This is a genomic window from Corallococcus macrosporus (assembly GCF_017302985.1).
Taxonomy (GTDB): Bacteria; Myxococcota; Myxococcia; order Myxococcales; family Myxococcaceae; genus Corallococcus; species Corallococcus macrosporus_A.
In genome coordinates this window covers 1-57,254 of the sequence record NZ_JAFIMU010000015.1, presented here as the reverse complement: position 1 = coordinate 57,254, position 57,254 = coordinate 1, and the positions used below count along the sequence as shown (strand labels likewise).

Annotated in this window: 49 protein-coding genes and 6 tRNA genes (1 of these 55 running past the window's edge); 48 read left to right on the top strand and 7 right to left on the bottom strand. The window is 69.2% G+C overall.

Translation table 11 applies throughout. The features are described from left to right. A protein-coding gene (locus JYK02_RS35945) for a right-handed parallel beta-helix repeat-containing protein (RefSeq protein ID WP_207057475.1) crosses the window boundary here: on the top strand, positions 1-394 show its end. It extends 1,289 nt beyond the left edge of the window; only the last 394 of its 1,683 coding nucleotides appear in the window; the start codon falls outside the window, past its left edge; it ends in the stop codon at positions 392-394. Between the two features lie 74 nt (positions 395-468). Here JYK02_RS35945 and JYK02_RS35940 read toward each other — a convergent pair. Continuing rightward, positions 469-540: transfer RNA gene (locus tag JYK02_RS35940), tRNA-Cys, on the bottom strand. Positions 541-673: 133 nt separating this feature from the next. Between JYK02_RS35940 and JYK02_RS35935 the strand changes: the two genes are divergently transcribed. The 4 genes from JYK02_RS35935 to fdxA all read left to right on the top strand — a co-directional run bounded on the left by JYK02_RS35935 (position 674) and on the right by fdxA (position 3,883). Continuing rightward, positions 674-1,825, top strand: a complete 1,152-nt coding sequence (locus JYK02_RS35935; protein ID WP_207057474.1) for an acyl-CoA dehydrogenase family protein — start codon at positions 674-676, stop codon at positions 1,823-1,825. A 102-nt stretch (positions 1,826-1,927) separates the two neighbouring features. Then, complete coding sequence (locus tag JYK02_RS35930) at positions 1,928-2,278, top strand: rhodanese-like domain-containing protein (protein WP_207057473.1); 351 nt, start codon at positions 1,928-1,930, stop codon at positions 2,276-2,278. 69 nt (positions 2,279-2,347) lie between these two features. Continuing rightward, positions 2,348-3,436, top strand: a complete 1,089-nt coding sequence (gene asd, locus JYK02_RS35925; RefSeq protein WP_207057472.1) for an aspartate-semialdehyde dehydrogenase — start codon at positions 2,348-2,350, stop codon at positions 3,434-3,436. Between the two features lie 111 nt (positions 3,437-3,547). Continuing rightward, positions 3,548-3,883 (top strand): ferredoxin FdxA, encoded by a 336-nt coding sequence (gene fdxA, locus JYK02_RS35920; protein WP_120530736.1) that lies wholly within the window; start codon positions 3,548-3,550, stop codon positions 3,881-3,883. Between the two features lie 109 nt (positions 3,884-3,992). Here fdxA and JYK02_RS35915 read toward each other — a convergent pair whose 3' ends face one another. Further along, a complete protein-coding gene (locus tag JYK02_RS35915) occupies positions 3,993-4,799 on the bottom strand; it encodes a hypothetical protein (RefSeq protein WP_207057471.1) in 807 nt (268 codons plus the stop codon). Between the two features lie 149 nt (positions 4,800-4,948). Beyond that, positions 4,949-5,998, bottom strand: a complete 1,050-nt coding sequence (locus JYK02_RS35910; protein WP_207057470.1) for a hypothetical protein — start codon at positions 5,996-5,998, stop codon at positions 4,949-4,951. 264 nt (positions 5,999-6,262) lie between these two features. Between JYK02_RS35910 and JYK02_RS35905 the strand changes: the two genes are divergently transcribed. Continuing rightward, positions 6,263-6,742: a GNAT family N-acetyltransferase gene (locus tag JYK02_RS35905; RefSeq protein WP_207057469.1), complete on the top strand. Its 480-nt coding sequence runs from the start codon at positions 6,263-6,265 to the stop codon at positions 6,740-6,742. 15 nt (positions 6,743-6,757) lie between these two features. Here the strand turns inward: JYK02_RS35905 and hrpB are convergent, their stop codons facing one another. From hrpB to JYK02_RS40635, 4 genes are all read right to left on the bottom strand, one after another. Continuing rightward, entirely contained in the window at positions 6,758-9,322 is a 2,565-nt protein-coding gene (gene hrpB, locus JYK02_RS35900; RefSeq protein WP_207057468.1) for an ATP-dependent helicase HrpB, read from the bottom strand. 45 nt (positions 9,323-9,367) lie between these two features. Then, positions 9,368-10,504 carry a hypothetical protein gene (locus tag JYK02_RS35895; RefSeq protein WP_207057467.1) on the bottom strand — a complete coding sequence of 379 codons (1,137 nt, stop codon included), beginning with the start codon at positions 10,502-10,504 and terminating at the stop codon, positions 9,368-9,370. Positions 10,505-10,546: 42 nt separating this feature from the next. Beyond that, positions 10,547-11,242, bottom strand: a complete 696-nt coding sequence (locus JYK02_RS35890) for an HAD family hydrolase (RefSeq protein ID WP_207057466.1) — start codon at positions 11,240-11,242, stop codon at positions 10,547-10,549. A 69-nt stretch (positions 11,243-11,311) separates the two neighbouring features. Beyond that, complete coding sequence (locus tag JYK02_RS40635) at positions 11,312-11,902, bottom strand: HEAT repeat domain-containing protein (protein WP_207057465.1); 591 nt, start codon at positions 11,900-11,902, stop codon at positions 11,312-11,314. Between the two features lie 156 nt (positions 11,903-12,058). Between JYK02_RS40635 and JYK02_RS35880 the strand changes: the two genes are divergently transcribed. The 42 genes from JYK02_RS35880 to JYK02_RS35675 form a co-directional block, all read left to right on the top strand. Continuing rightward, on the top strand, positions 12,059-12,451 hold the full coding sequence (locus JYK02_RS35880) for a DsrE family protein (protein ID WP_207057464.1): 393 nt from the start codon (positions 12,059-12,061) through the stop codon (positions 12,449-12,451). A gap of 218 nt (positions 12,452-12,669) precedes the next feature. Beyond that, positions 12,670-13,974 carry an adventurous gliding motility lipoprotein CglB gene (cglB, locus tag JYK02_RS35875; RefSeq protein ID WP_207057463.1) on the top strand — a complete coding sequence of 435 codons (1,305 nt, stop codon included), beginning with the start codon at positions 12,670-12,672 and terminating at the stop codon, positions 13,972-13,974. 77 nt (positions 13,975-14,051) lie between these two features. Continuing rightward, positions 14,052-15,026 (top strand): ATP-grasp domain-containing protein, encoded by a 975-nt coding sequence (locus tag JYK02_RS35870; RefSeq protein ID WP_207057462.1) that lies wholly within the window; start codon positions 14,052-14,054, stop codon positions 15,024-15,026. A gap of 65 nt (positions 15,027-15,091) precedes the next feature. Continuing rightward, on the top strand, positions 15,092-15,538 hold the full coding sequence (locus JYK02_RS35865; RefSeq protein WP_207057461.1) for a hypothetical protein: 447 nt from the start codon (positions 15,092-15,094) through the stop codon (positions 15,536-15,538). A 5-nt stretch (positions 15,539-15,543) separates the two neighbouring features. Further along, the gene (gene rlmB / locus JYK02_RS35860) at positions 15,544-16,344 is read left to right on the top strand and encodes a 23S rRNA (guanosine(2251)-2'-O)-methyltransferase RlmB (RefSeq protein ID WP_207057460.1); all 801 of its coding nucleotides are present in this window, start codon (positions 15,544-15,546) and stop codon (positions 16,342-16,344) included. Positions 16,345-16,470: 126 nt separating this feature from the next. Then, a tRNA-Thr gene (locus tag JYK02_RS35855) sits at positions 16,471-16,543 on the top strand. Positions 16,544-16,625: 82 nt separating this feature from the next. Further along, positions 16,626-16,709, top strand: a tRNA-Tyr gene (locus JYK02_RS35850). 9 nt (positions 16,710-16,718) lie between these two features. Beyond that, a tRNA-Gly gene (locus JYK02_RS35845) sits at positions 16,719-16,794 on the top strand. A gap of 21 nt (positions 16,795-16,815) precedes the next feature. After that, positions 16,816-16,891, top strand: a tRNA-Thr gene (locus JYK02_RS35840). A 16-nt stretch (positions 16,892-16,907) separates the two neighbouring features. Then, positions 16,908-18,098, top strand: coding sequence for an elongation factor Tu (gene tuf / locus JYK02_RS35835; protein ID WP_143901324.1), 1,191 nt, complete (start codon positions 16,908-16,910; stop codon positions 18,096-18,098). A 94-nt stretch (positions 18,099-18,192) separates the two neighbouring features. Then, positions 18,193-18,357, top strand: a complete 165-nt coding sequence (rpmG, locus tag JYK02_RS35830) for a 50S ribosomal protein L33 (RefSeq protein ID WP_002617522.1) — start codon at positions 18,193-18,195, stop codon at positions 18,355-18,357. A gap of 22 nt (positions 18,358-18,379) precedes the next feature. After that, a tRNA-Trp gene (locus JYK02_RS35825) sits at positions 18,380-18,455 on the top strand. Positions 18,456-18,543: 88 nt separating this feature from the next. Beyond that, positions 18,544-18,987, top strand: a complete 444-nt coding sequence (gene secE, locus JYK02_RS35820; RefSeq protein WP_207057459.1) for a preprotein translocase subunit SecE — start codon at positions 18,544-18,546, stop codon at positions 18,985-18,987. Continuing rightward, positions 18,987-19,535, top strand: a complete 549-nt coding sequence (gene nusG, locus JYK02_RS35815; protein ID WP_014397772.1) for a transcription termination/antitermination protein NusG — start codon at positions 18,987-18,989, stop codon at positions 19,533-19,535. Before secE ends, nusG begins: the two co-directional genes overlap by 1 nt. A gap of 108 nt (positions 19,536-19,643) precedes the next feature. After that, positions 19,644-20,090 carry a 50S ribosomal protein L11 gene (gene rplK / locus JYK02_RS35810; protein WP_120577859.1) on the top strand — a complete coding sequence of 149 codons (447 nt, stop codon included), beginning with the start codon at positions 19,644-19,646 and terminating at the stop codon, positions 20,088-20,090. Between the two features lie 28 nt (positions 20,091-20,118). Further along, complete coding sequence (rplA, locus tag JYK02_RS35805) at positions 20,119-20,832, top strand: 50S ribosomal protein L1 (RefSeq protein WP_207057458.1); 714 nt, start codon at positions 20,119-20,121, stop codon at positions 20,830-20,832. 396 nt (positions 20,833-21,228) lie between these two features. After that, on the top strand, positions 21,229-21,747 hold the full coding sequence (rplJ, locus tag JYK02_RS35800; protein WP_207057457.1) for a 50S ribosomal protein L10: 519 nt from the start codon (positions 21,229-21,231) through the stop codon (positions 21,745-21,747). A 92-nt stretch (positions 21,748-21,839) separates the two neighbouring features. Then, positions 21,840-22,217, top strand: a complete 378-nt coding sequence (gene rplL, locus JYK02_RS35795) for a 50S ribosomal protein L7/L12 (protein ID WP_207057456.1) — start codon at positions 21,840-21,842, stop codon at positions 22,215-22,217. Between the two features lie 181 nt (positions 22,218-22,398). Continuing rightward, on the top strand, positions 22,399-26,625 hold the full coding sequence (gene rpoB, locus JYK02_RS35790; RefSeq protein ID WP_207057455.1) for a DNA-directed RNA polymerase subunit beta: 4,227 nt from the start codon (positions 22,399-22,401) through the stop codon (positions 26,623-26,625). Between the two features lie 132 nt (positions 26,626-26,757). After that, positions 26,758-30,969 (top strand): DNA-directed RNA polymerase subunit beta', encoded by a 4,212-nt coding sequence (gene rpoC, locus JYK02_RS35785; RefSeq protein WP_207057454.1) that lies wholly within the window; start codon positions 26,758-26,760, stop codon positions 30,967-30,969. A gap of 176 nt (positions 30,970-31,145) precedes the next feature. Next, positions 31,146-31,607, top strand: a complete 462-nt coding sequence (locus JYK02_RS35780; RefSeq protein WP_207057453.1) for a hypothetical protein — start codon at positions 31,146-31,148, stop codon at positions 31,605-31,607. Positions 31,608-31,709: 102 nt separating this feature from the next. Continuing rightward, positions 31,710-32,060, top strand: coding sequence for a phasin family protein (locus tag JYK02_RS35775; protein ID WP_120526755.1), 351 nt, complete (start codon positions 31,710-31,712; stop codon positions 32,058-32,060). Then, on the top strand, positions 32,057-32,818 hold the full coding sequence (locus JYK02_RS35770) for a transglycosylase SLT domain-containing protein (protein ID WP_207057452.1): 762 nt from the start codon (positions 32,057-32,059) through the stop codon (positions 32,816-32,818). The genes JYK02_RS35775 and JYK02_RS35770 overlap by 4 nt, the downstream gene beginning before the upstream one ends. A gap of 162 nt (positions 32,819-32,980) precedes the next feature. After that, the gene (locus tag JYK02_RS35765; protein ID WP_207057451.1) at positions 32,981-33,664 is read left to right on the top strand and encodes a hypothetical protein; all 684 of its coding nucleotides are present in this window, start codon (positions 32,981-32,983) and stop codon (positions 33,662-33,664) included. 23 nt (positions 33,665-33,687) lie between these two features. Further along, the gene (locus tag JYK02_RS35760; RefSeq protein WP_120549802.1) at positions 33,688-34,152 is read left to right on the top strand and encodes a social motility and stimulation tgl protein; all 465 of its coding nucleotides are present in this window, start codon (positions 33,688-33,690) and stop codon (positions 34,150-34,152) included. A gap of 23 nt (positions 34,153-34,175) precedes the next feature. Then, positions 34,176-34,934, top strand: a complete 759-nt coding sequence (tgl, locus tag JYK02_RS35755; RefSeq protein WP_207057450.1) for a social motility TPR repeat lipoprotein Tgl — start codon at positions 34,176-34,178, stop codon at positions 34,932-34,934. Positions 34,935-34,955: 21 nt separating this feature from the next. Next, on the top strand, positions 34,956-35,342 hold the full coding sequence (locus JYK02_RS35750; protein WP_207057449.1) for a helix-turn-helix domain-containing protein: 387 nt from the start codon (positions 34,956-34,958) through the stop codon (positions 35,340-35,342). Positions 35,343-35,351: 9 nt separating this feature from the next. Next, on the top strand, positions 35,352-36,086 hold the full coding sequence (gene recO, locus JYK02_RS35745; RefSeq protein ID WP_207057448.1) for a DNA repair protein RecO: 735 nt from the start codon (positions 35,352-35,354) through the stop codon (positions 36,084-36,086). 32 nt (positions 36,087-36,118) lie between these two features. Continuing rightward, entirely contained in the window at positions 36,119-37,132 is a 1,014-nt protein-coding gene (locus JYK02_RS35740) for a carbohydrate kinase family protein (RefSeq protein ID WP_207057447.1), read from the top strand. A gap of 78 nt (positions 37,133-37,210) precedes the next feature. After that, entirely contained in the window at positions 37,211-38,500 is a 1,290-nt protein-coding gene (locus tag JYK02_RS35735; protein WP_207057446.1) for a DNA polymerase beta superfamily protein, read from the top strand. Continuing rightward, positions 38,497-39,285 (top strand): nucleotidyltransferase domain-containing protein, encoded by a 789-nt coding sequence (locus tag JYK02_RS35730; protein ID WP_207057445.1) that lies wholly within the window; start codon positions 38,497-38,499, stop codon positions 39,283-39,285. The genes JYK02_RS35735 and JYK02_RS35730 overlap by 4 nt, the downstream gene beginning before the upstream one ends. Positions 39,286-39,469: 184 nt before the next feature. Beyond that, a complete protein-coding gene (locus JYK02_RS35725; protein WP_431603521.1) occupies positions 39,470-41,674 on the top strand; it encodes a protein kinase domain-containing protein in 2,205 nt (734 codons plus the stop codon). Positions 41,675-41,763: 89 nt separating this feature from the next. Then, the gene (glyQ, locus tag JYK02_RS35720) at positions 41,764-42,756 is read left to right on the top strand and encodes a glycine--tRNA ligase subunit alpha (protein ID WP_207057443.1); all 993 of its coding nucleotides are present in this window, start codon (positions 41,764-41,766) and stop codon (positions 42,754-42,756) included. Beyond that, positions 42,746-44,857: a glycine--tRNA ligase subunit beta gene (gene glyS, locus JYK02_RS35715; RefSeq protein WP_207057442.1), complete on the top strand. Its 2,112-nt coding sequence runs from the start codon at positions 42,746-42,748 to the stop codon at positions 44,855-44,857. The genes glyQ and glyS overlap by 11 nt, the downstream gene beginning before the upstream one ends. 170 nt (positions 44,858-45,027) lie before the next feature. Next, positions 45,028-46,554: a YncE family protein gene (locus JYK02_RS35710; RefSeq protein ID WP_207057441.1), complete on the top strand. Its 1,527-nt coding sequence runs from the start codon at positions 45,028-45,030 to the stop codon at positions 46,552-46,554. A gap of 2 nt (positions 46,555-46,556) precedes the next feature. Beyond that, positions 46,557-48,710, top strand: coding sequence for a hypothetical protein (locus tag JYK02_RS35705; RefSeq protein WP_207057440.1), 2,154 nt, complete (start codon positions 46,557-46,559; stop codon positions 48,708-48,710). 63 nt (positions 48,711-48,773) lie between these two features. Next, positions 48,774-49,625 (top strand): FHA domain-containing protein, encoded by an 852-nt coding sequence (locus JYK02_RS35700; RefSeq protein ID WP_207057439.1) that lies wholly within the window; start codon positions 48,774-48,776, stop codon positions 49,623-49,625. A gap of 113 nt (positions 49,626-49,738) precedes the next feature. Continuing rightward, positions 49,739-50,275: an A24 family peptidase gene (locus JYK02_RS35695; protein ID WP_207057438.1), complete on the top strand. Its 537-nt coding sequence runs from the start codon at positions 49,739-49,741 to the stop codon at positions 50,273-50,275. Positions 50,276-50,326: 51 nt separating this feature from the next. Next, complete coding sequence (locus JYK02_RS35690) at positions 50,327-51,775, top strand: type II and III secretion system protein family protein (protein ID WP_207057437.1); 1,449 nt, start codon at positions 50,327-50,329, stop codon at positions 51,773-51,775. Between the two features lie 149 nt (positions 51,776-51,924). Continuing rightward, complete coding sequence (locus JYK02_RS35685; RefSeq protein WP_207057436.1) at positions 51,925-53,682, top strand: ATPase, T2SS/T4P/T4SS family; 1,758 nt, start codon at positions 51,925-51,927, stop codon at positions 53,680-53,682. Positions 53,683-53,689: 7 nt separating this feature from the next. Then, positions 53,690-55,897 carry an FHA domain-containing protein gene (locus JYK02_RS35680; RefSeq protein WP_207057435.1) on the top strand — a complete coding sequence of 736 codons (2,208 nt, stop codon included), beginning with the start codon at positions 53,690-53,692 and terminating at the stop codon, positions 55,895-55,897. 59 nt (positions 55,898-55,956) lie between these two features. Further along, positions 55,957-57,254, top strand: a 1,298-nt coding sequence (locus tag JYK02_RS35675) for a 5'-3' exonuclease H3TH domain-containing protein (RefSeq protein WP_277991505.1), incomplete at its 3' end; no start/stop codon positions are given.

The following is a 57,254-nucleotide window of genomic DNA, read 5'->3' as shown; positions in this document are numbered from 1 at the left end:
GAACTCCAAGGGCACCGTGGTGGTGAACAACACCGTCACCCGCGCCAAGGCCGGCATCATCCTGGGCCACGGCACGGGCGGCCCCACGGAGTCGCCGCGCGTGGAGAACAACATCGTGGACGCCCCCATCAGCGTGGACGTGGGCGGCCAGGCCCCCGGCCTCAAGATGGGCTCCAACCTCTACCCGTCCGGCACGCAGTTCATGAACAACGGCCAGCTCCAGGCCCTGGACGCCTTTAAGGCCGCCATCGGGGACACCACCTCCAACGGCGGTGACGTGGCGGTGTCGGACGCCTTCGCTCCGTCCCCGGCCGCCCAGGACAAGGGCCTGGACCAGGGCCAGCCCTTCTGCGGCGCGGCCCCGGACATCGGCGCGGTGGAGATGGGCTGCTAGGCCCGCTTCCGGGAAAGCACCCCCGGAAAAACTGAAGGCCCGATGCGGGAGCTCCGCATCGGGCCTTTTCTTTGAGGCGCCACCCGGATTCGAACCGGGGAATGAAGGTTTTGCAGACCTTTGCCTTACCACTTGGCTATGGCGCCGGAAGCGATTGGGGTCGGCTTTATACGCAGGCCCTTGGGAGCCGGTCAAGGAAGCAACACCATCCAACCCCGCTTCTCGTCCCGGTACCATGCGGCGCGGGGCGTCAGACCCTGGCAAGCGAGGGCGCACACGATGATGCATGGCCATGGCGTGTACCAAGAGGAGCACGAGGCGTTCCGCACCACCGTCCGGGCGGTGGTGGACAAGGAACTGCGCCCGTTCGCGGCCGAGTGGGAGGCCCGGGAGGAGTTCCCTCGCGAGCTGTTCACCCGCTTCGGCGAGCTGGGCTTCCTGGGCCTGAGGTACCCGGAGGCCTACGGGGGCACGGCGGCCGGGGAGCTGTACGAGGCGGTGCTCCTGGAGGAACTGGGCCGCTGCGGCTCCGGCGGCGTGGCGGCGGGGCTGGCGGGACAGTTCACCATCGCCACGGGGCCCCTGCACCTGTTCGGCACGGACGCCCAGAAGCAGCGCTGGCTGGCCCCCGCCATCCGGGGGGAGAAGGTGGGCGCCCTGGGCATCACCGAGCCGGACGCTGGCTCGGACGTGGCGGGGCTGCGCACCACCGCTGTCCGCGACGGCGACCACTACGTCGTCAACGGCTCCAAGACGTACATCACCAACGGGGTGCGGGCGGACTTCGTGGTCCTGGCGGTGAAGACCGACCCGTCGCGAGGCCACAAGGGCCTGTCCATGCTGGTGGTGGAGCGGGGCACGCCGGGCTTCAGCGTGGGGCGCAAGCTCCAGAAGGTGGGCTGGCGCGCATCCGACACCGCGGAGCTCTTCTTCGAGGACTGCCGCGTCCCGGCGGAGAACCTGCTGGGCGTGGAGAACCAGGGCTTCTCGCAGATCATGGGCAACTTCCAGTGGGAGCGCCTGTCGCTCGCGCTGGGCGCGGTGGGCGCCATGGACGACATGCTGGAGACGGCGCTCGAGCACGTGAAGCAGCGCCGCGCCTTCGGCCAGACGCTGGCCGGCTTCCAGGTGGTGCGCCACAAGCTGGCGGACCTCTACACGGCCCGCGAGTGCGCGCGGCAGCTCACCTACCACGCGCTGCGCCTGCACGTGGCCGGGGAGTACGCCGTCGCGCAGACCTCCATGGCCAAGAAGGTCGCGACGGAGACGTGCTGCCGCGTGGCGGACGAGTGCCTCCAGCTCCACGGCGGCGCGGGCTACATGATGGAGTACGACATCCAGCGTCACTGGCGCGACGCGCGGCTCGGCCCCATCGGCGGCGGCACCAGTGAGGTGATGAACGAGATCATCGCCAAGCAGCTGGGGCTCTGAGCTCCGGAGACCTCCGTGGAGCAGGCGGGCGGGCGAGCGGGAAGAGGGGAAAAGCCCCTCCGGTTCATGTTCGATGGAGCCTGTCGCCTCGGGGAGGTCCCGGTGGAGCCCACCATCATTTGCGATGAGTTGTTCATGCGTCTGGGGGACGAGGATGTCCTCGTCCTGGATTGCCGTGACGCGATGGACTGGGAGCGGTTCGAGATCCACATCCCCGGCGCGCTGCGCATGACGGCGTCGGAGATTGCCCGGGACCTGTCGATGCTGCCGGACGACGAGCTCATCGTCCTGTGCGGCACCACGCAGGACTGCGCGGACATCCGCCGCGTCTGCCGCGTGTTGCGCCTGAGGGGGCGCAACGCCGTGTGCCTCGCGGGAGGGCTCCACGCCTGGGTGACGGGGGGCTATCCCACGGAACGCCACTCGCGCGCCCCCTCCCACGCCCACCGTTGAGCGGCGGATGCAGCGCGTCGTGAAACGGTGTAAGGAGCGCCCTGCCGCCCCCACCGGAGACTCCCCACGATGGCCAAGCTTCGCGCCGTGCTCATTGGCGCCACCGGACTCGCGGGTCAGCAGTTCATCGCTGCCCTGAAGGACCACCCGTTCATCGAGCTCACCGGGCTCGCCGCCTCGCCCCGCTCCGCCGGTAAAACGTACGCGGACGCCCTGCGCGCCTCCAACGGCATGCTGGCCTGGTTCGTCCCGGAGCCGCTGCCGGAGGCCATCGCCCGGATGACCGTGGTCAGCGGCGACGCCGTCCAGGCGAAGGACTACGACATCGCCTTCTCCGCCGTGGAGGCGGACGTCGCGCGTGAACTCGAGCCGCGCCTGGCCCGGGACATCCCGGTGTTCTCCGCCGCGAGCGCCTTCCGCTACGACGCGGACGTGCCCCTGCTCATCCCCCCCGTCAACGCCGCCCACGCCCCGCTCATCAACGAGCAGCGCCGGCAGCGCGGGTGGAAGGGCTTCATCGTCCCCATCCCCAACTGCACCACCACCGGCCTGGCCGTGACGCTGGCCCCCCTGGCCGAGCGCTTCGGCGTGAAGGCCGTGCTGATGACCAGCCTCCAGGCCATGTCCGGCGCCGGGCGCTCCCCGGGCGTCATCGGCCTGGACATCCTCGACAACGTCGTGCCCTACATCCCCAAGGAGGAGCACAAGGTCGAGGTGGAGACGAAGAAGATCCTCGGGGCGCTCAACCCCGCGGGCGCGGCGCTCACCCCGCACGACGTGCGCGTCTCCTGCACCTGCACCCGCGTCGCCGTCCTGGAGGGCCACACCGAGTCCGTCTTCGTGTCGCTCGGGAAGAAGGCCAGCGTGGCGGAGGTCGCCCAGGCGATGCGTGAATGGCAGGGTGCCCAGGTGGCGAAGGACCTGCCCTCCGCTCCGCCCCGGTGGATTGAAGTGCTGGACGACCCCTTCCGCCCCCAGCCCCGCATGGACCGGGACACCCACGGCGGCATGGCCACCACGGTGGGCCGCATCCGCGAGGATGGTGTGCTGGAGAACGGCTTCAAGTACGTCCTCGTCTCCCACAACACCAAGATGGGGGCCGCCAAGGGCGCCATCCTCGTCGCGGAGCTGCTGCGGGCGCAGGGCTTGCTGGGCTGACCGGGGAACGAGGCCAGGGCAGGCCCTAGATTCTGGGTGCCAACCCTGGCCGCAACCATCTACTGTGCGCGGCCACGGACGCGCGGAATACCGCACAGAGGAGAGATCAACATGGCCTACGTCGTCGCCGAGCCTTGCATCAAGTGCAAGTACACCGACTGTGTCGAGGTGTGCCCGGTCAACTGCTTCTACGAGGGTGCGAACTTCCTCGTGATCCACCCGGACGAGTGCATCGACTGCGGCGCTTGCGAGCCCGTCTGCCCGACCAAGGCGATCTTCCCCGAGACCGAGCTGCCCTCGGAGTGGTCGGAGTACAAGAAGCTCAACACGGACTTCTCCGCCAAGTGGCCCAACATCGCGGAGAAGAAGGCCGCGCTGCCCGAGGCCGAGGAGTACAAGGACAAGAAGGGCAAGCGCGCGGAGCTGAACACCGCGCCCGGGAAGTAGTCGCGGGCCGCGTCCGGGCGTGCCCGTCGTGGTGAAGGCCCTCGCGCCCCCTGGCGTGAGGGCCTTCGTCATTCCTGCTGGTGGGCGGGCTGGGGGCATCGCCGGACGTTCACCCCGCCTGGAGGACGCTGAGCCGCAGGCCCCGGGCCTCCAGCGCGTCGCGCAGCCGCGCCACGTCCTCGGTGGGGACGGGCCCGTGCCGCCCCTGGATGCGCACCGCCACCTCGCGGGGCCCCGTGCGCTCCACCTCCACGGTGGCCTCCAGCGCTCCGCGCAGGCTGAGGCCCAGCGCTGGCCGCTGTGACTTCACGAAGACCTCGATCTTCTCGATGAGCGCCAGGGTGGACTCGACCTGCGCGACGGGAGGACTGGCCGGTCCGGCGCCTTCCACGGATCCGCTCGCCAAGCGGGGACCTTCGATGGTGGGGGCGCGCGACGGGACCTCTGGAGGACGGTCGTCACGCGAAGGTGCGGGCAGGGGACGCGGCTCGGCGCGGAACGAGCGCTCCACCTCCCGGGCCAGCAGCTCCGACGCGCGATGGGTGGCTTGCGTCCCGCCCTCCGAAAGGGCCTCCTGGCGCACCGTCCCCAGCCGCTGCGCCTCCACGTGCATGCCCTGCCGGGCCTGCCGGAGCGTCTCCGGGCTTCCCAGCGCACTGCGCGTCGTGGAGAGGATGGCTCCCGACGCACGGACGCTGGGAAGCGCTGGCGTGGCCCGCGTCGCCGGCCCCAGCCCGGGACGCCCGGGGGGACGAAGGGGCTCGGGCTTCTTCGGGAGCGGCCCTGGCGCCACCGTTTCACGGCGGGCACCGGGACGGGGTGGGGTGGGGGGCCGCTGGAGGGCTTGTTTGAACGCGTCCTTCTCCGGCGGGACCTTCTCGTGTCCGGAGGGAGCGTCCTGACCTTCGACCTTCATGGCATGCCTCGCGCGAAAGGGATGCGCGGGCATGAGCAGCGGCCGTGCCAGTCAGGCGGAGCGCGCTCCCGGGAGGAGGGCGCGGAGGAGGCGGCACGGACAGGGTGCCGCCTCCGGGATGGGCGTGCGGGACGCGGGACGGCGCGCGGCTAGCGCTTGCTGCCGAAGCCGCCCGGCTGCACGGGCGCGGTGCCCGTCAGGTCGTTGAACGCGAGCGGACAGGCCGCCACGGCGTTCGGATCCGCGAGCGCGGGGTTCTTGGCCCAGTCCCGGTCCTGGAACAGGTACGCGTCGCGCACCTCCAGCTCCTTGAGCTGCTTGCGGTACTCCCAGAAGCGTCCGCGCAGCAGCACGCGCGAGCCCTTCGGCAGCGCCGTCAGCGCCGTGTACTGGTCCTCCTTCAGCCGCGCCGTGATGTTCACCGCGGGCCGCGCCTTGGGCTTGCCGAAGTTCAGCCCGGCCAGCAGGCCGTCGTTGCCCGGATCCGGCAGGTAGTAGACGAGCCGGGCGATCAGCGCGGGCGGCTCCGGCGGAGGTCCCTTCCTGCTCTTCTTCTTGGGCTTCTCCAGCTTCGCGTCGATGAACTCCAGCCCCGCGAACGCCACCTCCTTGTCGAGGTAGTCGTCGCGGAACTTCGCGTCCGCCACGCTGGCCGCCATGGCGTTGGCCTTGAGGACCTCCACGTCGTAGCGCTCCAGGATCGCGGGCAGCGTGAAGAAGAAGCTGTCCACGGGCTTCACGCCATCCGCGATGAAGCGCAGCTTGCTCAGGTCGAGCGGCGGGTAGTACGGCGCGAGCGCCACCGCCGTCTGCATCCACTCCGCCGGCAGCTGCTTGTCGATGAGCACCCGCCGCATCATCGACACCAGGTACATGTTGGCCGGGAAGCGCGGCGTGGACAGCTGCGTGCCCAGCGCCTGGATCAGCACCGGATCCAGGTAGAAGTTCTCGTCGCGCTTGTGCAGGTACGGCGCGGACTCGCCCACGATGGTGAGCAGCGCGCCCACGAGCTGGGCGCAGTTCGCGTCGCTCGTGCCCTGGACCAGGGCCTGATTGACGCGCGAGCGGAGGAACCGCTTGTCCATGTCCGCTTCGCGGAACACGGGCGGCTCTCCCGTTCCAAAAAAGAACTCCTTCTGGGCGAGCGCGGGCGTCGACAGCAGGCCCACGGACAGAGCGAAAAGGGCACGGGTACGCATCGCCTCGAACCCTACCATGCCCTCCCCGGGGTGATCCTCCTCCGAACGGGTTCGCCCACGCGCTGTGTGAAGCCTCCGAGCGCGCCCGACGTGTGAGGGCCATCGCAACGGGATGACCCGATGCGGCGGGGCTTTCGCGACAGGCCCTTCCGGGGCCAGGGGGCAGGGGACGGACCGACCGCGCGGGAGGCGCGCCGGGCCGGAGGGAGGGTGTTTTTTTCCGCCTGTTGGCGGCGCGGCCTTTTGTGTACCTTGCCCGGAGCCATGCCGACGCCTCCCGAGACCTCCCCTGCACCCGTCACCATCGCCCAGATCAAGGACGAGGCGGAGCTCATGCAGGCCCTCGCCATCCGTGAGGTGGTGTTCATCGAGGAACAGCACGTGCCCGAGGGCATCGAGCGCGACGCCGAGGACGCCCACGCCTACCACGTGCTCGCCATCCAGGGAGGCCACGCCATTGGCACGGGCCGCCTGGTGAAGCTGCCGGAGCCGCCCGCCGGGCAGAGCGGGACGTGGGGCCAGATTGGCCGCATGGCGGTGCTCCAGTCGCACCGCAAGGCCCGCGTGGGTTCGCTGCTCCTCACGTCGCTGGAGGAGGAGGCGCGCCGCCGCAACGTGACGGGCATCATGCTGCACGCCCAGCTCTACGCGCTCGAGTTCTACAAGAAGCACGGCTACCAGCCCGTCGGCGCCGTCTTCGACGAAGCCGGCATCGACCACCTGGAGATGCACAAGCGGCTGTAGTCCCGCCGCCGCCTTTCAGCGCCTCGGAGGACGGGGCGCGGGCGGCTCCGCGTGGCGCGGATCCTCGGGCCACGAGTGCCGCGGGTACTTGCGGCACAGCTCCTTGCGGATCGCCGGGTAGTGACGCTCCCAGAAGCCCGCCAGGTCGGTCGTCACCTGCACGGCGCGCATGTTGGGGGCCAGCAGGTGCAGCACCAGCGGCACGCGGCCCGCGCCCACGCTGGGCCCCTGCGCCATCCCGAAGAAGTCCTGCAGCCGTGACTCCACCCAGGGTGGCTTGTTGGGCTCGTAGTGCACCTTCACGCCGCGCCCGCCGGGCAGGGTGACGCGCTCCGGAGCGTGGTTCGCCAGCAGGCGCTGCTGCTCGGAGGTGAGGCGCGCGTAGAGCGCATCCAGCAGCGACACGCCCTCCAGGTCGGAGAAGCTGCGCGCGCCCACGCACAGGGACGCCAGCGCGTCGCGCATGAAGGCCGCGTCCACGGTGGGGAAGCCCGCCTCGGGGAACGCCTTGCCGAGCAGCTCCACGCGCGTGCGCCACTGCTCCAGCGCCTCGGGCTCCGCGAAGCGCTCCGGGCCCGCGGCGAGCGCCGCCTCGGCCAGCACGCGCGCGGCCTCCTCGGACGGGGGCGCGGGCGTGCGCGTCTCCTCCAGCATGAGGTTGCCGTAGGCCAGCCGCGTGAGGCGCTCCACGCGGCGCGAGTCCGGGTTCCACTGGAGGGTGTCCACCTCCTCCAGCGCGTCCGGGTAGAGGTCCAGCAGCCACTCGGCCTCCACGGCGCTGGCGAGCCGCACGACGGCGCCACGCCCCGGGCGCTCCTCGGCATCCACGGCGACCATCAGCTCCGCGTCCTGGACGACGCTGAACTCGGACAGGCTGGTGGTGCCGCCGCCGAACATGAGCAGCTCGGGGGAGCGGGGCCGCCGCCTGCGGGCCACGCGATCCGGGTAGCCCGCGAGCACGCTGAGCATCAGGGCCTGCTCCACGTCCTCGGGACGTCCGGGCTTCGAGCCCTGCTCGCGCACCGCGCGGCGAAGCTGCTTCTGCACGCGCTCCACGGACTGCACCGCGCCCGCGTCCAGCGACAGCGACTGCATGCGGCCGGACGCGAAGCCGGAACGGCCGGCCTCGCGGAAGCGCTCCAGGAGTTCCAGCAGGTCGGACGGGCCGCTGACCAGCGCCGACGCCCGACCACCGCCGCCCAGGTTGGCGCGGGCCTCGCGGCGGATGTCCCGCTCGCCCATGAGGGCCGCGAGCACGGCGGCATCCGCGCCCACACCCCGGCGCTCGCCCTCGACGATGACGCGGGCCTGTCGCGGGTGGACGGGGAAGCGCAGGAGGCGCTGGCCCACGTCCGTCACCTGGCCCTTCGCGTCCAGCGCGCCCAGCCGGCGCAGCAGCGTCTCCGCGGCCTCCAGGGCGGGAGCGGGGGGCGGCTCGAAGAACGGGAACGCCGTGAGGTCCTTCACGCCGGACGCGCGCAGCGAGAGCACCGTCTCCGCCAGGTCGGTGCGGCGGATCTCCGGAGCCTCCTGATCAGGCCGCCCGTCGAAGTCGTGCTGGGTGTAGAGGCGCACGCAGTGCCCGGCGCGGGTGCGGCCCGCGCGGCCGGCGCGCTGGACGGCGGAGGCACGGCTCACCTTGCCCAGCTTGAGCTGCGGCAGTCCGGACCACGGCGAGTGCGACGCCACGCGCGCAAGCCCGCTGTCGATGACGACCGCGACGCCGTCGATGGTGACGGACGTCTCCGCCACGTTGGTGGACAGGATGATCTTCCGGCGCGAGCTGCGGCGCACGGCGCGGTCCTGCTCGGCGGGAGACAGGTCACCGTGGAGCGGGAGCACGTCCGCGTCGTGGCGCTCGGCGAACTCCGCGCAGGTGTCGCGCGCGCGGCGGATCTCCCCGGCGCCGGGGAGGAACACGAGCACGTCGCCGTCGACGCCCTGGGTGAACAGGCGCTTGAGCGCGGAGAGCACCTGCTGATCCAGGTGCCGCTCATCCGGGGCGGACAGGTACTCGACGCTGACGTCGAAGCGGCGGCCCTCGGAGCGCAGGGAGGGGGCGCCGCCCAGGTACGCGCGGACGGGCTCGGCCTCCAGCGTCGCGGACATCACCACGAGCTTGAGGTCGGGCCGGGCCGTCTCCTGCAGCCGCCTCAGCAGCGCGAGCGAGATGTCCGCGGACAGGTGCCGCTCGTGGAACTCGTCGAGCACGACGATGCCCACGTCGCGCAGGGTGGGGTCGGTGAGCAGGCGTCGCCCGAGCACGCCCTCGGTGACGAAGGACATGCGCGTCTTGGGCCCGCGGACGTCCTCGAAGCGGACCTGGTAGCCCACGGTCTCGCCCACGCGCTCGCCAATCTCCTCGGACACGCGCTGCGCGGCGAGCCGGGTGGGCAGTCGCCGGGGCTGGAGGACGACGATCTCCTTGCCCGAGCCCAGCCCCGCCTCCAGCAGCGCGCGGGGAACGCGGGTCGTCTTGCCCGCGCCAGGAGGCGCCTCCAGCACGAGCGACCGCGAGCTCCGGAGCGTGGAGACGATGTCCGGCAGGAGGGGATCGATGGGAAGGGCGACGTCCGCCATGTCCGGGTTCCTCTTCACGGCGGCAGACTCACCGCGCGTCGGGTCTCAAGGCGTGCCAGCCTCGGACGGATCGGTCTTCTTGCGACGCTTGGGGCGCACGGCCTCCGGAGCACCGGCAGCCGGAGCATCCGAGGGAGCCTCCGCCTGCGCGGTCTCGGGAGCCGGAGCCCCGTTCTTCGGGGGCCGGCCCCGTCGGGGACGCGCCGCGACAGGAGGCTCCGAGGCGACAGGTTCCGGAGCAGCGGGAGCCTCCTCGGATCCACCGGCCGAAGCCTCGACGTCACCCTCGCGAGCCGGAGAGGGTTCCACGTCAGCGGTTTCCTCCAAGGACTCCGCCGGGCCCGCGCCGTCGTCGGAAGCCGCCTCCATCGCGTCATCCCCGGAAGGCTCCGCACCCTCGGCCCCGTCGAACGCATCCTCCTGACCGGAGTCGCCCTCCTCACCGAAGAGGTCGGAAGCGCCTTCCTCGGCGGAGAGCGCGAGCGACTTGCCCGCGCGCTTCCGGGGCTTGAGGGTGAGGCCCGCGGCCTCGAAGACCCCGGGTACGGGAACCAGCGCGGCCTCCGCGAGCAGGCGTCCCTGCCGCAGCGCCACGTCCAGGCGCCGGCCCAGCGACACCAGCGCCTCGCGCAAGGCGGCCTCCTGATCCGGGGGCAGCGGGGTGGGGGACAGGCTCGCGTTCCACGCGGCGAAGGTCGCGGCGACCTGATCCACGACGGGGCGGACCATCGCGAAGTCATCGCGGGAGAAGATGCGGGTGACGTAGGCGCTCTTGAGCCGCCGCTCGTAGGACGTGGCGTACTCGTTGACCAGCTCCACGGGGGCCCGGCGCAGCTGCGGGAACTTGAGGTGCGGGAAGAGGGCCTCGATGACGGGCGCGCGGCTGCTGGCGGTGAAGGTGATGCCCGCGTGCAGCTTCTCCAGCGCATCCACCCAGCGGCCCTGCTGATCGAACGAGAACTCCTCACGGGCCTCGTCGAGCTCGGGCAGGTCCTTCACCTGCTCCAGCAGGCTTCCCGCGGGCTCGCGGGCCTCGCGCAGGCGCTCCAGCGCGGAGGCCAGCCACTGCTTCTCGGCCTCCAGCCCCGGCCGGCCGACGACCATCTCCTCCGCCGTGGCGAGTCGGGCCTCGAAGGCCTCGGCGAAGCGGATCAGCTCATAGGATTCGAGCGTGGACGACATTGCGTGACGACTCCTCGGAGGGGCGGCGGAGATACCACACCTTCACCGTCCGACGAGCAGGGCCTCCATGGCGCCAGGGGCGGAGAAATCCGCGAAGGCCCACTCGGCGCCCGCATCAATCAGCGCCTGGGGCGTGAAGTTGCCCGTGCCCACGCCAATCGTCTCCGCGCCAATGCCCTTGGCGGCCGCGACGTCCTTGGGCGTGTCGCCGATGATCACCACCCGGCACGCCTCCAGGGGGTGGCCCAGCTTCGCCGCACCGGCCTGCGCGCCGTGGCGGATGAGGGCCACGCGGTCCTCGAAGTCGCAGCCGAAGCCGCCGAAGGCGAACTGGTCGTGGATGTTCACGCGGTCCAGCTTCACCTTGGCGCCCGCGCGCACGTTGCCGGTGCCCAGCCCCACCGCGAAGCCCTGCCGCGAGCGCGCCTCCAGCACGGCCTCGCGCATGCCCGGGTGCAGCCGGTACTCGCGCGCATCGACCTTGGGGACCTCCAGGCCCAGCTGCGCGACGTACGCGTCGATGACCGCGCTGATGGCGTCCTCGGTGTCGGCCTGTCCGATGATGCCCAGCCCCTTGCGGACGATGGCCCGGTCCGTCATGCCGGACATGCTGAAGCCGTCGCACGCGTCGCGGCGCCGGTGGAGCTGCTCGAAGGCCAGGCCCATGGCGCGGCGACCGGCACCGCCGGTGGTGACGAGGGTGCCATCGATATCGAAGAGAAGGACGGTGGGGCGCATGGCCTCCCATCTAACGGAAGGCCCCGCCCGACGCGAGCCCCGAGCAATCCACCACGCCCGGCGCCCGGCTCAGGGCTCCGCCAGCGTGAGCCCCTGCTGGAGCGCTTCACGCACCTGGGGGACGTCCTCCAGGGGAAGCCGCTCCTCCAGCACCTCGCGCACCTGCTGACCGCCCAGCCTGCCGAGCGCCTGGGCCACGGCCTCGCGGATCCGCAGGTCGCGGTCCTCCAGCCGGGCCTGCAGCGTCTTCACGGCCTCGAACCCCAGGCGCTGTCCCAGCGCGGCGGCGGCCTGCGAGCGGACATCGGAAGGGCGGTGCGGATCCTCCAGCATCGCCTGGAGCGTCGGTCCCGCCTGCGGAGACTCCACGCGCGCCAGCGCCGTCACGGCCCGCATCCGCTGCGCATCCGGGATGCTCATGTCCTCCGCCAGCGCCGCGAGCACCGGCACGACCTCCGGCCCCAGCCTGCGCCACGCCGCCTCTGGCGCCACGGTCGGTTGCGCGAGCAACCCCAGCGCCTCCGTGCGCAGCGGCCCGGGAGCAACGGCGCTCGGGGACGCGGGAGCGGAAGCCTGGGCCACCGCGGCGGTCGCATGGACCGGAGCCGCCTGGGACACGGGCCCCGCGCCCGCGAGCACGGCGAGCCCCGCCAGCGCCATCCACCGTGGCGTCGTGTGGCGGGAAGTGACCGGCGAGGGACGAACACCGCGGGGGCGGGACGGCTGGCTCGGCATGCGGGGCTCCCGGTGGGGAAGGGGAGCCCTGTTATACGACGGCTGCCGGTCCGGACTCGATAACGCTAAGGTCGGACCATCATGGCCGGACGCGTCTTCTTCTTCCTCCAACACGCCACGTACGAGCCCGCCTATCAGGCGGCCTCCATGGGCATCACCGCCGCCGCGATGGGCGACGACGTCTACTTCGTCTTCGCCTTCGAGGCCCTGCGCCAGCTGGTCCGGGGCGGCTTCGGCCTGGCGCACAGCGAGCGCGAGCGCACCGAGGCGGCCCGGGCCGAGGGGCTCAACGTTCCCACTCCGGCCCGCATGCTGGAGGAGGCCCGCGCCCTGGGCGCGAAGCTCGTGGCCTGCGACACCACGGTCCGCATCTGCGGCTTCTCACCCCAGGAACTGCACGGCACCCTGGACGACGTCATGGGCCTGGCCTCCATCTGGCGGCTGACCGACGGCGCCCGCGTCCTCACGCTGTGAGCGGGCTTCCGGGCTGAGCCCCTCCCTCCAGAAGGAGGGAGATGTCCGACAGGGGGAAACGAACCTGCCCCCCGGGATCGCCTGACGTTGCAACTTGGCAGCATTACCTGAATGGAACCTGCCTGCCGCGAGTCGCTGTAGCCTCGGCGGGCGTCCACGCGTTACGCTGCGGCATTCGCAGTCCGTTGTTCCCCCCTGGAAGGAAATCCTCAAAGCCTATGCGCGCCAAGTCGACCCCCCTGAGCGCACTGCTGGCCGGCATCCTCGGTGTTGCCGTGATGGCCGGCTGTCAGACCTATGACTTCGAGCCGGTGGATCCGCTCGCGATCGCCCAGACGACCGTGGAGTCGGTCATCACCGCTCGCAAGAGCAAGCCGGACGTCATGCTGCTGGTGGACACCTCCGGCTCGATGACGGAGCCGGTCAACAAGGACCTGATCGTCAACGGGCAGCGTGCGTGCGACACCCAGGACGAACTGGGCCGCACCCTGACCTGCGCCGAGCAGTATCCCTGCGACACGTCGAAGTGCCCCACACGCTGGTCGGAACTCCAGGGCGCCATGGGCCCCTTCCTCCAGGAAAGCGGCAAGCTGGTCCGCTTCGGCCTGACCACCTATCCGGCGCCCATCACCACGGAGACGCCGACCGTGAGCCAGTCGTGCGCGGCCGCCTCCACGGGTGAAAGCGTCCGCGCGGTCATCCCGCTCGACCGCGATACGGACGACGCCCTCCAGGAGTACGCGCTCCAGGTCAACGCGAAGCTGCAGGCCATCCCCAACGGAGGAGCGAACCGGCCCAAGGGCGGTACGCCGACGAGTGGAAGCCTGAAGTTCGCGGGCTCGCTGCTGACGCCCAACTCGCAGGATCGCGATCAGATCGTCATCCTGCTGACGGACGGTCTGCCCAACTGCAACGAGTTCAACGAGTACAACGGCAGCATGACGGAGTGCAGCTGCACGCTCCCGTCCGCGTCGCAGTGCTCGCCGCCGCAGAGCCCCTATTACAAGCGGGGTTGCCTGGACAAGAACGCCTCCGTGCAGGAGGTCAATGCGCTGAAGGCCAACGGCATCCGGACCATCGTCATCGGCTTCGGCGCGGAGACGTCCTCGGGCAACGGCCCCGCGGTGCTCAACGAGATGGCGCTCGCGGGCGGCTTCGCGCGTGACTGCAAGGTGGACCTGGACTGCGGCGCCGGCGACACCTGCAACCAGGGCTCTGGCTTCTGCAACCGCGCCTTCTACCAGGCGGGCAACCGGGAGGAGCTGGCCTCCGCGCTGAAGGCCATCAGCGAGGAGCTCGCGACCATTGACCCCTGCTTCATCAAGCTCGATCCGAGCCAGCTGCCGTCCGACGACAAGCTCGTCGTCGTCTACATCGATGGCGAGCGGACGCTCGCGGGCCCCGACACCTGGTCGATGGGGCCGGCCGGCGTGACGTTTACCGGCAGCGCCTGCGCGAAGCTGGAGTCGTCGCGTCCGGAAGACCCCGTCGAAGTCGAAGTGCGCGCCATCCGTCGGCTCTAAGCCGGCAGGCAGGCGGAGGCGGCTTTACGCGGGCGGAGGCGGGGATTATAGGGTCCTCGCCGCCGGTCGCCTCCGCCATGAAAATCACCGTCCTCTCGCGTTCCGCTTCCATCTCGTCCACGCGGCGGATCGTCGAGGCAGGACGCGCGAGGGGACACCGGGTCCGCGTGCTCAACCCGCTCCGGGTGCAGATGCATCTGGACGGGGGCAGCCAGGCGACCCTCCTCTACGACCGCAAGAAGCTCACCCCCACCGACGTCGTCATCCCGCGCATCGCCCTGTCCATCAGCACCTACGGGCTCGCGGTGGTGAACCAGTTCGGTCTGGCGCGCGTGCCCCTGGTGAACCATGCCCAGGCCATCGCGCAGTCGCGTAACAAGATGCGCGCGCTCCAGCTGCTGTCCGCCCACGGCATCGACGTCCCCGCCACGGTGATGGCGCGGGACGCGGCCCACCTCAAGGAGATGGTCGGCCTGGTGGGCGGGGTGCCCGTGCTGGTGAAGCTCCTCCAGGGCCAGGAGAAGCACGGCGTGATGGTCTGCGAGAGCCTCCAGTCGCTGGAGGCCGCGCTCGAGGCGGTGCTCGGCCTGGGGCACAACATCGTCATGCAGGAGTACGTGCGGAGCACCGGTCAGGACGTGCGCGTCCTCGTGGTGGGCGGACAGGCCATCGCCGGGGTGCTGCGCAAGCCGCGTCCCGGCCGCCTCTCGCACACGCTGAACCGGGGCGCCCGGCTGGAGGCCCTGACGCTGTCCCCCGGCCACCGCGCCACCGCGGAGAAGGTCGCCCGGCTCGTGGGCCTGGAGGTGGCCGCCGTGGACATCCTGGACGTCCAGGGCCACCCCAAGGTCTTCGAGGTCAACAGCTCGCCCGCCCTCCTGGAGATGGAGGCCGCGACGGGCATGGACCTGGCCACGCCCATCATCGAGCGCGCAGAGGCCCTCGTCGCCGGCGCCGCCCCCGTCTGGAGCGCCGCCCTGGAGACGCCGCAGGCCCTGCTCCCGCCGCCGGAGCGCAAGGGGACCGTGAAGGTGAACGCGCCACGGAGTTAGAAGAGAAAGCGCTCCCCGACCGTCCGAAGCCCCGGTATACGAACGCCGCCTTCCTGGAGACACCCATGCCCAGCCCCCGCCGCCTCCCGACCCTGGCCCCCCTGCTGCTGACACTGGTCGGAGCGCCGGTGCTGGCCCAGGACGTGGACCCCGCCACCCTCTATGAAGTCACCACCGAGGGGACGTCGACGCAGGTGAAGGCCGGAGGGCAGGGCACGTTCGTGCTCGCCATCAAGTCCAAGCCCGGCGCCCACGTCTCCGACGAGGCCCCCCTGAAGCTGGAGCTGAAGGGCACGCAGCTGACGCCCGCCCAGAAGACGCTGACCCGCGAGCAGTCGGTGGCGAAGAAGGCCGCCGGCCAGCAGTTCGTGGATCCGCGCTTCGAGGTCCCCTTCACCGCGGTGTCCGCCGGCAAGGGCACGCTGGACGCGACGCTGACCTTCTTCATCTGCACGGAGAAGATCTGCGCCCGTCAGAAGAAGACCTTCTCGCTGCCCGTGGAGGTCCAGTAGCCCCCATGCGAGAGCGCTCCCCCAAGCCTTCTGGTGGCGACCGCGGCGGCCACGAAGCCCCGCGCTACGTCCATGGCGTCAATCCCGTGCTGGAGGCCCTTCGCGCCCATCCGGACGCGGTGGAGCGCCTCTTCATCGTCGACGGTCAGGTGGGCGCCAAGGCCGCGGGCGAGCTGCTCAGCCGCGCGCGCGACGCGGGTGTCCGGGTGGAGAAGGTCGGCCGGGAGCGGCTGACCGCCATGGCGGAAGGCGGCGTGCACCAGGGCGTCGTCGCCGAGCTGCGCGGCTTCCAGTACGTCGAACTGGAGGACGTCCTCGACGCGGCGAAGGCCAAGGGGCAGCCCGCGCTCGTCGTCGTGCTCGACGGCATCCAGGATCCGCACAACCTGGGCGCCATCATCCGCTCGGCCCACGCGCTCGGGGCCCACGGCGTCGTCCTGGCCAAGGACCGGGCCGTGCAGGTGACGGGCACGGTGGCCAAGGCCTCCGCGGGCGCCGTCGAGTACTGCCCCATCGCGCGCGTCACCAACATTTCGCGCGCCCTGGAGCAGCTGAAGGAAGCGGGCCTGTGGGTCGCGGCCGCGGACATCGAGGGCGCCGAGCCCCTGTGGAGCGCCCGGCTGGACGGGCCCCTGGCGCTGGTCGTGGGGGCCGAGGGGGCGGGCGTGAGGGAAGGCGTCCTCAAGCACTGCGACTTCCGCCTCCGGATTCCCATGGGAGGTCAGGTCGGTTCACTGAATGCGTCGGTTTCCGCCGCGATTCTGCTATACGAGGTCGCCCGTCAGCGGGGCCGTCCTTCCCGCTGATGACCCCGGATCAATCTCCTTGACTTGGAGAGTGGGGGCTTCTAAAAGGTCGCGCCTCTCAAGTCGCTGCCGAGGGGTTGACGGTCCGCTCGGGATGAGGTAGGGCGGGGCAGTTGCTGGATGGATGCCGGTGTAGCTCAGTCGGTAGAGCAACTGATTTGTAATCAGTAGGTCGCGGGTTCAAATCCCGCCGCCGGCCAGGTAGGACGGGCCGCGGAAAAGGGCCCGAGACGCAGCGGGATGGTGTAGGAAGCAGCGCGCAGCACGACAAGCGAATATCTGGAGAGATGCCCGAGCGGCCAAAGGGAGCAGACTGTAAATCTGCCGGCTCTACGCCTACGGTGGTTCGAATCCACCTCTCTCCACTCGGCAATGCGGGAATAGCTCAGTTGGTAGAGCGTCAGCCTTCCAAGCTGAATGTCGTGGGTTCGAATCCCATTTCCCGCTCCAACCGTTGTAGTGCATCGCCAAGCCCTGATAGCTCAGTTGGCAGAGCGCGTCCTTGGTAAGGACGAGGTCACCAGTTCAATCCTGGTTCAGGGCTCCATTTTTCGAGGAGTGTCATGTCCAAGGAAAAGTTCGATCGCAGCCTGCCCCACGTGAACATCGGAACGATTGGGCACGTGGACCACGGCAAGACGTCGCTGACGGCGGCCATCACGAAGGTGCTGGCGAAGACGGGCGGCGCCACGTTCCTGGCGTACGACCAGATTGACAAGGCGCCGGAAGAGCGTGAGCGCGGCATCACCATCTCCACGGCGCACGTGGAGTACAAGACGAAGAACCGCCACTACGCGCACGTCGACTGCCCGGGGCACGCCGACTACGTGAAGAACATGATTACCGGCGCGGCGCAGATGGACGGCGCCATCCTGGTGGTGTCGGCGGCGGACGGCCCGATGCCCCAGACGCGCGAGCACATCCTCCTGGCCCGCCAGGTGGGCGTGCCCTACATCGTGGTCTTCCTGAACAAGGTGGACCTGCTGGACGACCCGGAGTTGCGTGAGCTCGTCGAGATGGAGGTGCGTGACCTCCTGAAGAAGTACGAGTTCCCCGGCGACACCATCCCCATCGTCCCCGGCTCCGCGGTGAAGGCGCTGGAGGGTGACACCAGCGACATCGGCGAGCCGGCCATCCTGAAGCTGATGGAGGCGGTGGACAGCTACATCCCGACGCCGCAGCGCGCGACGGACAAGCCCTTCCTGATGCCGGTGGAAGACGTCTTCTCCATCGCCGGCCGTGGCACCGTGGCGACGGGCCGCGTGGAGCGCGGTGTCATCAAGGTGGGCGAGGAAGTGGAAGTCGTGGGCCTCCGCGCGACGCAGAAGACGGTGGTGACGGGCGTGGAGATGTTCCGCAAGCTGCTGGACGAGGGCCGCGCGGGCGACAACATCGGCGCGCTGGTCCGTGGCCTCAAGCGCGAGGACATGGAGCGTGGCCAGGTGCTGGCGAAGCCGGGCAGCATCACGCCGCACACGAAGTTCAAGGCGCAGATTTACGTGCTGTCGAAGGAAGAGGGCGGCCGTCACACCCCGTTCTTCAAGGGGTACCGTCCGCAGTTCTACTTCCGCACCACGGACGTGACGGGCACGGTGAAGCTGCCGGACAACGTCGAGATGGTCATGCCGGGCGACAACATCGCCATCGAGGTGGAGCTCATCACCCCGGTCGCGATGGAGAAGGAGCTCCGGTTCGCCGTCCGCGAGGGTGGCCGTACGGTGGGCGCCGGCGTCGTTGCGGAGATCATCGCCTAGTCGGCTTCCCGCCGACCGGCTTTCACGGGCACTGAGTTGCGGAGGGGAGGGCTGCTTTTGTAGCCTTCCCTTCTCGCATCTGGTGAAATGAACCATGCCTAAGGGTAACCGTTCCATCATCTCGCTCGAATGCACCACGTGCAAAGAGCGGAACTACACGACCACGAAGAACAAGCGGAAGAGCCAGGACAAGCTTGAGCTGAGCAAGTTCTGCCCTCGCTGCCGCAAGCACACGGACCACAAGGAAGGCAAGGTCTAGGTCGTCCGTTCCATGAAGGTTTAGGCCAGTAGCTCCAACGGTAGAGCAGCGGTCTCCAAATCCGCGTGTTGGGGGTTCGAATCCCTCCTGGCCTGCCAGCTTCAGTACAGGGACCCCCGGTACCGAGCGGTGCCGGGGGTCCCTGCCTTTTCGCAGTCCCGCTTCCGCAGTCCCTCGTGAGGCACCATGGCGACGGCATCTGAGGCCAGCCAGCAGGCTAACCGCTCGGGCATCGACCCCAAGCGGCTCGTGGTCATCTTCTATCTCGTCGCCGGCATCGTCCTGGCCCTCTTCCTGGAGCACGTCTTCGGGTTGCTCTGGAGCCGGTTCGGCTGGAGCGACGTGGAGCTCTTCGAAGGGCTCGGCTGGCGCGTGTCGACGCTGGTGGGTTACCTGGCGGGCCTGGCCCTGGTGCTGGCGGCCTACTTCCACCCTCGCACGCACGCCCTCTCCATCGACGTGGCGTCCGAGCTCATGAAGGTCACCTGGCCTACCTGGACGGAGACCCGCGCGTCGACCATGGCCGTGGTCGTCGCCTCGCTCGTGGCGGCCGTTCTGCTCTTCTGCATCGACACCGTCGCCTACAACTTGATGGTGGAGTGGCTGCCTGCCCTGTGGGGGAAGCTGTAATGGCGAAGAAATGGTTCACGGTCCAGACCTACTCGAACTACGAGAACCAGGCGAAGAAGAACCTGGAAGAGCAGGTGCGCCTCAAGGGCCTGCAGGACCAGGATCTGATTGGTGAGATCCTCATCCCCATGGAGCAGGTCGTGGAGATGGTGAACGGCGAGAAGAAGACCACCCGCCGCAAGCTCTTTCCGGGCTACATCTTCGTCCAGATGGAGCTCAGCGACACCACCGTCCACCTGGTGAAGAACACCTCCAAGGTGACGGGGTTCCCGGGCGTCGGCCAGAACGAGCAGCCCCGGCCCATGTCGGACCGCGAGGTCGAGCGCCTCACCGCGCAGGTCACCGAGGGCGCCCACAAGGCCAAGCCCAAGGTCCAGTTCGAGACCAGCGACACGGTGCGCGTCATCGACGGCCCGTTCGCCAACTTCAACGGCACCGTGGAAGAGGTCAACCCGGAGAAGGGCCGCGTGCGCGTGCTCGTCAGCATCTTCGGCCGTGCGACCCCCGTGGAGCTCGACTTCATGCAGGTGGAGAAGACCACCGGCTAGTTTCAACAGTCTTCCGCGCCCTTTCCCCGGGCGCGGATCAACGGGTGGGAGGGTCGCCCCGTCTGGCGGCCCGTCGGAACCACCCTCTCGAAAGGCAGCAGTCCGCCGATGAAGAAGGTCACAGGTCAGGTCAAGTTGCAGATCCCCGCCGGCAAGGCGAACCCCGCCCCGCCGATCGGTCCCGCCCTCGGTCAGCAGGGCGTGAACATCATGGAGTTCTGCAAGCAGTTCAACGCCAAGACGCAGGCGGAGGCCAAGGAGGGGCTGATCATCCCGGTGATCATCACCGTGTATCAGGACCGCTCCTTCACCTTCATCCTGAAGACCCCTCCCGCCGCGATCCTCATCAAGAAGGCCGCGGGTCTCCACACGGAGAAGAAGAAGGGTTCGGGCGCGAAGAAGCCGGGCAAGGAGAAGGTGGGGCAGATCACCCGCAAGCAGCTCGAGGAGATCGCCAACAAGAAGATCCAGGACACCACCGCCGCGTCCCTCGAAGCCTGCATGAACACCATTGCCGGCACCGCGCGCTCCATGGGCATCGACGTCGTCGGCTAGCCCGCCCCATCTCTCAAGGATTCCTGCCATGGCTACCAATGGAAAGAAGTTCCGCGCGTCCAACGAGCTGGTGGACCGCAACAAGCGCTACGCCGTCGCCGAGGGCTTCGCGCTGCTGAAGAAGACTGTCGAGACCCGCGCGACGAAGTACGACCAGACGGTCGACGTCGCCATCAACCTGGGCGTGGACCCGAAGCACGCGGACCAGATGGTCCGTGGCGCCGTGGTGCTCCCGCACGGCACCGGCGCCACCGTGCGCGTGGCCGTGTTCGCCAAGGGTGAGCGCGCCACCGAGGCCACCAACGCCGGCGCCGACATCGTGGGTGATGATGACCTGCGCGCGCGCATCGAGGGCGGCTTCCTCGACTTCGACACCGTCATCGCGACGCCGGACATGATGGGCGTGGTCGGCCGCCTCGGTAAGGTGCTCGGTCCCCGTGGCCTCATGCCGAACCCGAAGGTCGGCACGGTGACCATGGACGTCGCCAAGGCCATCCGCGACGCCAAGGGCGGTAAGGTGGATTTCCGCGCCGAGAAGGCCGGTATCGTCCACGCGAAGATGGGCAAGGCCTCCTTCGCCGCGGACAAGCTCGAGGCGAACTTCAACGCGCTGGTGGACTTGGTGATGAAGCTCAAGCCGGCCACCGCCAAGGGCGTGTACCTGAAGGGCATCGCCATCTCGACGACCATGGGGCCGGGCATCAAGCTCGACACCACGGAAATCCTGGCGCGTCACCGCTAGTCGCGGGTGTCAGGACGGGCAGGGAAGGGTGCGCTCCCTGACGGGGAGCGCTGTCCCGTCGCCCGGAGAACATCGGTCCGATAGAAAGTGCTGGATCTTTGCGAAAGCCGGGGGTATAGGCCCCCGGCTTTTGCAATTGGGGCGCCATGTCGAGAGACGCGGCGTTCCGACCTGGTTCATGACAGCAGGGACCTGGAAGGGAGAAGACGCGTCCGTTGGGAACCGGGCAACCGGTCGGGCCGTCCATCCACTCCTGGTTCAAACGACCGCAAGGTCAGCCCTGCCGAGACTGGAGGTGCGGTGTGGTGCCTCTCGGAGGCTCCTCTCTCGCTCTGCCACTTTGGCCCAGGCATCACGCCCGACCGTCAGGTCGGGCCATGAAGGAGGTGAGTCAAGGTGCTGAAGAGCGAGAAGGAAGAGATGATCAAGGACCTTCACGAGAAGTTTGCGCGGACCAAGACCGCGGTGCTCGTGGAGTCCTCCAAGGTGAACGTCGAGACCGTCACCAAGCTCCGTCGCAAGTTCCGCGAGGGCAAGGTCGAGTACAAGGTCATCAAGAACACGCTGGCGCGCCGTGCCGCTCAGGGCACGACCGTCTCCGTGATTTCGGATGACTTCACCGGTCCCGTGGCGCTGTGCATCAGCTACGACGACGAGGTGGCTCCTGCGAAGATCCTGATGGATTTCATCAAGGACATGGAGACCATCAAGGTCCGTAGCGCCGTCGTCGCCGGTAACAAGGTCGACGCCAACGGCGTGAAGGCGCTGGCGAAGCTGCCGGGCCTGAACGAGCTGCGCGGCCAGTTGCTCGGCATGCTCAACCAGCCTGCAGGCAAGCTGGTCCGGACCATCGCCGCTCCCGCGTCGAGCCTCGCGCGCGTCATCCAGGCGCACGCGGACAAGTCGCAGGGGTAGTAATCGTTCCGAGAAGTTTTTCTACCGCAACCTCTTCGGCCGAGCCGCCCAAATGGGTCGCCGGCCGTTAGTCAACCAGAAGGAACAGTTCCATGGCCGATTTGAACGCGATTGCTGAAGAACTCTCGAAGCTCACCGTCCTCGAGGCGGGCGAGCTCGTGAAGATGCTGGAGACCAAGTGGGGCGTTTCCGCCGCCGCCGTGGCCGTTGCCGCGGGCGGTGGTGGTGGCGCTGCCGCCGCCGCTCCTGTCGAGGAGAAGACGGAGTTCAACGTGGTGCTGGCGAACGCCGGCGCCAACAAGATCAACGTCATCAAGGAGATCCGCGCCATCACCGGCCTGGGCCTGAAGGAGGCCAAGGACCTGGTCGAGGGTGCGCCCAAGACGGTCAAGGAAGGCGTCAACAAGGACGACGCCAAGAAGATCAAGGACCAGCTCACCGCGGCTGGCGCCACCGTCGAGATCAAGTAGTTCTGTCCAGGGGCTGCCCTGTTCTTCCGGGAAATCCCGGGCAGCCTGCTGATCGGATGAGCAGGCCGGTGCTCCCTTTGCTGGGGCACCGGCTTTGCCCATTTGACATTTGCCAAATTTCCCGGCGCCGCCGCGCGTTACTGAAGTTTGCCCCGCCCGAGCAGCCGTCCCCGGAGACCGAATGCCGACGCAGATCCAGAACAATTTCCGCGTGCGGAAGACCTTCGCGAAAATCGCGAAGATCATCGACATTCCCAATCTCATCAACATCCAGAAGCAATCCTACGAGAAGTTCCTCCAGGCCGACATCGCCCCGGAGAAGCGTGAGGACCTTGGCCTTCAGGGTGTCTTCAAGTCCGTCTTCCCGATCCGGGACTTCAACGAGACCTCCTCGCTGGAGTTTGTGAGCTATCACCTGGAGAAGCCGAAGTACGACGTCGATGAGTGCCACCAGCGTGGAATGACCTACTCGGCGCCCATCAAGGTCGTCGTGCGCCTGGTCGTCTGGGACAAGGACGAGGAGACCGGCGCCCAGTCCATCCGCGACGTGAAGGAGCAGGAGGTCTACTTCGGCGAAATCCCGCTGATGACCCAGAACGGTACGTTCATCATCAACGGCACCGAGCGCGTCGTGGTGAGCCAGCTGCACCGCAGCCCGGGTGCGTTCTTTGACCACGACAAGGGCAAGAGCCACTCGTCGGGCAAGCTGCTCTACAACGCCCGCATCATCCCGTACCGCGGCTCGTGGATCGACTTCGAGTTCGACCACAAGGACCTGCTGTACGTGCGCATCGACCGGCGCCGCAAGCTGCCGGCCACCGTGCTCATCCGCGCCCTGGGCGCCGTCGGTGACACGGCGAAGAAGAACCCGCTCGACTTCAAGGGCTCCACCGAGGAGATCCTCAACTACTACTACGCCACCGAGACCATCTACCTGCAGAGCGCCGCGGACTTCGAGAAGTCCGTCGAGCTGGAGCTCCTGCCGGGTCAGCGCGCCACGCGCGACATCAAGACCAAGTCCGGTGAGCTGATCGTCAAGAAGAACCGCAAGTTCACGCGCGCCGCCATCAAGAAGCTCGAAGCGGCGAAGATGACCAAGCTGCCCATCGACGCGGACGAGCTCTTCACCAAGGTGTCCGCCTACGACGTGGTGGACGAGAACACCGGTGAGGTCATCCTCGAGTGCAACGAGGAGGTCTCCCAGGAGAAGGTGGACGAGCTCCTCAAGCGCGACATCAAGGAGTTCAAGGTCCTCTTCATCGACAACCTCAACGTGGGTCCGTACCTGCGTGAGACGTTGATGCTGGACAAGATCGAGTCGCCCGAGCAGGCCATCATGGAGATCTACCGGCGCCTGCGCCCGGGTGATCCCCCGACGCCGGAGACCGCGACGAACCTGTTCAGCAACCTGTTCTTCAACCCGGAGCGCTACGACCTGTCCAAGGTCGGCCGCCTCAAGCTGAACTTCAAGTTCAGCCTCGAGGAGCCTCTCGACGGTCAGATCCTGACCAAGCGCGACATCCTGGAGGTCATCCGCTACCTGATCGACCTGAAGAACGGCAAGGGCACGATCGACGACATCGACCACCTGGGCAACCGCCGCGTCCGCGCGGTGGGCGAGCTGCTGGAGAACCAGTACCGCATCGGCCTCGTCCGCATGGAGCGCGCGATCAAGGAGCGCATGAGCCTCCAGGAGATCGAGACGCTCATGCCGCACGACCTGATCAACGCCAAGCCGGTGACGGCGGTGATCAAGGAGTTCTTCGGCTCCAGCCAGCTGTCGCAGTTCATGGACCAGACGAACCCGCTCTCCGAGGTCACGCACAAGCGTCGTCTGTCCGCGCTCGGGCCTGGCGGCCTCACGCGTGAGCGCGCGGGCTTCGAAGTCCGCGACGTGCACCCGACGCACTACGGCCGCATCTGCCCCATCGAGACGCCGGAAGGCCCGAACATCGGCCTCATCGCGTCGCTGTCGACCTACGCGCGCGTCAACGAGTTCGGCTTCGTGGAGACGCCGTACCGCAAGGTGGACGCGGGCAGCGTGACGGGTGACGTGGCCTTCTACTCGGCGCTCGAGGAGGAGAAGCACACCATCGCCCAGGCCAACGCGGAGACGGACAAGAAGGGCAAGTTCGTCAACGCGCTGGTGCAGAGCCGCCGCAGCGGCGAGTTCGTCCAGGTCAAGGCCGAGGACGTGGACCTGATGGACGTGTCCCCGAACCAGCTGGTGTCGGTGGCCGCCTCCCTCATCCCGTTCCTGGAGAACGACGACGCGAACCGCGCGCTCATGGGCTCCAACATGCAGCGTCAGGCGGTGCCGCTGCTGCGCACCGCGGCCCCGCTCGTGGGCACGGGCATCGAGGCCATCGTCGCGCGCGACTCGGGCGTGACGTGCGTGGCCCGTCGTGACGGCATCGTGGAGTCGGTGGACGCCAGCCGCATCGTGGTGAAGGCGGACTCCAACGCGGCCCTGAGCGACGTGTCGAGCGAGGTCGACATCTACAACCTGCTCAAGTACCAGCGCTCCAACCAGAACACGTGCCTCAACCAGAAACCCATCATCCGCAAGGGTGACCGGGTGAAGAAGGGCGACGTGATCGCGGACGGTCCGGCCACCGAGACCGGTGAGCTGGCGCTGGGGCAGAACGTGGTCGTCGCGTTCATGCCGTGGCAGGGCTACAACTTCGAAGACTCCATCCTGCTCAGCGAGCGCATCCTCAAGGAGGACGTCTTCACGTCCATCCACATCGAGGAGTTCGAGTGCATCGCGCGCGACACCAAGCTGGGCAAGGAGGAGATCACCCGCGACATCCCGAACGTGGGTGAGGAAGCCCTCAAGGACCTGGACGAGAGCGGCATCATCCGCATCGGCGCCGAGGTGAAGCCCGGTGACGTGCTGGTGGGCAAGATCACGCCGAAGGGCGAGACCCAGCTGTCTCCCGAAGAGAAGCTGCTGCGCGCCATCTTCGGTGAGAAGGCCGGCGACGTGCGCGACAGCTCCCTGCGCGTGCCCCCGGGCGTCGTGGGCACCGTCATCAACGCCAAGGTGTTCAGCCGCAAGGGCGTGGAGAAGGACGAGCGCGCCAAGCAGATCGAGTCCATGGAGGAGGCGAAGCTCCTCAAGGACCAGAACGACGAGATCAAGGTCCTCCAGGACTCCGCGTACAGCCGCCTCCGCGGGCTGGTCCGCGGCAAGGAGGTCCAGGGCAAGCTCGTGGACGACAAGGGGAAGATCCTCCTGAAGAAGGGGGACATCCTCAACGACGAGCTGCTGGCCACGGTGCCGTACAAGTACTGGGGCGAGATCTCCGTCGGTGACCCGCTGGACGCGCGCCTGCGCGACATCCTGCGCAACCTGGAGGAGACGAAGGAGGCCGTGAAGCTGGCCTTCGGCGAGAAGATCGCCCGCATCAAGAAGGGCGACGAGCTCCCCCCGGGCGTCATCAAGATGGTGAAGGTGTACGTCGCCATCAAGCGCAAGCTGGCGGTGGGCGACAAGATGGCCGGCCGCCACGGCAACAAGGGCGTCGTGTCCCGCGTCCTCCCCGAGGAGGACATGCCGTACCTGGAGGATGGCCGTCCGGTGGACATCGTCCTCAACCCGCTCGGCGTGCCCTCCCGCATGAACATCGGGCAGATCCTCGAGGTCCACCTGGGCTGGGCCGCGAAGGGCGTGGGCGAGCAGCTGCAGCGCTACATCGAGGAGAACTTCAGCGGCGAGCAGCTCAAGAAGCAGCTGAAGACCGTCTACGACGACAAGGCCTTCGGCGACTTCGTGGACGGCCTGTCCGACCAGGAGGTCCAGGACCTCTGCCGCCGCCTGAAGAAGGGCATCCACGTGGCGACGCCGGTGTTCGACGGCGCTCGCGAGACGGAGCTGCACGCCCTCTTCGACGAGGGCCGCCTGCCTCGCTCCGGCCAGATGGTGCTCTTCGACGGCCGCACGGGTGAGCCGTTCGACCAGAACGTCACCGTGGGCGTGATGTACATGCTCAAGCTGCACCACCTGGTGGACGAGAAGATCCACGCCCGTTCCATCGGGCCCTACTCGCTGGTCACGCAGCAGCCCCTGGGCGGCAAGGCCCAGTTCGGCGGTCAGCGTCTGGGTGAGATGGAAGTCTGGGCGATGGAGGCCTACGGCGCGGCGTACACGCTGCAGGAGTTCCTCACGGTCAAGTCGGACGACGTCGTGGGCCGCACGCGCATGTACGAGGCGATCGTCAAGGGCGACAACGTCCTGGAGAGCGGCCTGCCCGAGTCGTTCAACGTGCTCCTCAAGGAACTCCAGTCGCTGGCCCTGGACGTGGAGCTGCTGGAGAGCGCGCCCCCGGAGCGGCAGCGCAGCTTCGGCGGTGACTTCCTGGGTGGCGGCGACGGCGAGGACCGGAAGTCGGGGACCGAGGCCTAGGCCTTTTCAAAGAAGCCGGTGCGCCCGCCTGACCGGCTGGCTGCTTCCTCGTGGAGGGGGCGGCTGGCCGGGCGCAGGGCGGGGGCCCGAAACGTTTGGCGCCTTGAGCGCTCATAAGTTTTCGGAGGCAACGTGAAGGACATTTTCAACTTCTTCGAGAAGCCGAAGGACCCGCTGTCGTTCAACGCCATCCGCATCGCGCTGGCGTCGCCCGACAAGATCCGCCAGTGGTCGCACGGTGAGGTGAAGAAGCCCGAGACGATCAACTACCGCACGTTCAAGCCGGAGCGGGACGGCCTGTTCTGCGCCCGCATCTTCGGGCCGGTGAAGGACTACGAGTGCAACTGCGGCAAGTACAAGCGCATGAAGCACCGTGGCGTCGTGTGCGAGAAGTGCGGCGTGGAGGTCATCCAGTCCAAGGTGCGCCGTGAGCGCCTGGGACACATCACGCTGGCCACGCCCGTGGCCCACATCTGGTTCCTCAAGTCGCTGCCCAGCCGCATCGGCAACCTGCTCGACATCACCCTCAAGGAGATGGAGAAGGTGCTGTACTGCGAGAGCTACATGGTCATCGACCCCAAGGCGACGCCGCTCCAGAAGGGCGAGCTGATCTCCGAGGAGAAGATGCACCGGCTCTTCCAGGAGCACGGTGAGGACTCGTTCAGCGCGGGCATGGGCGGCGAGGCCGTCCGCGAGATGCTCAAGTCCCTGGACGTGGAGAAGCTGTCCGAGGAACTGCGCAAGGACATGCGCGAGACCACCAGCGAGGCGAAGCGGAAGAAGTACGCCAAGCGCCTGAAGGTGGCCGAGGCGTTCCGCGTCTCCGGCAACAAGCCGGAGTGGATGATGCTGGACGTCATCCCCGTCATCCCGCCCGACCTGCGTCCGCTGGTGCCCCTGGACGGCGGCCGCTTCGCGACCTCCGACCTCAACGACCTGTACCGCCGCGTCATCAACCGCAACAACCGCCTCAAGCGGCTGCAGGAGCTGAACGCGCCGGACATCATCATCCGCAACGAGAAGCGGATGCTCCAGGAGGCCGTGGACGCGCTGTTCGACAACGGCCGCCGCGGAAAGACCATCACCGGCCCGAACAAGCGGCCGCTGAAGTCGCTGTCCGACATGCTCAAGGGCAAGCAGGGCCGGTTCCGTCAGAACCTGCTCGGCAAGCGCGTGGACTACTCGGGCCGCTCCGTCATCGTCGTGGGCCCCGAGCTGCGCCTGCACCAGTGCGGCCTGCCGAAGATCATGGCGCTCGAGCTCTTCAAGCCGTTCATCTACAACAAGCTTGAAGAGAAGGGCTACGTCACCACCATCAAGTCCGCGAAGAAGATGGTGGAGAAGGAGCGTCCGGAGGTCTGGGACATCCTCGAGGACGTGATCCGCGAGCACCCGGTGCTCCTCAACCGCGCCCCCACGCTGCACCGTCTGGGCATGCAGGCCTTCGAGCCCGTCCTCATCGAGGGCAAGGCCATCCAGCTGCACCCGCTGGTGTGCGCCGCGTTCAACGCGGACTTCGACGGCGACCAGATGGCCGTGCACGTGCCGCTCTCCATCGAGGCCCAGATGGAAGCGCGCGTGCTGATGATGTCGACGAACAACATCCTCAGCCCCGCGAACGGCAAGCCCATCATCGTCCCGACGCAGGACATGGTGCTCGGCATCTACTACATGACGCGCGCCCGCGAGTTCGCCAACGGCGAAGGCCGCGTGTTCGCGTCGCCGGACGAGGTGCGCGCCGCGTACGACCACGGTGAGGTCCACCTGCAGGCCAAGGTGGTGTGCCGCATCGACGGCAAGCGCAAGGAGACCACGGTCGGCCGCGTGCTGCTGTGGGAAGTCGTTCCGCGCCGCGTGGGCTTCGACGCCATCAACAAGGTGCTCGACAAGAAGTCGCTCGGTAACCTCATCGACCTCTGCTACCGCCTCACGGGCGAGAAGGAGACGGTGCTGCTGGCGGACCGCGTCCGCAGCGCGGGCTACTTCCACGCGACCCGCGCCGGTATCTCCATCGCGCTCAAGGACATGATCATCCCTGCGAAGAAGCAGGAGTTCCTGGACTACGCGCGCAAGGAAGTGGCGGAGATCGAGAACCAGTACCTGGAAGGCCTCATCACCGACGGTGAGCGCTACAACAAGGTTATCGATATCTGGGCGGAGATCACCGAGAAGGTCGCCCAGGAGATGATGCAGCAGATCTCCCAGGACGAGGCTTCCGGGGACGTGGACGGCAAGCGCGTGACGCGCAAGCAGCCCTCGTTCAACCCCATCTACATCATGGCCGACTCCGGCGCCCGCGGCAGCGCCCAGCAGATCCGCCAGCTGGCGGGTATGCGCGGCCTGATGGCGAAGCCCTCCGGCGAAATCATCGAGACGCCCATCACGGCCAACTTCCGTGAAGGCCTCTCCGTGCTCCAGTACTTCATCTCCACGCACGGCGCCCGTAAGGGCCTGGCGGACACGGCGCTCAAGACGGCCAACTCCGGTTACCTCACCCGCCGTCTCGTGGACGTGGCGCAGGACGCCATCATCAACGAGTACGACTGCGGCACCATGGACGGTCTGTTCATCGGCGCCCTGGTCGAGGGCGGCGAAATCATCGAGCCGCTGGGTGAGCGCATCCTGGGCCGCGTGGCCCTGGACGACATCCTCGACCCGGTGACGGGCGAGGTGCTGGTGCGCGCCAACGAGGAGATCGACGAGGAGCGCGTCCGCCGCATCGAGAACAGCGGTCTGGACAAGGTGAAGATCCGCTCGGTGCTCACGTGCCAGGCCAAGCGCGGCATCTGCGTGGAGTGCTACGGCCGTGACCTGGCGCGTGGCCGCAAGGTGTCCGTGGGCGAGGCCGTCGGCGTCATCGCGGCGCAGTCCATCGGTGAGCCGGGTACGCAGCTCACGATGCGCACCTTCCACATCGGTGGCGCGGCGACCCGTCGCGCGGAGCAGTCCAGCCTGGAGAACCGCTACGCGGGTTCCGTGAAGTTCGCGGGCCTGAACACGGTGCAGAAGGCGGACGGCACGCTGGTGGCCATGAACCGCAACGGCGAGATCGTCATCGTCGACGAGTCGGGCCGCGAGCGTGAGCGCTACCAGATCATCTACGGCGCCCGCATCCTGGTGAAGGAAGGCCAGAAGCTGGAGCCGGGCGTGCTGGTGGCCGAGTGGGACCCGTTCGCCATCCCGCTGCTCACGGAAGTGGGCGGTGTCGTGCGCTACGAGGACATCATCGAAGGCGTGACGATGTCCGAGACGCTCGACGAGGTCACGGGCCTGTCGCGCAAGACGGTCATCGAGTCCAAGGACCCGGAGGCGCGTCCGCGCGTCACCATCCGCGACGCGGCCGGCAACGTGAAGGACCTGCCGTCCTCCCGCAACCAGGCGAGCTACTTCCTGCCGCAGGGCGCGATCATCACGGTCAACGACCAGGATGAGATCTCCGCGGGTGAGGTCATCGCCAAGGTGCCGCGTGAGACCACGAAGACCAAGGACATCACGGGCGGTCTGCCCCGCGTGGCCGAGCTCTTCGAGGCGCGCAAGCCCAAGGACGCGGCGGCGATCGCGGAGATCGACGGCGTGGTGTCCTTCGGCAAGGACACCAAGGGCAAGCGCAAGCTCATCATCACCCCCGAGGTGAGCGGCGAGCAGCGCGCGGACCTGGCCAAGGAGTACCTGATCTCCAAGGGCAAGAGCATCAACGTCCACTCCGGCGATCGCGTGAAGGCCGGCGAGGCGATGATGGACGGCGCGGCCAACCCGCACGACATCCTCAAGGTGCTGGGCGAGAAGGAACTCGCGCGCTACCTGGTGGACGAAGTGCAGGAGGTCTACCGACTGCAGGGCGTGAAGATCAACGACAAGCACATCGAGACGATCGTCCGGCAGATGCTGCGCCGGGTGCGCGTCACCGACGTGGGCGACACCAACTTCCTGGTCGACGAGCAGGTCGAGAAGTGGGTGTTCGAGGAGGAGAACGAGAAGGTCATGTCCGAAGGGAAGCGCCCGGCCGTGGGCGAGCCCCTGCTGCTCGGCATCACCAAGGCGTCGCTCTCCACCGAGTCGTTCATCTCCTCGGCGTCGTTCCAGGAGACCACGAAGGTGCTCACCGAGGCCGCCATCAACGGCAAGGTGGACTACCTGCGCGGCCTCAAGGAGAACGTCATCATGGGCCGGCTCATCCCCGCCGGCACGGGCCTGCCGAACTACAAGCACCTCGACATCGAGGTGGAGAGCCCCACGGACGAGGTCAACGAGATGGAGGCCGCCCTGGCCGCCACCCACGGCGACACCGGCCCGCTGGCCCCTCCGCCGTCGCGGCCGGACACCCGGTCCACCGACGTCGCCTAGTCCTTCCTGAGAAGCGTCCCTGACGCTTCGTGAGTCAGCCGCCGTCCTGGTGTCATGCCGGGGCGGCGGCTTTCTCGTTTTGCACAGTCTGTCCCTGTTCGCTTGACACCATGGTGCGGTGCGTTAGGTTGACGCATCACGTTATGAAACCCGGAACAGCCGGGGGGGAGCACGACATGGCGACGACGAGTGCGAAGGCAGCGGAGAAGACGGGCGTGACGCAGAACGTGGAGGCCTTCCTGAAGGGGCGGTTCTCCGAAGCGCAGAAGCGGTTCCAGGGCCTGGAAGGGGAGGCGAACAAGGCCTTCCGTGCGCTGGAGACGCGCAGCCAGGAGGCGGCGAAGGAGGTCCAGGCCCTGTGGACGAAGGTGCAGGCCGGTGAGCTGCGCGCCGACCCCCGCGTCCAGGAGCTGACGAAGAAGGTGGACGAGGCGGGCGTGGAGCTGCGCAAGCGGCTGGATGGGCTCCAGGCGAAGGTCGTGGAGGCGGTGGGAGTTGCCAGCCAGTCCCAGGTGCAGCAGATCACCCAGGAGCTGGGCCGCCTGTCGAAGAAGCTGGATGTGCTCCTGAAGCCCACCCGGCGCTCGCACCCTTCGACCAAGAATTCGGGCGGCGCGGCGTCTTCTCCGCGCGCCTGAGCAGCGTTTTCATCACCCACGGGGTGTGCTTAGGTCGCAGACCCCTTTGAATGCCCTGGGTTCCTTCCAAGGGAAGGGCCCGGGCACTCCCGGAGCGACTTCATGGACAACAACACCGAGGCCCCCCGAGAGAAGCCCTCCGTGGCGGAGGCGTTCGAGCGGATCTGGAGCCAGGCGCTCCTGGCGGTGAACACGGCGGAGGAGGAGGCTTCCCGCGCCGTGCAGCGCGTGGCGTCCGTCGCGGGCTGGAGCCAGGACGAGGTGAAGCGTCAGGCCCGTGAGTTCGCGGAGCGGCTGACGGGGCACCGCAAGGACCTGGAGCACAACGTGGAGGAGCGGGTCCGCACGGCCCTGACCCTCCTGAAGCTGCCGCGCCGCGAGGAGTTGCAGGCCTTCGGTGCCCGCCTGGAGCGTCTGAACGAACGCATCCAGGCCCTGGAGCACCGTAAGTGAGTGGCCCCGCCGCCTCGGGCGGCAGGTCGCTGGGAACGCGGTTCTTCGCGGGGCTGCATGCCCTGAGCAGCGGGTGCTCCCGGCTCCCGCTGCTCGCGGGTGTAGCGCTCGTGGTGTCCGCGCGGGTGGTGCCCCTCCTGGAGGAGTCCGCCCCCCAGTCCGTGGTCCCCGAGGTGGTGGCGCAGGAGGCCGTCTCCGAGGAGGCGGCGCTCATCGACGCCGTGCTGGCCAAGCGGGCCCCGGACCTGGGGCTCACGCTGCGCCGGCGGCTGGGGCAGGCCATCGACGAGGAGTCGCGCCGCACGGGGTATGACCCGCTGCTGGTGCTGGCCCTCATCGACGTGGAGTCCGACTTCGAGGAGGAGTCCGTCTCCGAGAAGGGCGCCCGGGGCCTGATGCAGATCAAGCCCAGCACGCTGCACTTCCTGGCGGAGAAGGAGGGCCTGAAGCTGTCGCGCGAGGAGGTGGTGGCGGACCCTGCCGTCTGCGTGCGCCTGGGCATCCGCTACCTGCGCAACCTGCAGGGCCGCTTCGGCGGCGACCTGGACCTGGCGCTGATGGCCTACAACGCGGGCCCCACGCGCATCCGGGACGCCATGAAGGCCGGAGAGCTGGAGAAGTTCCGCCGCTACCCCCGGGCCGTGCGGCGCGACTTCCGCCGCTTCCGCGAGGGCCACGGCCTGGGCGGGGACTGGGCGCTGGCGCAGCGCGAGCCGCCCCCGCCGACGCCCGACGAGACGCCGACCGCGGCGCCCTGAAGCGGCCCCGGCGGTCCGACTGGAAGACGGGCGCCCGGGTGAATGTTCGGGGCGCCGGAGCGCTCCAAGCGGAGCCGTCCCCGCCTTGTTCCGCTCCCCCGGGTGCGCTAAGTCGTTCGCAAGCTCCCGGGACTGTTGAGGATTCCCAGGAGGAATGCCCCCATGCCCCGCCCGTCCGCCCGCATTGCCCTCACTGTCGCGGCTTCGCTCGTCCCCATGCTGGCCCTCGCCGGTTCGGTCTTCCTGAACGGCGTGAAGATCGACGGGGTGACGAACACGCGCTTCGAGAAAGCCACCGTCCGCATCGACGCGGAGGGCAACGTCCACATCGACGCGCCGGGGTACGCGGCCCGCGTGACGACCGTGACGCCCACGCCCGCGCCGCCTTCCACGCCTGCGCCTCCGGTCGCCGCGGCTCCGGACGCGGGGGTCGTCGCGCAGGCCCCCGCGCCGGCCGCTCCCGCCGCACCCACGTCCGTGACGGGACGCATCACCCAGCGCTACTGGCTGGTGACGGAGCAGACGACGCCGGGCATGACGGACTTCGACATCGACGTGTACGTGAACTCGCGCTGGCTGCGTCGTTTGCGCAACAACGAGGACCAGGTGGTGGTGGATATCACCAGCCAGTTGCGCCCCGGCGCGAACGCGGTGACGCTGATTGCGCGCAAGCAGATGACGGGCAGCCGTCGCAGCACGTCCCCGCAGAACGTCTTCAAGGTGATCATCGGCGAGGGCAACGAGGGCGGCGGCAACGTGATGATTGACACGCCCCTCATCCGCTTCCAGAAGACGGCTGCGGACGCGCAGGACGCGACCGAGGAGTTCACCCTCACCACCCGCTAGGGTGCGCGGGAAGGGAGACGACGGTGTTCACCATCGACGAGCGCTACCGGGGCCTCCCCGCGAATCGCGACCAGGTGCTCGCGCTGCACCTGTCCCTCAACACGCCGCACGTGGCGATCCCCGGCAAGCAGGCCGGGCCCGCGCAGGCCTTCGTGGTGGGGCTTCGCGGAGGGCAGGGCGCGGGCGTCTTCGTGTACCTGTACCTCGTGGAAGCGGGGGACTGCGCGGTGTACGTGTCCGGCCGCCGCATCCAGTCCGCGGACGAGCTGCGGGAGGACGAGGACGACGCGCTCGCATTCGTGGAGTCGCTGGGCTTCATGATGGACAACGCGAACTGGCGCGCCGCGGCCCCCGCGCAGCAGGACGAGTGGCTCAAGACGCTGCCCGTGTTCTTCCGGGAGCCCACGCTCGTGCCCGCCGTGAAGGCCCGCGCCGAAGAGAAGCGCAACGTCGCCACCACCCTGGGCCGCTTCCTGGCCGCGTTCTGACCCTCCACCCCGGATTGGCACCCATGTCCCGCATCACTTCCTCCTGCTTCCTCGCGTTCGCGCTCGCGTCGGCGGGCTGCGCGCACGTCCCCACGGAGAAGGAGCGCCGGAGCTCGGAGATCCACTACGACCTGGGCATCCAGGCCCAGCAGCACGGCCACGTGCAGGACGCGCTCGCGGAGTACCAGAAGGCGCTGGAGCAGAACCCGGACAACCCGGAGGCCCACAACGCGGTGGGGCTCCTGCTGCACCTGTCCTTCCGGCGGCTCGACGAGGCGTCGTCCCACTACGAGCAGGCGCTGAAGATCCGGCCGACCTTCTCCGACGCGCGCACCAACCTGGGCAACCTGCGCCTGGACCAGGGCCGCTACGACGACGCGATCAAGCTGTACGAAGAGTCGCTCAACGACATGCAGTACCGCTACGGCTTCTCCGCGCAGAACAACATGGGGTGGGCGCTCTACAAGAAGGGCGACACGGTGAACGCGCTGCAGAACATCAAGGCGGCCATCACCACCAACCCGGAGTTCTGCCTGGGCTACAAGAACCTGGGCATCATCTACGACGAGACGGGCAAGACGGAGGAGGCGTGCCGGCAGTTCGCCCACTACCGTGAGAAGTGCCCGGAGGTGGCGGAGGCCTACCACCGCGAAGGCGTGTGCCAGGCGAAGCTCGGGCGGGTGGAGGAGGCGAAGAAGGCGTTCGCGGGCTGCGAGGCCAAGGCCCAGCCCAACGAGCAGGTGCTCAAGGACGACTGCCGCTCACTGCTGGACCACCTCTAGGCGCGGGGGCCCCGAAAGACCGTGGACCACGTCGACTTCGGCAAATACCTCAGCCAGCAGCGCGAGCTTCGCGGCCTGTCGCGCGAGGACGTCTCCCGGGAGACGAAGATTCCCCCCAGCCTCGTCGCGGCGCTGGAGGCAGGGCAGGTGGAGCGGCTGCCCGAGCGCGTGTTCGTGCTGAACTACATCCGCGCGTACGCGCAGGTCATCGGACTGTCGCCGGAGGAAGCGGCGCTGCGCTACGAGGAGGTGGACCGGGCGGTGCCCGCGCCTTCGCCGGCGCAGCTCGAGAAGGCACGGCGCAAGCGGGCGTACGTCATCCTGGCCGTCCTGCTGGCGGTCCTGCTCCTGGGCGCGGCCCTGTTCCTGGTGCTGACCGGGAAGCTTCCGCCCCCCACGGCGCGTTAAAGAGGGGTTATGGAGCGGTACGCCGACGACGCGTTCGTGCTGTCCACGGTCGACTATGGTGAGTCCGACCGGCTGGTGACGTTGCTGACGCGCGAGCACGGCAAGCTGACCGCGTTCGCCGCGGGAGCGCGCAAGAGCAAGCGCCGGTTCGCGGGTGCGCTGGAGCCGTTCATGCGGCTGCGCGTGCAGCTCGTGGAGACGCGCGGCAGCACGGTGCGGCTGGACTCGGCGGACATCGTCGCGGGCTTCTATGCGGCGCGCGAGGACCTGTCGCTCATCGCCCGCGCGCTGTACGCGGTGGAGCTGTGCCGCGAGCTCACGCGCGACCACGAGCCGCACCCGGAGCTGTTCGAACTGGTGGAGGGCTACCTGCACCGGCTGGACGCGAAGGAGGCCGGGCCCACGTCGCTGCTCGCGTTCGAGCTGGCGGCGCTGGCGCAGGCGGGCCTGATGCCGCGCTTCGACTCCTGCTCGCTGTGCGGCGGTCTGCCCGGCGAGCGGCCCCGGTTCGATCAGGGCCATGGTGGCGCGGTGTGCGAGCCGTGCGGCGGCCGCGCGCGTGACTCGGTCGCGGTGCCGGTGGCGCTGCTGTCCGGCCTGCGTTCGCTCCAGGAGGGTGCGCGCACGCCGCTGCCTCCGGACCTTCGCGCGCGGGCGCGGGGGCTGCTCAACGTCTTCATCGCGCACCACCTGGGCCGCAAGCTCAAGAGCGTGGACTTCATGGCGCAGGTGGGCCTGGACTGACGGGCAGCGCGCGGTCCCCAGGGGGAAGTGTCATGCACGAGGCCGGACCGCTGGACGTGGTGTGTGTCGGCGAGACGCTGGTGGACTTCCTTCCCGTGTCGGGCGGCGCCACGCGCGTGCGGGACGTGGAGGCCTGGAAGCCATCACCGGGTGGCTCGCCGGCCAACGTCTCCGTGGGGCTCGCGCGGCTGGGGCTGCGCTCGGCGATGGTGGGCGTGGTGGGCTCCGACGAGTTCGGCCACTTCCTGCGCGACCGGCTGGCGGCGGATGGCGTGGACGTGAGCCGCCTGCGCCAGGTGGACCACGCCCGCACGGGCCTGCTGTTCGTCTCGCTGGACGCGCATGGCGAGCGCAGCTTCACGTACTTCCGGACGCGTTCGGCGGAGTTCCTGCTGGATGACTCCGACGTGGACGGCGGCTTCGTGCGGCGTGCGAAGGCACTGCACTGCGGCTCCAACTCCCTGCTCCTGCCGGAGGCGCGCGAGGCGATGGTGCGCATGCTCACCCTGGCGCGTGAAGCCGGGATGCTGGTGAGCTGTGATCCGAACCTGCGGCTCCACGTATGGGAACGGCCTGAAGAGCTGCGCGTCCTGCTGGGCCGCATGCTGCCGCTGTGCACGGTCGTGAAGCTGTCCGAGGAGGAGATCCACTTCGCGACCGGTGAGCACTCGCCCGAGGCGGCCCTGCGGGTGCTGGCCGCGCAGGGTGTGCGGCTGCCGGTGGTGACGCTGGGCCCGCGCGGCGCCATGTTCCTCTGGCAGGGCGAGGCCCTCTCCGTTCCCGCTCCCCAGGTGACGGTGGTGGACACGACGGGCGCCGGGGACGGCTTCGTATCCGCGATGCTGAGCGGGCTGGTGCGCGGGTATGGCGACGCGCGCTCGTTGGAGGGGGCGACTCGCGAGGATCTGATCGCGCTGATGACCTTCGCCGCGGGCGTGGGCGCTCGGGTGGTGACGAAGCTGGGCGCGGTATCGGCGCTCCCCATGGCCTCCGAGGTCGAAGGCCTTTTGCCCTCGCTTTCCGCCGCGCGACGCAGCGCACGCTGACGGGAAGCGCCGGGCCGGGTCAGGCTCGCGTGCTTCGCTGCGTCCGCCGTGGCCCACCATCCCACGCAGGAGGGACCGATGAGTGACACCCGAGAGAACGCTTCTTCCGCCCCGGCGCGGGTCCGGGGGCTGGAGCAGGTCGACCGGCTCTCCGTGCCCCTGCCGCACGGCACCGAGGTCACGACGCGCGTGGAGCGCGTGGCGTCCGGAGGCCGGCGCATCCCGCAGGGCGTGGTCGGCCGCGTGGTGCGCGCGCATGACGGCGGCTTCGACGTGCAGATCGTCGGCGTGGGCGAGGTGTGGTTCGCGCGCGACGAGCTGGTGCCCCGGCGCGCGGGACAGGTGCAGTTCGCCCAGCGGCGCGAGGCGGCCTGGGGCGCGCTGCGGCCGTGCGTGGTGCTGGAGACGCGCGTGGGCAGTCATGCGTGGGGGCTCGCGGACGAGCACTCCGACGTGGACGTGCGCGGTGTCTTCGCGTTGCCCCTGCCGTGGACGCTGGGCCTGGGGCAGCCGCCGCAGGACCTGGTGAGCGCGGACGGCAGCACCACGTACTGGGAGGTCCGCAAGACGGTGGAGCAGGCGCTGCGCGCGGATCCGAACACGCTGGAGACCCTCTTCGTCCCTGGCGCGACGCCGGTGGATGCGCTGGGCACGTGGATGCTGGAGGCGCGCGAGGCGTTCGTCTCCAAGGCCATCTTCGGCAGCTTCGGCCGCTACGCCATGAGCCAGCTCGACAAGCTCACCCGCAGCCAGCGGCTGGCGGAGCACCGCGACCTGCTCCTCGCGTGGCTGTGCGAGGAGCCCACGCCGGACCTGGACGAGGTGGCCCGGCGTCTGGCCGCCGTGTCGCCTCGCGCCGCGCCCACGCCCGAGGACGCGGTGCTCGCGGCGAAGACGTACGTCAAGCAGCTCTACCGCTCGCTCTGGGACCAGGGGCTGCTCGCGGCCAACGACTTCGCGGCGCTTACTGCGTACGCGCGCGGCGGGGGGCAGCGTCCTCCGTCCGCCCGGGAGCTGCGGCCGAAGAACGCCTACAACCTGCTGCGGCTGGTGGCACTGGCGACGGGGTGGCTGCGTGACGGAGTGCCGACCTTCGAGGCGACGGGGGCGTTGAAGGCGCGGCTGCTCGACATCAAGGGCGGGCAGGTGCCACTGGAGGACGTGCTGCGTGACGCGGAGGCGATGGCGCCGGAGCTGGAGGCCGCGCACCGCGAGAGCCGGCTGCCGGAGCATCCGGACTACGCCCGCGCGGACCGGCTGCTGCGGCGCGTGGGAGACGAAGTGGCGCGGCGCTGGGTCTTGAAGACGCCTGGACCGCTGGGCCGTGATGCGCCGGAAGCCCCGGCACTGGAAGGAGGGACGGAATGAAGGGCAGGGTGACGGAACATCAGGAACGGATGGCGGACCGCGTGCTGGACGCGGAGTCCCTTCAGCGCGAGCACCTGGTCATCTCGCTGTCCGGCGCGCATGCGTACGGCTTCCCGTCGCATGACAGCGACCTGGACCTCAAGGCCATCCACATCGCGCCCACCGCCGCGCTCCTTGGCCTCCAGCCCCGGCACGTGCCGGCGGAGCGGCTGGAGGTGCTGGAGGGCGTGGAGGTGGACTACTCATCCAACGAGCTGCAGCCCGTGCTGCTGGGCATCCTCCAGGGCAACGGCAACTACATCGAGCGCGTGCTGGGCGCCATCACCGTGCGGGCCCTGCCGGAGCTGGAGACGCTGCGGCCGCGGGTCCGGGCCGTGCTGTCGCGGCGCATCCACCGGCACTACCGCGGCTTCGCCCAGGGACAGCTGCGCGAATGGGAGAAGAGCTGCTTCCGCTCCGTGAAGAAGCTGCTGTACGTGCTGCGCACCACGCTCACCGGAACGCACGCGCTGCGCACGGGCGAGGTGGAGACGGACGTCAACGTGCTGCTGGAGCCGTATGGCTTTGGCGAGGCCCGCGCGCTGGTGGAGCGCAAGCGGAGCGGCGAGCGGATCGAGCTGACCGACGCGCTCAGCGAGCATTGGCAGCGGGAGGTGACGCGCGCCTTCGCGGTGCTGGAGGCGGCGGACGCGGCCTCGGTGTTGCCGCTGGAGCCACAACCTGCCGCCGTGGCTGCGCTCGAGGGCTGGATGCTCGACGTGCGGCGCCAGCGGTTCGGCGTCTAAACCGCTTTCCCAGGGCTCCTGGCTCCGGGGGGCGGGCCGTCTGGAAAGACGAGCATCGACCTGGAGGGGCGCGGCGGGTAACATCCGCCCCGCCATGAGCATGCAGGCTGGCGCCGGAGAAGATCCCGACCGGGGGCGGCGCATCGGAAAATACGAGATCCTCACCCGCCTCTCGATGGGAGGGATGGCGGAGCTGTTCCTCGCGTTCACCTCCGGCCCCGGCGGCTTCCGCAAGTTCGTGGCGGTGAAGCAGATCCTCCCCGACATCAAGAAGGACGACCAGTTCGTCAAGATGTTCCTCGACGAGGCGCGCATCACCGCGGCCTTCTCGCACGCGAACATCGGCCAGGTGTTCGACCTGGGCGAGGAGGACGGCGAGCTGTACCTCGCCATGGAGTTCCTGCCCGGCCAGAACCTGGAGCAGGTGGTGAAGATGGCGGAGCGGCGCAAGTACGCGCTGCCGCTGGGCTTCAGCGCGCGCGTCATCCGCGACACGTGCCTGGGCCTGCACTACGCCCACCACTTCATGGATCCGTCGGGCCGCCCCGTGGCGGTGGTGCACCGCGACGTGTCGCCGAAGAACGTCATGCTCACCTACGACGGCGTCGTGAAGGTGATCGACTTCGGCATCGCCAAGGCGCGCGGCAAGCTGGGCCGCACGCAGGTGGGCACCGTGAAGGGGACCAGCGGCTACATGTCCCCGGAGCAGGTGCGCAACAAGGACCTGGACGGCCGCAGCGACCAGTTCTCCACGGGCGTGATGTTGCACGAGCTGCTGGCCGGACAGCGCCTGTTCAACGCGCCGGGCGAGGCGGCCGTGATGATGCAGATCGTGGACGGGGACATCCCCGCGCCGCGCTCGCTCAACCCGGCCGTGCCGGAGGCCCTGGAAGCAGTGGTGCTCAAGGCGCTGTCGCGCGATGCGGCCCAGCGCTTCGGCACCTGCCGGGAGATGGCGCGCGCCATCGAGGCCACGCTGGGCGCCGAGCTGTTCGACGAAGACCAGATGACCGCCGTCATGGGCGAGCTCTTCGAGGAGAAGCGCCAGAAGACGCGCACCCTCCTGGAGCTGGCCAGCCGCGCCGAGGATGCCCGCGTCAGCGAGGCCGCCGGTGCGCTCCAGGCGGAGGAGGGCACGGACCAGGCCGCCTCCGCGGCCACCGCGCAGGTGAAGTCCCCGCACGCGGAAGCCCCGCAGCCGGACGTCGCCGCGTCCTTCAAGCCCACGCCCGTCCGCCGTGCCGCCGCCGAGCCCGCGACGCCCGCCCCGCGAGCGACCCCGCGCCCCGCCGTGGAAGCCCCCGAGGCCCGCGCCTCCCGCGTCAACACGCCGGCCGTCACGCCACGAGCACAGCGCCCCGCGGGCTCGGACGCGGCGCCCATTCCCCGGGTGATCCGTCCTCCCGCTGACGCCGTGCGGCCCTCGAGGGCGCGTCCCAGCACGCGGCCGGAACCCGCCGAAGCGCGGAATGCGGCCCAGGCCGAGTCGCCGCTGCTGGATCCGCCCAGCGACCTCCAGACGCAGCGCTTCCGCACCCGTCCGGCGCGGGGCGCCGCGCGTCCTGCCCGCCCTGAGCATGAGGAGGAGGCGGAGGTCGCCGAAGCGCCTCCCGCGGCCGCGCCTGCCCGTGAGGGCTCCGGCTGGGGCATGCGGCTGTTGCTGCTCCTCATCCTGGGCGGCGTGGGCTACCTGGCGACGCTCGAACCCGTGCGCCGCGTGTTCATGCCGGCGTACGACTCCGCGAAGCAGTGGGTGAAGGCGGAGCTGGATCCGGCCCCGCCCGTGGACCCCGCCGCGAACGGGCAGTGGCCGCCGAAGCCCTCCGGTCCTCCGCCGGGCTTCGTCCAGAAGACCGAGACCCCCGAGCCCGAGAAGGCGCCGGAGGTGGAGCCGACTCCGCCCGAGCCGGTGGTGGACGCGACGCCCGTCGACACGAAGAAGACGCCCGCGGGCAAGGGGGGCCGCAAGACGAAGCCGGCCGCCAGCGCTCCGGAGGCCACTGCCACCGCGCCCGTGGTGGCGAAGGCCGAGCCGCGCCCCGCGAAGCCCGAGCCCTCGGAGCGGCCCCCGGAGCCCGTCACCACCGTCACGCAGGCGGAGAACCCGGAGGTGCTCGACACCTCCACCGCGAAGGGCGCGGCGAAGGCGGGCCTGGGCTGGTTGACGCTCTACACGGTGCCGAAGAACGCGGCGGTGTTCGACGGCGCCACGCAGCTGGGGACGTCCCCGTTGATCAAGTTCCCCCTGCCCATCGGGACGTACCGGCTGCGCGTGGTGGACCCTCAGGACCCCGGCGGGACGAGCAAGCTGTTGTCCGCTCCCATTCGTCCGGGCGAGGTGACGAAGCTGCAGATTCGACTGGCCGACCTCCCGGCCTACGCGGACTGACGGCCGTCCTTGACGCTCCTGGACCCCCTCACTAGGGTCCGCCGCGTTTAGCCTCCGCCTTCGACGCACTGCGAGAAGGACTCGCCATCATGTATTTCCAGGACCTCATCCTCACGCTCCAGAAGCACTGGGCCGACCAGGGATGCATCGTCACCCAGTCGTACGACACGGAAGTCGGCGCGGGCACGATGGCCCCGTACACGTTCCTCCGCGCGCTCGGTCCCGAGCCCTGGAACGTCGCGTACGTGCAGCCCTCGCGGCGTCCCGCCGACGGCCGCTTCGGTGAGAACCCGAACCGCCTGTTCCAGCACCACCAGTTCCAGGTCATCCTCAAGCCCGCGCCCAAGAACGTCCAGGAGCTGTACCTGGAGTCGCTGCGGAAGATCGGGATGGATCCGCTGGAGCACGACATCCGCTTCGTGGAGGACGACTGGGAGTCGCCCACGCTGGGTGCCTGGGGCCTGGGCTGGGAGGTGTGGTGCGACGGGATGGAGGTGACGCAGTTCACCTACTTCCAGCAGTGCGGCGGCTTCGACTGCCGCCCCGTGTCCGCGGAGCTGACGTACGGGCTCGAGCGCCTGATGATGAACCTGCAGAGCGTGGAGAACGTCTACGACATCGAGTGGGTCAAGGGCGTGAAGTACCGCGAGGTCTTCCACGCGAACGAAGTGGAGATGAGCAAGTACGCCCTCCACGAGTCCGACCCGCAGATGCTCTTCTCGATGTTCGACGCGTACGAGAAGGAGTGCAAGCGGCTCATCGAGCGCCACCTGCCAATCCCCGCGTACGACTACGCGCTGAAGTGCTCGCACACGTTCAACCTGCTGGACGCGCGCGGCGCCATCTCCGTCACCGAGCGCGCCAACTTCATCAAGCGCGTGCGTGACAACGCGCGCCTGTGCGCGGAAGGGTATCTCCAGATGCGCGAGCGGCTGGGCTACCCGCTGACGAAGACGCCGTGGACCGTGGGTGAGCAGCCGCCGGTGCTGGAGGGCAAGCCCGCCAGCGACTACTGGAAGACGGTGCAGCTCAACAAGCCGGTGGAGAAGAAGGAGAAGGCGGAGGTGGCCCGTGGCGCGTGATCTGCTGCTGGAGGTCGGTGCCGAGGAGATCCCGGCGTCGTTCATCGTCCCCGCGCTGGAGGACCTGAAGCGCGTGCTCACCGAGCGCATGGCCGACGCCCGCCTGAAGCACGGCGAGGTGCGCACGTTCGGCACGCCGCGCCGGCTGGCCGTCCTGGTCCGCGACGTGGCGGACGCGGGCGAGGACATCACGAAGGAGGTGCTGGGCCCCAGCGCCAAGGCCGCCTTCGACGCGCAGGGCAAGCCCACCAAGGCCGCGGAGAAGTTCGCCGAAAGCCTCAAGCTGTCCGTGGACGCGCTCGGGCGCACCACCACGGCCAAGGGCGAGTACCTCTCCGCGCGCGTGGAGGAGAAGGGCCGTCCGGCGGAGGCCATCCTCCAGGACGCGCTGCACGCGGCGGTGCACGGCATCAGCTTCAAGAAGTCCATGCGCTGGGGTGACGTGGACACGGCCTTCGCGCGCCCGGTGCAGTGGCTGGTGGCGCTCCTGGGCGACACGGCGCTGCCGGTGGTGCTGGGCGACGTGAAGGCGGGCCGCACGACCTACGGCCACCGCTTCCTCGCGCCGGGCGCCATCACGCTGAAGGCGCCCTCGGACTACGAGGCCGCGCTGGAGAAGGCGCACGTGGTGGCGGACATCGCGAAGCGCCGCGCGGAGCTGCTGCGTAAGGTGAACGCCGCCGCCGCTTCGGCGGGTGCCCGGCTGCTGGAGGACGAGGGGCTGGTGGACCAGGTGACGAACCTGGTGGAGCTGCCGAGCCCCGTGGTGGGCAGCTTCGAGGAGCGCCACCTGGACCTGCCGCCGGAGGTGCTGGTGCAGGAGATGAAGAGCCACCAGCGCTACTTCTCGCTGACGGACGCGAAGGGGAAGCTGCTGCCGCGCTTCATCGCCGTGTCCAACACGCCGGTGCGCGACGAGCAGCTGTCCCTGCGCGGCTACCAGCGCGTGCTGGCGGCGCGGCTCGCGGACGGGCGCTTCTTCTTCGACGAGGACCGCCGCACGCCGCTGGCCGACCGCGTGGAGAAGCTGGGCCGCGTGGTGTGGCAGGGCCAGCTGGGCACGTACCTGGAGAAGGTGGAGCGCTTCCGCGCGCTGGCGGGCTGGCTGGCCCAGGCGACCGGCAGGGCAGGGGAGGCGGCCACGGTGGAGCGCGCCGCCACGCTGTCCAAGGCGGACCTCGTCACCGGCATGGTGGGTGAGTTCCCGGAACTCCAGGGCGTGATGGGCCGCGAGTACGCGAAGGCGGGCGGCGAGCCCGACGCGGTGGCGCTGGCCATCTTCGAGCACTACCTGCCCCGCGGCGCCGAGGACGCGCTGCCGTCGCAGGACGCGGGCGCGCTCATCGGCCTGGCGGACCGGCTGGACTCGCTGTGCGGCATCTTCGCCATCGGCAAGGCGCCGTCCGGCGCGGCGGATCCATTCGCGCTGCGCCGCGCGTGCCTGTCCATCATCCGCATCGTGCTGGGGCGCGGCTACCGCTTCAGCCTGTCCGCCGCGGTGGACGAGGCGCTGCGCCTCCTGGCCCCGAAGCTGGCCAACGTGAAGCGCAAGCCGGGTGAGGCGGCCCCGCGCGAGCAGGTGCTGGAGTTCTTCCGCGGCCGCCTCAAGGCGCTGTGGGGCGAGCAGCACCGCACGGACGTCGTGGAGGCCGTGCTGGCCGTGGGCTTCGACGACCTCGTCGCGGCGAAGAAGCGCCTGGAGGCCCTGAGCGTGCTCGTGGGCCACTCGGACTTCCAGCCGCTGGCGGCGGCGTTCAAGCGCGTGGTCAACATCGTGGAGAAGCAGGGCAAGGACGTGGCGGGCGGGCAGACCAACCCGCAGCGCTTCACGGACGAGCCGGAGAAGAACCTCCACACCGCCTTCACCCAGGCCCGCGACAAGGTGGGCGAGCGCGTGCGCGCGGACGATTTCGCCGGGGCGCTCAAGGAGATCACCGGCCTGAAGCCCGCCGTGGACACCTTCTTCGACAAGGTGATGGTGATGGCCGAGGACAAGGACCTGCGGGAGAACCGCATCCGGTTCCTCACGGAGATTGGCGCCCTGTTCAACCAGGTGGCGGACTTTTCCAAGATCCAGGCCGAAACCGCCGCGGCGGCCTGAGGCCCGGCCGCCCGTCCACCGCCGGCAGCGTGCCCGTTTCCCCGCCAGGGGAGCGGCGCACGCCGTCCGTGCGGGGCAGGGGGATGTTGGGAGGAGGGCGGCCGGGAATAGTGACAGCCCTATTCAGTTGCCCGGGGCAGGGCGCCGTTCCTACACTCCGCCCCCCTCTGATGCGCCTCCATTTCCTGACCCCCGCGCTGCTGCTCCTCGGGGCGTGTTCGCTCGAATCCGAACCGAACCCGCCTCCGTCCACCCGCTTCGTGTACCCCAGCGGGGTGGCGTTCTGGCGCCCTCCGGCGGCGGGGCCCTCGACGAGCAACGGCTACCTCTTCGTCGCGAACGCCAACTTCGACAACTGCTACGACTCCGGTTCGGTGGTGGCGCTCAACCTGGACACGCTGAGCGCGCAGGTGAACGGGCAGACGGTGACGGTGCCCCGCCTGGGCAGCGCGCTCCCGGCGGACGCGCTCGCCTTCGAGGACCTGGCGTCCGCGGACGAGTCGCTCGTGCAGATCCGCAGCTTCGCGGGTGAGCTGGGCATGTGGGTGAACCCGGCCAGCGGGCTGCCGCGCCTCTTCGTCCCCTCGCGCGCGGAGGGCAACAACCTCCACGCGGTGGACGTGAGCCTGGATGGCAACGGCGCGCCGGTGCTCAACTGCGTGCAGGGCGGCGTGGACTGCCGCAACGGCGCGCTGTCGCTCTCCGACAACATCCCGGAGTCCCTGCGCGTGGAGGGCCGCGCGGACCTGCCGCGTGCCCCGTCGCCCATCGGCGTGACGGTGGATGCGGCGAGCGGCACGCTGTACGTGACGCACTCGGAGGCGGCGGACTCGCCCGCCCGCTCCAGCACCAACTTCGAGAACTACCTGGCCACGGTGAAGCTGGACAACCCCACGCGCGACACGCTGGGCTTCATCCCGCTGTCGCCCGAGGGCTACGCCTACGGCGGTTCGGACTCCGTGACGGTGGGCGCCGGCTACCTCTACGTGACGGGCCGCAACTTCGTGTCGGGCGTCAGCGGCACGTTGCCCGGCACCTTCGTGCTGCGGCTGGTGGACAAGAACGTGCCCGGCACCCTCCTGGAGCCCGCGCTGCAGTCGGTCTACCGCATCCGCGAGGCGCGCGCGGTGCGCGTGGTGCCCCGCCCGGTGACGCCGGCGGAGCTGGCGGCGCGTCCGAACTTCGTGCGCGAGCGGCTCTACCTGCTGGCGCGCGGCCCGGACACGCTGCTCACCATCGACTTCGAGTACGACGCGGTGCCGGGCGCCGCGGCCGAGCAGCCCTTCTTCCGCGTGGTCTCCGCCGTGCCCCTTCCGGACGGCGTGAGCGACATGCAGCTCATCGAGCGGACGCCGGGCACGCCCGGCGCCGACACCAACATCCTCGCGGTGACGAGCACCGGCGACAGCGCGGTGTCCTTGTACGACGAGGCGGTCGGGCAGGTCGTGGCGCAGGTGCCGCTCGTCAACGACCAGAACCAGACCAGCAACCCGTCGCAGGCCTTCGGGCTGACGGTGGACAACCCGCCCGGGACGAACGCGGCGCGGCTGTTCGTGACCAACTTCGGTGACGGCCAGGTGTCCATCGTGGACATCCCCGACCTCGCGCGTCCCCAGGACGCGAGGCTGGTAGCGAAGCTGGGCACGCAGCAACAGCGCGATCCGAACCAGGGCACCAGCGTGTGCCAGGAGAACTGACCTTGAAGCGCGGCTTTCTTGCTGCCCTGTTGCTGAGCGGCGCGAGCTTCGCGCTCGCCTGCTCCGACACCACCTCCACCGCGGGCGCCGCCGGCCTGTCCGGCACGTACGACCTGGTGCTCTCCGACCAGCTCGTCTTCGTCACCTCGCAGGACCGGGATGAGCTGCGGGTGCTGGACCTGACGCGGTCGCCGCGTGAGTTCCTCCCCGCGCCCAACCCGCTGGAGCCCCTGTCCATCCCCGTCATCGCGCGGCCCGACTCGCTCATCCGCGACGTGGGCTACGACGCCAACGGCAACGACGTGTCCGGCCCGTATATCTACGCGCGCAGCTCCGGCGGCCGCGACATCTCCGTGGTGGCCGCGAACCGCGCGCGCCTCAACGAGGTGACGCGCCTGTCGACAGGCCAGCTCATCACCGCCTTCGCCGCGCACGCCCCGGTGGCGGAGGGTGCGCCCAGCGTCCTGTACTACGCGCTCCAGACGCGCCCGGAGGCCGCCGAGCAGCTGTGCAGCCCCTTCGGCGGCGGCGTGGTGATGCGCCAGGACCTGCCCGGTCCCGAGGGCTTCGACGCGGCCGCGCTGCCGCCCGCGCTGCCCGTGTTCTGCCTCAAGCCGGCGGACACCGTGCTGTCCATGGTCGCGCTGCCCTCGCGGGCCAACGTCCCGGACTCGCTGGTGGTGGCCATCCGCAATGTGTCCGGCACCAGCCGGCTGGTGCGCGTCGTGGCGGACGGAGCCTCCGTGGAGATTCCGTACAAGCGGCCGCGTCCGGCCCCCTTCACGGTGCCCACGTACACGGACCTGGTGGACATCCCGGCGCGGCTCGTCGCCACGCACCCCAGCTACAAGGTGTCGGACACGGAGACCGTGCCCGCGGGCCGCTTCGTGTACGCGGTGCTGGATGAGCTGACGTGCAACTCGTCGGACTGCGAGGGCGTCATCGCGCTCGACAACGGGCCGGATCCGCTGGCGCCCTCCACGGCGCCGGTGCTCGCCCGCGACGTCACCGGCGCGCCCATGCTGACCCTGAAGCCGTCCGCGGGCCTGCCCACGGGCCTCACGCTGCGCACGGGCCTGGAGGTCCGCGAGCTGCTGGCGGACGGCGTGGCGTATTCCACCGCGGTGCCGCTGCTGGGCATCGTGCCGTCGTCCAGCGGGGAGATCACCCTGTTCCGCGCCGACGAGCGGCGCGCGTTCAACCTGGACCGCGACCCGGACACGGGGCCGCTGGGCGCGTCCGTGTCCGCGGAGCTGCGCGACAGCAACGAGGCCGTGCGCGCGGATCAATTCCAGGCCATCACCGTGTCGCAGCCGGGCTGCCCGCAGGTCCAGGACGCGGTCAACGCCACGGCGTTCCTGTGCAGCGGGACGGTGCCCAACGGGACCTACCGCTTCGTCTTCCAGGGCGCGCTGCCGGGCCTGACCAGCCTCACGCGCGACCTGACCGTGGAGGAAGCTCCGCTCCTCATCGAGACCACCCTGGCGACGTCGCGCGGCGTGGTGCCCGGGGACAACATCGTGCTGGCGAACAACGCGGGCGCCTGCCCGGCGGCCATCCCCATCCTCCGCCTGGAGGACCAGGGCAACGGCCTCACGCGCCTCTTCCCGGACCTGTCCAATCCGGACATCGCCACCGCCGTGGAGCCCTGCGCGTCGTACCCGCTCTTCTCCGTGCGCGCCGGCCCGAAGGTGAAGCCCTACCTGCTCTACTCGGGCGCGGAGAGCAGCGGCACGTTCATCCAGCGGCTGGACGTGAACGAGCCGTACACGGTCTCCAGCTTCCTGGACTACTACGCCCACCCGAATGACTTCGACCTGGGGTTGGATCCCCCCAAGTCGCCCACCACCTACGTGCCCGCGCCGCTGACGCTGACGATGACCGCGACCATCGGCGAGCAGAGCCGGCTGGTGGCCGGGGACCGCTACGTGGTGACGCTGCTGCCGCGCTTCCGCCGCTACGTCTTCCGGGTGGACACCGGCTCGTCGAGCAACCTGGCGGTCTACACCCTGCCTGCTTCCGTGGTGGCCACGGACGTGGAGGGCTCCAGCCTGGCGTTCGTCGCGTACCCGTCAGCCGACGGCATCCTGCAGGTGGCCCTGGAGTCCATCAGCGACAACGCGGATAACCTCCAGTATCTCCGGCCCTTCCAGTAACTGGGCGCGCCCGGCCGGCTCTGCTATCGTTCCCCACGTCCAGCATTTCCCGAGCCAAGACCGATGATCGATCAGAACTCCCGTCCCGCACGCAAGGTCGGCATCGCCGAGCACCTGTGGGAGACGTACGAAGAGATGGCCCTGCAGATGGGGTCGGATCGCGACGCGCTCATCAACCAGGCGCTGTTCATGTTCGCGCGCCTCAACGGCTTCATCGACGTGAAGACGAAGGGGGAGCCCGCGGTGGCGGCGGTGCCGTCGCCCGCGCCCGCCGCCGCGCGTCCGGCCCCCGCGCCGACTCCGGCTGCCGCCGCCAAGGGCGCTCCACCGATGCTGACCCCCGCGCCGCCTCCGCGCGGAGCCGCGCGCAACGTGGAGGAGCGTCCCTCCTCCAACGGGCTGGACAATGATCCGGTGCGCCGCGAGGTCGCCGAGCGCGTCCTGGAGACGGCCGCCGAGCTGGAGCGGCTCATCAAGGGCAAGAACGAGCCGCCCCCGCCCGCCGCGGACGACATGATCGAGGACGAGGAGGAGCCCCTGCCGGAGCAGGAGGAGCCGCCGCTCGACGACATGCAGGACGAGGCTCCCGAGGAGGCCGAAGAGGAGCCCATGGAGGAGGCGGACGAGGAGGAGGGCGCCGCGCTCTACCTCGTCACCGAGTCCGGCGAGCAGGAGAAGATCGTCAAGGACCGCTACGTCATCGGCCGCGGCAAGCACTGCGACTTCGTCATCAACTCCGGCAAGGTGTCGCGCGAGCACGCCGTCATCGCCCGCGACGGCGGCGACTTCTACATCGAGGACCTTGGCTCCTCGAACGGGACCTGGTTCAACAAGCAGCGCATCAAGCGCCGCAAGGTTGAGGACGGGGACGAGTACTTCATCTGCAGCGAGAAGATCCGCCTCGTCATCCACTGAGGAACCGGATGACGCAGGGCCCCACGGTGCGATGGCCTTGTTCAGGAATTGACGGGCTTGGGGCCTCCATTGTTTGATGGGGGTCGCCTGCTCCCCATGGGAGCAGGTGCCGAATGACACCTGTTCAGCTCGCGCTGTGGACGATTCTGGGAGTGGCCCTGGTGATTGCGGTGGTGACCGACGTGCTGCGCCGGCTCATCCCGAACGCCGTGACCTATCCGCTCATCGTGCTGGGGCTCGGGGTGCGCGGCGTGTCCGAGGGATGGGGCGGGCTGGAGTCGGGGCTGGTGAGCGGGCTTCTGGCGGGCGCGGGACTCGCGCTGCTGCTGGTGCCGGGTGCGCTGCGCGGGCGCATGGGGTGGGGTGACGTCAAGCTGATGGCGGGCGTGGGCTGCGTGCTGGGCTTTCCCACGGTGCTGGCGGCGGCGGCCTTCATCTCGCTGGTGGGAGCGCTACAGGCAATCGTCACGCTGCTGTGGCAGGGGGCCGTCTGGGACACGCTGGCGGCGGTGGCCCGTCGCTGGGCGGTGCGGATGAAATGGATGCGCGAGGAAACCTCGCCCGCTCCCGTACGACACATCCCCTACGGCGTCTCCATCGCGCTCGGGACTTTCTGGGCCATGTGGTGGCAGCAACAACATCTGGGATAGCGCGCTGCTTCGTCCGGGCGCGCGCACGCACGCAAGAAGGGGATTCACACGATGTCCACTCGCTTCACGCAAGCCCTGGCGCTCGGCGCCCTCGTCACCCTGGTGGCCAGCGCCCCCGCCCTGGCCCAGGAGGGCAGCACCGTCAGCCTGGGCGTGGGTACCCAGAAGGTGCTCACCATCCCCGGTCTCAGCCGCGTCGCGCTGGGTGACCCCTCCATCGCCGAGGTGAAGACGCTCGGCACCGGCCAGCTGCTCGTCACCGGTAACCAGGAGGGCAAGACGACGCTGCTCGTCTGGAAGTCCTCCGGCCAGCGCATCAGCTACCTCGTCACCGTCCGCAAGCAGGACCCCAACGAGGTCATCTCGGAGATCAAGCGGCTCCTGGGTGAAATCGAAGGTGTGTCCGTGCGCATGGTGGGCGACCGCATCTACCTGGACGGTCAGGCCTACACCACGCAGGACGCGGACCGCATCGAGCAGGTGGTGAGCCTCTATCCGAACGTGAAGTCGTTCGTGAAGATCGCCCCCAACGCCAAGAAGCTCGTCGCGCAGAACCTGAACGCGGCCTTCCAGAAGGCGGGCCTGAAGAACGTGCAGGCCAACGTGGTGGGCGCGACCATCTTCCTGGAGGGCTCCGTGGAGAGCCAGCAGGACCTCCAGAAGGCGGAACTCATCACCAAGGCCATCGGTGAGAAGGTGGAGAACCTGCTCGTCGTCGGCATCAAGCGGATGATCCTCTCCGAGGTCCAGTTCGTCGAAATCCGCCGCAACAGCCGCGACCGCTACGGCATCAAGTACCCCACGGACATCACCGGTTCGCTGACCGCCACCGCGACCCTGAACAAGGCGCTCATCCCCTCCGGTGACGCCATCTCCAACCTCATCCTGGGCGCGACGGGTCAGTCCGACCTGAGCATCGGCTTCCAGGCCAACGACGGTTACGGCCGCCTGCTGGCGCAGCCCAAGCTGGTGTGCGCCAGCGGTGAGAAGGCGGAGTTCCTCGCCGGCGGCGAGGTCCCCATCCCCCTCATCACCAACACGCAGTTCACGGTGGAGTACAAGCCGTACGGCGTCATCCTGAACATCCGCCCCACCGCGGACCGCAACGGCAACATCCAGACCGAGGTGGAGGCCGAGGCCTCCGAAATCGACACCTCCGTGTCCGTGTCCTTCGGCGGCAACTCCTCCATCCCCGGCTTCCGCACCCGCAAGGTGAAGACGAACGTCACCGTGCGCCACGGTGAGACCATCGTGCTGTCGGGTGTGTTCAGCCACGACGAGCAGAAGGCCGTCGCGAAGCTGCCGGGCCTGGGTCACATCCCCATCGTGGGCGAGCTGTTCAAGAACCGCGCGTTCGACTCCACCAAGCGCGAGCTGGTGATCTTCGTCACCCCGCGCATCGTGAACCCGGACTCGGACAAGGTCCGCAGCATCATCGAGGACGTGAAGACCCGCTACAAGCAGGCCCGCTCCGAGGTGAACTTCAACATCTTCGACTGACGGCCTTCCTCGCCGTCGCGTCGGATCCGGGCCGGCTCCGTCCCCGCTTCAGAGGGGGAGGGCGCCGGCCCGTTCTTTTCCGGGCAGCAGGCGGGCGAGCGTCGCAGGAGTCTTTGAGGTCGTAGGAGGGCTTGGTAGCATCCCGCCTCATGTTTCTCATCACGCTGACGGAGAAGGGTGGCGGGTCGGAGCAGCGGGAGTACCCGAAGAACGAGATCACGATCGGCCGGATCGCCGGCAACGACATCGTGCTCGCCAAGGGGAACGTCTCCAAGAACCACTCCCGCATCGTCGAAAAGGACGGCCGCTTCATCATCGTGGACATGAAGTCCACGAACGGCACCTTCGTGAACGGCAAGAAGATCGCCGGGCCCATGGTGCTCAAGCCGACCGACCAGGTCTCCATCGGCGACTACATCCTCAACGTCGAGCCGCTGCCCGACGAGCCCGTGGACGAGGGCTACGACGAGGAGCAGGGCGAGGAGGCCTACGAGGAGGAAGAGGCCTACGAGGAGGAGGAGCCCTACGAGGAGGAGGAGGCGCCCGCGCCGGCCGCCGCCGCTCCCAGCCGCATGCCCGCGTCCATGGCCGCGGCCATGGCCCGCAACAAGCGCAAGGTGGACCCCCGGCTGGAGCGCTACTCGCGGCTCCAGAAGGAGATCCACGACCGTCTCATCGAGTACCTGGACCTGCGCCGCATGGACATGGACCGGCTCGGGGACGAGGAGCTCTGGCGCCGCACCGAGAAGGCCATCCGGGACATCATCGACCAGATGGAGGCGGACCAGGAGCTTCCCGGGGACGTGGACCGGGAGGAGCTGCTCACCGACGTCATCAACGAGGCGCTGGGCCTGGGGCCCCTGGAAGCGTTCCTCGCGTCGGAAGAGATCAGCGAGATCATGGTGAACCACGCCAACCAGATCTACATCGAGCGCAAGGGCAAGCTGACCCTGTCGGAGAAGACGTTCTCCTCCAACCAGGCGGTGCTCGGCGTCATCGAGCGCATCGTGGCGCCCATCGGCCGGCGCATCGACGAGTCCAGCCCGCTGGTGGACGCGCGCTTGAAGGACGGCAGCCGCGTGAACGCCATCATCCCGCCGCTGGCGCTCAAGGGCCCCTGCATCACCATCCGCAAGTTCAAGAAGGACGCGCTGAAGATCCAGGACCTCATCAAGTACAAGACCATCACCGCGCAGATGGCCGAGTTCCTGGAGATGTGCGTCACGGCCCGCCGCAACATCGTCATCTCCGGCGGCACGGGCTCCGGCAAGACGACGACGCTGAACATCATCAGCTCGTTCATCCCGGAGGGTGAGCGCATCATCACGGTGGAGGACGCGGCGGAGCTTCAGCTACCGCAGGACCACTGGGTGCAACTGGAGAGCCGCCCGCCCAACCTGGAAGGCAAGGGCGCCATCACCATCCGCGAGCTGGTGAAGAACTGCCTGCGCATGCGGCCGGACCGCATCGTCGTGGGCGAGTGCCGCTCCGGCGAGACGCTGGACATGCTCCAGGCCATGAACACCGGCCACGACGGCTCGCTCACCACGCTGCACGCGAACACGCCGCGCGACGCGATTGCCCGGCTGGAGACGATGGTGCTCATGTCCGGCATGGAGCTGCCGGTGAAGGCCATCCGCGAGCAGATCGCCAGCGCCGTGCACCTCATCGTTCAGCAGACGCGCTTCTCCGACGGGACGCGCAAGATCTGCTTCGTCACGGAGGTGTCCGGCATGGAGGTCGACATCGTGACCCTCCAGGACATCTTCTATTACAAGCAGGATGGTTTCACGGAGGACCACAAGGTGCGGGGGCGCTTCGTGGCTTCGGGCTTCGTCCCGAAGTTCTACGACGAGCTCCAGCGCAAGGGCATTCCCGTGAACATGAGCATCTTCCGCGAGGACTGACGCGCCCATGGCAACCCTGGTCGTCCGTCACCCTGACGGCACTGAGCACGAGCACGAAATCGCCGGCGAGCTGAAGATTGGCCGCCAGCAGGGCAATGACCTCGTCCTCACGGAGGGCGGCGTGTCGCGGCAGCACGCGCGCGTCTACGTGGAGGGCGGCACCGTCTACATCGAGGACGGAGGCAGCCAGAACGGCACCTTCGTCGACGGTGAGCGCATCGACGGGCCGGCGGCGCTGACGGCGGCCTCGCAGGTGCTGCTGGGCGACTACGAGCTGAAGCTCAAGGGCGCCGCCCGGAGCACCAGCGGCCGGCGCGCGGCGACGCCGCCTCCCAGCGACCCCGAGACGCTCGCGGACGCGCCCGTGAAGGGCACGCGCGCCATCCCCAGCATCCGCGCCAAGGCCACCCAGAACGGCGCCGCGAGGCCCGAGGGTGCGCTGGCGAAGCGGCCCTCGCGGCCCCTGCCCGCGGGCGGAGCGGCGGCGGCGGGCGCGGGCGCGGGTCCGGTGCTCAAGGGCATGACGGGGCCGTGGGCGGGCAAGTCCTATCCCATCGGCGGCACGGTGCTGGTGGGCCGCGCGCCCCCGGCGGCGGTCGTCCTGGATGACGACTCCGTGAGCCGCAAGCACGCGGAGGTGCAGCGCGAGGGCAACGCCGTGCGCGCGCGCGACCTGGGCAGCGCCAACGGCACCCTGCTCAACGGCGAGCTGCTGGGCGAGGAGTTCGTCGACCTGCAGCCCGGCGACGTCCTCCAGTTCGGCGTGGTGGAGATGACCTACGAGGCCTCCGACACGCCCGCGCGGCGTCCGGGGACGGGCGCGGTGCCGCCCCGCCGTGGCAGCCGCGCGGAGCCCGCCGCGGGCAGCAAGCGCAAGCTGCTGGTGATCGCCGGCGGCGTGGTGGCCCTGCTGGCGGTGGCCGCGGTGGTGAAGTCCTCCGTAGGGCCGGCGAAGGCTCCGAAGCCCGTCGCGGCCGCGCCGTTGGATCCCGCGCAGCAGGTGCAGGAGCTGCTCAGCGAGTGCCGCTCCTACGCCTCCAACGAGATGGGCGCCCCCAACTGGGAGCGCGCCGAGGCCACGTGCGAGCAGGCGCTCGACCTGGACCCCATCAACGCCGAGGCAAACACCCTCGTGCGGCGCATCAAGCTGGAGAAGGAGGCCTTCGACAACTTCGAGACCGCGAAGAAGGCCATCGAGCTCAACCGCGAGAAGGAAGCGCTGACGCTGCTGCGCAAGATTCCGAAGGAGAGCGAATACTTCCGCCGCGCCCGCTCCAAGGCGCGGGAGACGGCCCAGCAGTTCGTGGAGCGCGCGAAGGACGACTGCAAGCGCTACCTGAACAACTCGCAGTGGGGACCCGCGGTGCCGCGCTGCCAGGAGTACATGGAGGTGTGGTGCCAGAAGCAGAGCAAGGAGGACCTGGAGCCGCCCATCGGCCAGACGCTCCGCCTGGAGGGTGGCCTGCGCAAGAACGACTGGCGCCCCAAGGACGCCATGTTCGTGAAGTTCCTCATCGCCCGCACGCGCGTGGACCGCAACGCGGCGCCGTGGACCTGCCCGGTGTCGGACATCCTGGCGTCGGATGAGCTGGGCCCGGATCAGGCCAGCGAGGTGCGCGCCATGTTCAACAAGCGCTACGCGCCGAAGCTCGTCCAGGCGGCGATGATGGACTACTGGACCGGCCGCGGCAGCGAGGCGATGGCGACGCTGCAGAAGCTGCGCGCGAAGGTGGACCAGGCGGAGTACCACTCCCTGGCGGACGAGCTCATCCGCGACGTGTCCAACGTGGATCAGCTCTTCAAGACGGGCGAGAGCGCCATCACCAACGAGGACCCGGAGCGCGCGGTGGCCCCGTTCAAGGAGGCGCTGGCGACGGACAAGCGCATCATGGCGGAGCTCGCGGAGTCCCACGTTTCGTTCTACCGGAAGAACATCTTCCAGGACATGGCGAACGCGGCCTACCTGCGCGGCAAGCACTTCGCCGACCGCGAGGACCGCCGCCGCGGCTGCCGCATCTGGAAGCTGGGCTTCGACTTCTACAAGGGCAACACGGACCTGAACCGCGTGGTGGCCTTCTGCTCCACGCAGGCGCAGAACGCGCTGTCCGAGGTGGGCAGCTGCTCGGACCTGGCGACGGTGGAGGACTACGCCGTGCCGGGCGACGGCATCGCGGAGCAGGTGAAGGCGAAGAAGGCCGAGCTGAAGTGCCGCTGAGCGGCGCTCAACCGCGAGGCTTCGTGGACAGGGAGCGGGAGGCGCGCTAGGCACGGGGGATGGCCGACACCAGCCCCCCGCGCTCCGAGCGCCGCCTGGCGCTCTTCGACGCCTCTGGCTTCATCTTCCGCGCCTACCACGCCATCCCCCCGCTCACGACGAGCAAGGGGGTGCCCACCAACGCGGTGCTGGGCTTCACCCGCATGGTGCTCAAGGCCCTGCAGGAGCTGAAGCCCACGCACGTGGCGCTGGCGTTCGACAAGTCGGGCCGCGTGGAGCGTCAGAAGATCGACCCCACGTACAAGGCCAACCGCAAGGCGCCGCCGGAGGACCTGACGCCCCAGTTCCCGCTCATCCGCAAGGTGGGGGACGTGCTCAACCTGCCCTCGCTGGACGCGGAGGGCTGGGAGGCGGACGACGTCATCGGCACGCTGGCGCTCCAGGCCAAGGCGGAAGGCTTCCAGGTCCTGGTCATCACCAGCGACAAGGACTTCATGCAGATCGTCGACGAGGACATCACCCTCTTCGACCCCGCGAAGAACAAGCGCATCGGCATCGCGGACGTGCAGGAGAAGATGGGCATCCTGCCCAAGCAGGTGCGCGACTTCCTGGCCCTGGTGGGCGACGCGGTGGACAACGTCGCCAAGGTGCCCGGCGTCGGCGACAAGACGGCCGTGGAGCTGCTCCACCAGTTCGGGGACGTGGAGACGCTGCTCGCGCGCGTGGAGGAAGTGAAGAAGCCGAAGATCCGCGCGGCGCTGGAGTCCCACCGCGAGAGCCTGGTGCGCGCCAAGCAGTTGGTGACCTTCAACACGGGCCTGCCCCTGGGCGTGAAGCTGGAGGACCTGGCCCGCCGTCCTCCGGACTCCACGCGCGCGCGCGACCTGTTCACGGAGCTGGAGTTCTTCGCGCTCCTGCGCGACCTGCCGGCGGAGGAGCCCGCGGCCCGTCCGGACGTGGCGCCCCTCGCCGTCACCACCACGCTGGTCACCACCGAGGCGGAGCTGAAGGAACTGGCGGACGCGGCGAAGGCGGCCGGAGCGCTCACGCTGGTGCCCGCCTACGAAGGCATGCCGTTCGCGGCGCCGCTGGTGGGGCTGGGCGTGGCGCTGCCGGACGGCACCACGCGCTACGTGCCCTTGCGGCACCAGCAGTTGGGCGCGACGCAGGTGCCGGTGGCGGCCTTCAGCTCGGTGATGAAGGACGTCATCGCGGACGCGGCGGTGAAGAAGGGCGGCCACGACCTCAAGGCGCTCACGCTGGTGCTGGCCAACGAGGGGCTGACGCTGGCGGGCGCGCACGACGACGTGGAGCTGCTCAGCTACCTGCTCAACCCGTCACGCCGGGAGCACGCGCT

What these genes read in the sequence shown, in the direction of transcription:
- JYK02_RS35890 (WP_207057466.1), bottom strand. Translation starts at nt 11,242, where the DNA reads ATGCGCCCCACCGTCCTTCTCTTCGATATCGATGGCACCCTCGTCACC.
- JYK02_RS35710 (WP_207057441.1), top strand. Translation starts at nt 45,028, where the DNA reads ATGCGCCTCCATTTCCTGACCCCCGCGCTGCTGCTCCTCGGGGCGTGT.
- JYK02_RS35910 (WP_207057470.1), bottom strand. Translation starts at nt 5,998, where the DNA reads ATGCGTACCCGTGCCCTTTTCGCTCTGTCCGTGGGCCTGCTGTCGACG.
- JYK02_RS35780 (WP_207057453.1), top strand. Translation starts at nt 31,146, where the DNA reads ATGGCGACGACGAGTGCGAAGGCAGCGGAGAAGACGGGCGTGACGCAG.
- rplL (WP_207057456.1), top strand. Translation starts at nt 21,840, where the DNA reads ATGGCCGATTTGAACGCGATTGCTGAAGAACTCTCGAAGCTCACCGTC.
- recO (WP_207057448.1), top strand. Translation starts at nt 35,352, where the DNA reads ATGGAGCGGTACGCCGACGACGCGTTCGTGCTGTCCACGGTCGACTAT.
- rplA (WP_207057458.1), top strand. Translation starts at nt 20,119, where the DNA reads ATGGCTACCAATGGAAAGAAGTTCCGCGCGTCCAACGAGCTGGTGGAC.
- JYK02_RS35775 (WP_120526755.1), top strand. Translation starts at nt 31,710, where the DNA reads ATGGACAACAACACCGAGGCCCCCCGAGAGAAGCCCTCCGTGGCGGAG.
- rplK (WP_120577859.1), top strand. Translation starts at nt 19,644, where the DNA reads ATGAAGAAGGTCACAGGTCAGGTCAAGTTGCAGATCCCCGCCGGCAAG.
- nusG (WP_014397772.1), top strand. Translation starts at nt 18,987, where the DNA reads ATGGCGAAGAAATGGTTCACGGTCCAGACCTACTCGAACTACGAGAAC.
- rpmG (WP_002617522.1), top strand. Translation starts at nt 18,193, where the DNA reads ATGCCTAAGGGTAACCGTTCCATCATCTCGCTCGAATGCACCACGTGC.
- JYK02_RS40635 (WP_207057465.1), bottom strand. Translation starts at nt 11,902, where the DNA reads ATGGCGCTGGCGGGGCTCGCCGTGCTCGCGGGCGCGGGGCCCGTGTCC.
- JYK02_RS35695 (WP_207057438.1), top strand. Translation starts at nt 49,739, where the DNA reads ATGACACCTGTTCAGCTCGCGCTGTGGACGATTCTGGGAGTGGCCCTG.
- fdxA (WP_120530736.1), top strand. Translation starts at nt 3,548, where the DNA reads ATGGCCTACGTCGTCGCCGAGCCTTGCATCAAGTGCAAGTACACCGAC.
- JYK02_RS35865 (WP_207057461.1), top strand. Translation starts at nt 15,092, where the DNA reads ATGCCCAGCCCCCGCCGCCTCCCGACCCTGGCCCCCCTGCTGCTGACA.
- rlmB (WP_207057460.1), top strand. Translation starts at nt 15,544, where the DNA reads ATGCGAGAGCGCTCCCCCAAGCCTTCTGGTGGCGACCGCGGCGGCCAC.
- JYK02_RS35765 (WP_207057451.1), top strand. Translation starts at nt 32,981, where the DNA reads ATGCCCCGCCCGTCCGCCCGCATTGCCCTCACTGTCGCGGCTTCGCTC.
- JYK02_RS35915 (WP_207057471.1), bottom strand. Translation starts at nt 4,799, where the DNA reads ATGAAGGTCGAAGGTCAGGACGCTCCCTCCGGACACGAGAAGGTCCCG.
- JYK02_RS35680 (WP_207057435.1), top strand. Translation starts at nt 53,690, where the DNA reads ATGGCAACCCTGGTCGTCCGTCACCCTGACGGCACTGAGCACGAGCAC.
- JYK02_RS35700 (WP_207057439.1), top strand. Translation starts at nt 48,774, where the DNA reads ATGATCGATCAGAACTCCCGTCCCGCACGCAAGGTCGGCATCGCCGAG.
- glyQ (WP_207057443.1), top strand. Translation starts at nt 41,764, where the DNA reads ATGTATTTCCAGGACCTCATCCTCACGCTCCAGAAGCACTGGGCCGAC.
- secE (WP_207057459.1), top strand. Translation starts at nt 18,544, where the DNA reads ATGGCGACGGCATCTGAGGCCAGCCAGCAGGCTAACCGCTCGGGCATC.
- JYK02_RS35730 (WP_207057445.1), top strand. Translation starts at nt 38,497, where the DNA reads ATGAAGGGCAGGGTGACGGAACATCAGGAACGGATGGCGGACCGCGTG.
- tgl (WP_207057450.1), top strand. Translation starts at nt 34,176, where the DNA reads ATGTCCCGCATCACTTCCTCCTGCTTCCTCGCGTTCGCGCTCGCGTCG.
- JYK02_RS35895 (WP_207057467.1), bottom strand. Translation starts at nt 10,504, where the DNA reads ATGTCGTCCACGCTCGAATCCTATGAGCTGATCCGCTTCGCCGAGGCC.
- JYK02_RS35740 (WP_207057447.1), top strand. Translation starts at nt 36,119, where the DNA reads ATGCACGAGGCCGGACCGCTGGACGTGGTGTGTGTCGGCGAGACGCTG.
- JYK02_RS35735 (WP_207057446.1), top strand. Translation starts at nt 37,211, where the DNA reads ATGAGTGACACCCGAGAGAACGCTTCTTCCGCCCCGGCGCGGGTCCGG.
- cglB (WP_207057463.1), top strand. Translation starts at nt 12,670, where the DNA reads ATGCGCGCCAAGTCGACCCCCCTGAGCGCACTGCTGGCCGGCATCCTC.
- tuf (WP_143901324.1), top strand. Translation starts at nt 16,908, where the DNA reads ATGTCCAAGGAAAAGTTCGATCGCAGCCTGCCCCACGTGAACATCGGA.
- JYK02_RS35870 (WP_207057462.1), top strand. Translation starts at nt 14,052, where the DNA reads ATGAAAATCACCGTCCTCTCGCGTTCCGCTTCCATCTCGTCCACGCGG.
- JYK02_RS35935 (WP_207057474.1), top strand. Translation starts at nt 674, where the DNA reads ATGATGCATGGCCATGGCGTGTACCAAGAGGAGCACGAGGCGTTCCGC.
- JYK02_RS35685 (WP_207057436.1), top strand. Translation starts at nt 51,925, where the DNA reads ATGTTTCTCATCACGCTGACGGAGAAGGGTGGCGGGTCGGAGCAGCGG.
- rpoB (WP_207057455.1), top strand. Translation starts at nt 22,399, where the DNA reads ATGCCGACGCAGATCCAGAACAATTTCCGCGTGCGGAAGACCTTCGCG.
- JYK02_RS35905 (WP_207057469.1), top strand. Translation starts at nt 6,263, where the DNA reads ATGCCGACGCCTCCCGAGACCTCCCCTGCACCCGTCACCATCGCCCAG.
- hrpB (WP_207057468.1), bottom strand. Translation starts at nt 9,322, where the DNA reads ATGGCGGACGTCGCCCTTCCCATCGATCCCCTCCTGCCGGACATCGTC.
- JYK02_RS35880 (WP_207057464.1), top strand. Translation starts at nt 12,059, where the DNA reads ATGGCCGGACGCGTCTTCTTCTTCCTCCAACACGCCACGTACGAGCCC.
- JYK02_RS35725 (WP_431603521.1), top strand. Translation starts at nt 39,470, where the DNA reads ATGGCGGAGCTGTTCCTCGCGTTCACCTCCGGCCCCGGCGGCTTCCGC.
- asd (WP_207057472.1), top strand. Translation starts at nt 2,348, where the DNA reads ATGGCCAAGCTTCGCGCCGTGCTCATTGGCGCCACCGGACTCGCGGGT.
- JYK02_RS35690 (WP_207057437.1), top strand. Translation starts at nt 50,327, where the DNA reads ATGTCCACTCGCTTCACGCAAGCCCTGGCGCTCGGCGCCCTCGTCACC.